The sequence below is a fragment of the Pseudomonas sp. zjy_15 genome (assembly GCF_043101865.1).
Taxonomy (GTDB): Bacteria; Pseudomonadota; Gammaproteobacteria; order Pseudomonadales; family Pseudomonadaceae; genus Aquipseudomonas; species Aquipseudomonas putida_Y.
Window position 1 is genome coordinate 1 of sequence record NZ_JBICII010000050.1, and the last position, 56,724, is coordinate 56,724.

At 60.3% G+C, this 56,724-nt stretch carries 54 protein-coding genes (1 of these 54 only partly in view); 36 read left to right on the forward strand and 18 right to left on the reverse strand.

Features of this window, described 5'->3' with window-relative positions:
• Window positions 1-30: 30 nt before the first annotated feature.
• Complete coding sequence (locus tag ACF8EF_RS08955; RefSeq protein ID WP_392461445.1) at window positions 31-930, reverse strand: choline sulfate utilization transcriptional regulator; 900 nt, start codon at window positions 928-930, stop codon at window positions 31-33.
• A gap of 108 nt (window positions 931-1,038) precedes the next feature.
• On the opposite strand from ACF8EF_RS08955, the gene betC reads away from it, so the two are divergent.
• The 3 genes from betC (at window position 1,039) to ACF8EF_RS08970 (ending at window position 5,204) form a co-directional block, all read left to right on the forward strand.
• Complete coding sequence (gene betC, locus ACF8EF_RS08960) at window positions 1,039-2,556, forward strand: choline-sulfatase (RefSeq protein ID WP_176682982.1); 1,518 nt, start codon at window positions 1,039-1,041, stop codon at window positions 2,554-2,556.
• Window positions 2,557-2,570: 14 nt separating this feature from the next.
• Entirely contained in the window at window positions 2,571-3,494 is a 924-nt protein-coding gene (gene choX / locus ACF8EF_RS08965; protein WP_021784562.1) for a choline ABC transporter substrate-binding protein, read from the forward strand.
• A gap of 144 nt (window positions 3,495-3,638) precedes the next feature.
• Window positions 3,639-5,204 carry a SulP family inorganic anion transporter gene (locus ACF8EF_RS08970; RefSeq protein WP_176682980.1) on the forward strand — a complete coding sequence of 522 codons (1,566 nt, stop codon included), beginning with the start codon at window positions 3,639-3,641 and terminating at the stop codon, window positions 5,202-5,204.
• A 129-nt stretch (window positions 5,205-5,333) separates the two neighbouring features.
• Here ACF8EF_RS08970 and aroE read toward each other — a convergent pair whose 3' ends face one another.
• Together aroE and hemF are read right to left on the reverse strand one after the other, a co-directional pair.
• The gene (gene aroE, locus ACF8EF_RS08975; RefSeq protein WP_392461446.1) at window positions 5,334-6,158 is read right to left on the reverse strand and encodes a shikimate dehydrogenase; all 825 of its coding nucleotides are present in this window, start codon (window positions 6,156-6,158) and stop codon (window positions 5,334-5,336) included.
• 25 nt (window positions 6,159-6,183) lie between these two features.
• Window positions 6,184-7,095, reverse strand: coding sequence for an oxygen-dependent coproporphyrinogen oxidase (gene hemF / locus ACF8EF_RS08980; protein ID WP_104960527.1), 912 nt, complete (start codon window positions 7,093-7,095; stop codon window positions 6,184-6,186).
• A 134-nt stretch (window positions 7,096-7,229) separates the two neighbouring features.
• On the opposite strand from hemF, the gene ACF8EF_RS08985 reads away from it, so the two are divergent.
• Window positions 7,230-8,207: an NADPH:quinone reductase gene (locus ACF8EF_RS08985; protein WP_176682978.1), complete on the forward strand. Its 978-nt coding sequence runs from the start codon at window positions 7,230-7,232 to the stop codon at window positions 8,205-8,207.
• Between the two features lie 127 nt (window positions 8,208-8,334).
• Here the strand turns inward: ACF8EF_RS08985 and ACF8EF_RS08990 are convergent, their stop codons facing one another.
• The 4 genes from ACF8EF_RS08990 to dprA form a co-directional block, all read right to left on the reverse strand.
• Window positions 8,335-8,649, reverse strand: a complete 315-nt coding sequence (locus tag ACF8EF_RS08990) for a hypothetical protein (protein ID WP_181005132.1) — start codon at window positions 8,647-8,649, stop codon at window positions 8,335-8,337.
• A gap of 430 nt (window positions 8,650-9,079) precedes the next feature.
• Entirely contained in the window at window positions 9,080-9,574 is a 495-nt protein-coding gene (locus tag ACF8EF_RS08995; protein ID WP_392461448.1) for a hypothetical protein, read from the reverse strand.
• 334 nt (window positions 9,575-9,908) lie between these two features.
• On the reverse strand, window positions 9,909-10,466 hold the full coding sequence (locus tag ACF8EF_RS09000; RefSeq protein ID WP_014859478.1) for an L-threonylcarbamoyladenylate synthase: 558 nt from the start codon (window positions 10,464-10,466) through the stop codon (window positions 9,909-9,911).
• A 42-nt stretch (window positions 10,467-10,508) separates the two neighbouring features.
• Entirely contained in the window at window positions 10,509-11,606 is a 1,098-nt protein-coding gene (dprA, locus tag ACF8EF_RS09005; protein ID WP_019436826.1) for a DNA-processing protein DprA, read from the reverse strand.
• Between the two features lie 206 nt (window positions 11,607-11,812).
• Here dprA and def point away from each other — a divergent pair, with 206 nt between their 5' ends.
• The 5 genes from def to ACF8EF_RS09030 are packed head-to-tail and all read left to right on the forward strand — an operon-like array spanning window position 11,813 to window position 16,342.
• Window positions 11,813-12,319 (forward strand): peptide deformylase, encoded by a 507-nt coding sequence (gene def, locus ACF8EF_RS09010; RefSeq protein WP_392461449.1) that lies wholly within the window; start codon window positions 11,813-11,815, stop codon window positions 12,317-12,319.
• 60 nt (window positions 12,320-12,379) lie between these two features.
• A complete protein-coding gene (gene fmt / locus ACF8EF_RS09015) occupies window positions 12,380-13,312 on the forward strand; it encodes a methionyl-tRNA formyltransferase (protein WP_176682977.1) in 933 nt (310 codons plus the stop codon).
• Complete coding sequence (gene rsmB / locus ACF8EF_RS09020; RefSeq protein ID WP_176682976.1) at window positions 13,309-14,619, forward strand: 16S rRNA (cytosine(967)-C(5))-methyltransferase RsmB; 1,311 nt, start codon at window positions 13,309-13,311, stop codon at window positions 14,617-14,619. Before fmt ends, rsmB begins: the two co-directional genes overlap by 4 nt.
• A gap of 23 nt (window positions 14,620-14,642) precedes the next feature.
• A complete protein-coding gene (trkA, locus tag ACF8EF_RS09025) occupies window positions 14,643-16,016 on the forward strand; it encodes a Trk system potassium transporter TrkA (RefSeq protein ID WP_010951472.1) in 1,374 nt (457 codons plus the stop codon).
• An 11-nt stretch (window positions 16,017-16,027) separates the two neighbouring features.
• Window positions 16,028-16,342 carry a tetratricopeptide repeat protein gene (locus tag ACF8EF_RS09030; RefSeq protein ID WP_003253119.1) on the forward strand — a complete coding sequence of 105 codons (315 nt, stop codon included), beginning with the start codon at window positions 16,028-16,030 and terminating at the stop codon, window positions 16,340-16,342.
• Between the two features lie 98 nt (window positions 16,343-16,440).
• Here the strand turns inward: ACF8EF_RS09030 and ACF8EF_RS09035 are convergent, their stop codons facing one another.
• Window positions 16,441-17,328, reverse strand: coding sequence for a lysophospholipid acyltransferase (locus ACF8EF_RS09035; protein WP_003253121.1), 888 nt, complete (start codon window positions 17,326-17,328; stop codon window positions 16,441-16,443).
• A gap of 41 nt (window positions 17,329-17,369) precedes the next feature.
• Window positions 17,370-17,921, reverse strand: a complete 552-nt coding sequence (locus ACF8EF_RS09040; RefSeq protein WP_209969012.1) for a DNA-3-methyladenine glycosylase I — start codon at window positions 17,919-17,921, stop codon at window positions 17,370-17,372.
• 83 nt (window positions 17,922-18,004) lie between these two features.
• Here ACF8EF_RS09040 and glyQ point away from each other — a divergent pair, with 83 nt between their 5' ends.
• Genes glyQ through ACF8EF_RS09060 form a run of 4 tightly spaced genes read left to right on the forward strand, consistent with a single transcriptional unit; the run spans window position 18,005 to window position 22,366 of the window.
• Complete coding sequence (glyQ, locus tag ACF8EF_RS09045) at window positions 18,005-18,952, forward strand: glycine--tRNA ligase subunit alpha (RefSeq protein ID WP_003253126.1); 948 nt, start codon at window positions 18,005-18,007, stop codon at window positions 18,950-18,952.
• Entirely contained in the window at window positions 18,949-21,003 is a 2,055-nt protein-coding gene (gene glyS / locus ACF8EF_RS09050; protein ID WP_392461451.1) for a glycine--tRNA ligase subunit beta, read from the forward strand. The genes glyQ and glyS overlap by 4 nt, the downstream gene beginning before the upstream one ends.
• Window positions 21,004-21,006: 3 nt before the next feature.
• The gene (gene gmhB, locus ACF8EF_RS09055) at window positions 21,007-21,534 is read left to right on the forward strand and encodes a D-glycero-beta-D-manno-heptose 1,7-bisphosphate 7-phosphatase (protein ID WP_176682973.1); all 528 of its coding nucleotides are present in this window, start codon (window positions 21,007-21,009) and stop codon (window positions 21,532-21,534) included.
• A 46-nt stretch (window positions 21,535-21,580) separates the two neighbouring features.
• Window positions 21,581-22,366, forward strand: coding sequence for a 1-acyl-sn-glycerol-3-phosphate acyltransferase (locus ACF8EF_RS09060; protein ID WP_176682972.1), 786 nt, complete (start codon window positions 21,581-21,583; stop codon window positions 22,364-22,366).
• Between the two features lie 177 nt (window positions 22,367-22,543).
• Here the strand turns inward: ACF8EF_RS09060 and ACF8EF_RS09065 are convergent, their stop codons facing one another.
• Window positions 22,544-24,163: an MFS transporter gene (locus ACF8EF_RS09065; protein WP_392461453.1), complete on the reverse strand. Its 1,620-nt coding sequence runs from the start codon at window positions 24,161-24,163 to the stop codon at window positions 22,544-22,546.
• 97 nt (window positions 24,164-24,260) lie between these two features.
• On the reverse strand, window positions 24,261-25,907 hold the full coding sequence (locus tag ACF8EF_RS09070) for a GMC family oxidoreductase (RefSeq protein WP_392529079.1): 1,647 nt from the start codon (window positions 25,905-25,907) through the stop codon (window positions 24,261-24,263).
• A gap of 231 nt (window positions 25,908-26,138) precedes the next feature.
• Here ACF8EF_RS09070 and ACF8EF_RS09075 point away from each other — a divergent pair, with 231 nt between their 5' ends.
• Window positions 26,139-27,026, forward strand: coding sequence for a LysR family transcriptional regulator (locus tag ACF8EF_RS09075; RefSeq protein ID WP_021784548.1), 888 nt, complete (start codon window positions 26,139-26,141; stop codon window positions 27,024-27,026).
• On the opposite strand, the gene ACF8EF_RS09080 is transcribed toward ACF8EF_RS09075, so the two are convergent.
• The 3 genes from ACF8EF_RS09080 to ACF8EF_RS09090 are packed head-to-tail and all read right to left on the reverse strand — an operon-like array spanning window position 27,015 to window position 30,023.
• Window positions 27,015-27,833: a sulfite exporter TauE/SafE family protein gene (locus tag ACF8EF_RS09080; RefSeq protein WP_392461457.1), complete on the reverse strand. Its 819-nt coding sequence runs from the start codon at window positions 27,831-27,833 to the stop codon at window positions 27,015-27,017. The genes ACF8EF_RS09075 and ACF8EF_RS09080 overlap by 12 nt on opposite strands.
• Window positions 27,830-29,098, reverse strand: a complete 1,269-nt coding sequence (locus ACF8EF_RS09085) for an FAD/NAD(P)-binding oxidoreductase (protein WP_176682968.1) — start codon at window positions 29,096-29,098, stop codon at window positions 27,830-27,832. Before ACF8EF_RS09085 ends, ACF8EF_RS09080 begins: the two co-directional genes overlap by 4 nt.
• A gap of 40 nt (window positions 29,099-29,138) precedes the next feature.
• Window positions 29,139-30,023, reverse strand: a complete 885-nt coding sequence (locus ACF8EF_RS09090; protein WP_176682967.1) for an MBL fold metallo-hydrolase — start codon at window positions 30,021-30,023, stop codon at window positions 29,139-29,141.
• Window positions 30,024-30,245: 222 nt separating this feature from the next.
• Here ACF8EF_RS09090 and ACF8EF_RS09095 point away from each other — a divergent pair, with 222 nt between their 5' ends.
• Window positions 30,246-31,538: a sigma-54 interaction domain-containing protein gene (locus ACF8EF_RS09095; RefSeq protein WP_392461459.1), complete on the forward strand. Its 1,293-nt coding sequence runs from the start codon at window positions 30,246-30,248 to the stop codon at window positions 31,536-31,538.
• Window positions 31,539-31,667: 129 nt separating this feature from the next.
• Entirely contained in the window at window positions 31,668-32,075 is a 408-nt protein-coding gene (locus ACF8EF_RS09100) for an RcnB family protein (protein ID WP_392461461.1), read from the forward strand.
• 64 nt (window positions 32,076-32,139) lie between these two features.
• Here ACF8EF_RS09100 and gyrB read toward each other — a convergent pair whose 3' ends face one another.
• From gyrB to dnaA, 4 genes are read right to left on the reverse strand one after another with little or no spacing between them, the layout of a single operon-like run.
• On the reverse strand, window positions 32,140-34,560 hold the full coding sequence (gyrB, locus tag ACF8EF_RS09105; RefSeq protein ID WP_103469538.1) for a DNA topoisomerase (ATP-hydrolyzing) subunit B: 2,421 nt from the start codon (window positions 34,558-34,560) through the stop codon (window positions 32,140-32,142).
• Between the two features lie 4 nt (window positions 34,561-34,564).
• The gene (recF, locus tag ACF8EF_RS09110; protein WP_176682964.1) at window positions 34,565-35,668 is read right to left on the reverse strand and encodes a DNA replication/repair protein RecF; all 1,104 of its coding nucleotides are present in this window, start codon (window positions 35,666-35,668) and stop codon (window positions 34,565-34,567) included.
• A gap of 15 nt (window positions 35,669-35,683) precedes the next feature.
• A complete protein-coding gene (dnaN, locus tag ACF8EF_RS09115; protein ID WP_021785316.1) occupies window positions 35,684-36,787 on the reverse strand; it encodes a DNA polymerase III subunit beta in 1,104 nt (367 codons plus the stop codon).
• Window positions 36,788-36,827: 40 nt separating this feature from the next.
• Window positions 36,828-38,345 carry a chromosomal replication initiator protein DnaA gene (gene dnaA / locus ACF8EF_RS09120; protein ID WP_392461463.1) on the reverse strand — a complete coding sequence of 506 codons (1,518 nt, stop codon included), beginning with the start codon at window positions 38,343-38,345 and terminating at the stop codon, window positions 36,828-36,830.
• 593 nt (window positions 38,346-38,938) lie between these two features.
• Here dnaA and rpmH point away from each other — a divergent pair.
• The 20 genes from rpmH to ACF8EF_RS09220 form a co-directional block, all read left to right on the forward strand.
• Window positions 38,939-39,073, forward strand: a complete 135-nt coding sequence (gene rpmH, locus ACF8EF_RS09125) for a 50S ribosomal protein L34 (protein WP_003253163.1) — start codon at window positions 38,939-38,941, stop codon at window positions 39,071-39,073.
• Window positions 39,074-39,086: 13 nt separating this feature from the next.
• Window positions 39,087-39,491 carry a ribonuclease P protein component gene (gene rnpA, locus ACF8EF_RS09130; protein ID WP_003253166.1) on the forward strand — a complete coding sequence of 135 codons (405 nt, stop codon included), beginning with the start codon at window positions 39,087-39,089 and terminating at the stop codon, window positions 39,489-39,491.
• Window positions 39,484-39,729, forward strand: coding sequence for a membrane protein insertion efficiency factor YidD (gene yidD, locus ACF8EF_RS09135; RefSeq protein WP_003253169.1), 246 nt, complete (start codon window positions 39,484-39,486; stop codon window positions 39,727-39,729). The genes rnpA and yidD overlap by 8 nt, the downstream gene beginning before the upstream one ends.
• A 2-nt stretch (window positions 39,730-39,731) precedes the next feature.
• Window positions 39,732-41,414 carry a membrane protein insertase YidC gene (gene yidC / locus ACF8EF_RS09140; RefSeq protein WP_176682962.1) on the forward strand — a complete coding sequence of 561 codons (1,683 nt, stop codon included), beginning with the start codon at window positions 39,732-39,734 and terminating at the stop codon, window positions 41,412-41,414.
• A gap of 87 nt (window positions 41,415-41,501) precedes the next feature.
• A complete protein-coding gene (mnmE, locus tag ACF8EF_RS09145; RefSeq protein WP_176682961.1) occupies window positions 41,502-42,872 on the forward strand; it encodes a tRNA uridine-5-carboxymethylaminomethyl(34) synthesis GTPase MnmE in 1,371 nt (456 codons plus the stop codon).
• A 633-nt stretch (window positions 42,873-43,505) separates the two neighbouring features.
• A complete protein-coding gene (mnmG, locus tag ACF8EF_RS09150) occupies window positions 43,506-45,398 on the forward strand; it encodes a tRNA uridine-5-carboxymethylaminomethyl(34) synthesis enzyme MnmG (protein WP_176682959.1) in 1,893 nt (630 codons plus the stop codon).
• Complete coding sequence (gene rsmG / locus ACF8EF_RS09155) at window positions 45,395-46,045, forward strand: 16S rRNA (guanine(527)-N(7))-methyltransferase RsmG (RefSeq protein ID WP_176682958.1); 651 nt, start codon at window positions 45,395-45,397, stop codon at window positions 46,043-46,045. The genes mnmG and rsmG overlap by 4 nt, the downstream gene beginning before the upstream one ends.
• An 18-nt stretch (window positions 46,046-46,063) precedes the next feature.
• The gene (locus ACF8EF_RS09160) at window positions 46,064-46,855 is read left to right on the forward strand and encodes a ParA family protein (protein WP_003253182.1); all 792 of its coding nucleotides are present in this window, start codon (window positions 46,064-46,066) and stop codon (window positions 46,853-46,855) included.
• Between the two features lie 9 nt (window positions 46,856-46,864).
• On the forward strand, window positions 46,865-47,737 hold the full coding sequence (locus ACF8EF_RS09165; protein WP_003253185.1) for a ParB/RepB/Spo0J family partition protein: 873 nt from the start codon (window positions 46,865-46,867) through the stop codon (window positions 47,735-47,737).
• Between the two features lie 149 nt (window positions 47,738-47,886).
• Window positions 47,887-48,294: a F0F1 ATP synthase subunit I gene (locus ACF8EF_RS09170; protein WP_010955890.1), complete on the forward strand. Its 408-nt coding sequence runs from the start codon at window positions 47,887-47,889 to the stop codon at window positions 48,292-48,294.
• Window positions 48,295-48,310: 16 nt separating this feature from the next.
• On the forward strand, window positions 48,311-49,180 hold the full coding sequence (atpB, locus tag ACF8EF_RS09175) for a F0F1 ATP synthase subunit A (protein WP_010955889.1): 870 nt from the start codon (window positions 48,311-48,313) through the stop codon (window positions 49,178-49,180).
• A gap of 144 nt (window positions 49,181-49,324) precedes the next feature.
• The gene (gene atpE, locus ACF8EF_RS09180) at window positions 49,325-49,582 is read left to right on the forward strand and encodes a F0F1 ATP synthase subunit C (protein WP_003097235.1); all 258 of its coding nucleotides are present in this window, start codon (window positions 49,325-49,327) and stop codon (window positions 49,580-49,582) included.
• A gap of 56 nt (window positions 49,583-49,638) precedes the next feature.
• Window positions 49,639-50,109 carry a F0F1 ATP synthase subunit B gene (locus tag ACF8EF_RS09185; protein ID WP_010955888.1) on the forward strand — a complete coding sequence of 157 codons (471 nt, stop codon included), beginning with the start codon at window positions 49,639-49,641 and terminating at the stop codon, window positions 50,107-50,109.
• Window positions 50,110-50,121: 12 nt separating this feature from the next.
• Entirely contained in the window at window positions 50,122-50,658 is a 537-nt protein-coding gene (locus ACF8EF_RS09190) for a F0F1 ATP synthase subunit delta (RefSeq protein WP_003253191.1), read from the forward strand.
• 21 nt (window positions 50,659-50,679) lie between these two features.
• On the forward strand, window positions 50,680-52,224 hold the full coding sequence (atpA, locus tag ACF8EF_RS09195; protein WP_176682956.1) for a F0F1 ATP synthase subunit alpha: 1,545 nt from the start codon (window positions 50,680-50,682) through the stop codon (window positions 52,222-52,224).
• Between the two features lie 48 nt (window positions 52,225-52,272).
• The gene (gene atpG, locus ACF8EF_RS09200) at window positions 52,273-53,133 is read left to right on the forward strand and encodes a F0F1 ATP synthase subunit gamma (RefSeq protein WP_003253195.1); all 861 of its coding nucleotides are present in this window, start codon (window positions 52,273-52,275) and stop codon (window positions 53,131-53,133) included.
• A 27-nt stretch (window positions 53,134-53,160) separates the two neighbouring features.
• Window positions 53,161-54,537, forward strand: a complete 1,377-nt coding sequence (gene atpD, locus ACF8EF_RS09205; protein WP_003253197.1) for a F0F1 ATP synthase subunit beta — start codon at window positions 53,161-53,163, stop codon at window positions 54,535-54,537.
• A 43-nt stretch (window positions 54,538-54,580) separates the two neighbouring features.
• Entirely contained in the window at window positions 54,581-55,000 is a 420-nt protein-coding gene (locus ACF8EF_RS09210) for a F0F1 ATP synthase subunit epsilon (protein ID WP_003260039.1), read from the forward strand.
• A 121-nt stretch (window positions 55,001-55,121) separates the two neighbouring features.
• Window positions 55,122-56,489, forward strand: coding sequence for a bifunctional UDP-N-acetylglucosamine diphosphorylase/glucosamine-1-phosphate N-acetyltransferase GlmU (gene glmU / locus ACF8EF_RS09215; RefSeq protein WP_392461465.1), 1,368 nt, complete (start codon window positions 55,122-55,124; stop codon window positions 56,487-56,489).
• A 190-nt stretch (window positions 56,490-56,679) separates the two neighbouring features.
• Window positions 56,680-56,724, forward strand: partial view of a DeoR/GlpR family DNA-binding transcription regulator gene (locus ACF8EF_RS09220; RefSeq protein ID WP_003253204.1) — the start only. 732 nt of this gene lie beyond the right edge of the window; only the first 45 of its 777 coding nucleotides appear in the window; it begins with the start codon at window positions 56,680-56,682; its stop codon lies beyond the right edge, outside the window.

The following is a 56,724-nucleotide window of genomic DNA, read 5'->3' on the forward strand; positions in this document are numbered from 1 at the left end:
CGCGATGGGCCGCAAAGCGGCCCCAAAATCTCAAAGGCTGCGCTCCTGCTCCAACCAATCCACGAACCGCTCGATCAACGCCCCACGCCGCTTGCGCGGCGGTAAGACTACGTAATAGCCGCGTTCCGAGCGCAAACTCCCCTCCAGCGGCCGGCACAGCAACCCTTGCTCCACCAACCTGTCCACCAGGTGCGCCCAGCCAATCGCCACCCCTTGCCCGGCAATCGCTGCCTGAATCAGCAAGGTATAGTTATCAAACCGCAGCTGCCCCGCCGGCGGTGAGCTTTCCACACCAAACCCACGAAATACCCCCGCCCAGTCAAACCAGCGGCTGGCCTGCTCGCCCTTCAAATGCAGCAGCGGCAATCGTTGCAAAGCCACAGCTGACAAGGCTTTGCCATGAATCAGATGGGGGCTGCACACCGGGAACACTTCCTCATCGAATAGCCAGCGGCTTTCTCCTTGGTGAAAGCGTCCATCGCCAAACAGCACCGCCACATCAATGTCCGGGCGCAACATGCCCTGGCTGCGTTCACCCGTCACCAGGCTCACATCCACCTGTGGATAAGCCTCATGAAAGCGTTGCAGCCTTGGCATCAACCAGAACGCCGCAAAGGCAAAGTCGGTGGCCACCTGCAGCACTTCATGCTGGCCACGCCCGCTGGCCTGGGCGATACCGTCATCCATGGCCTGCAGCCCCTGTTGCACCTGTTCGAACAGCACCTGGCCAGCCTCGGTCAGCTCGATGCCCCGGTAAATGCGGTCAAACAGGCGCGTACCCAACTGTGCCTCCAGGCGCTTCACCTGCTGGCTCACTGCCGGCTGCGTGGTACCCAACTCCAGCGCCGCAGCGGTAAAGCCACGCAGGCGCGCAGCAGCCTCGAATACACGCAAGGTATCCAGCGACAACCCGGCAAGGTGGTCAAACATAAGCGTAGCTAATCCCAGTCATTGCCCGCCATGGGCTTTACCCATGTTATCCACAGTCGCATCTTGGTAGGCAAGCGGTTCGCATAACCCTCAACGATGGAAGCCCCCATGACGCGTCCGAATATCCTGTTCATCATGGCCGACCAGATGGCCGCGCCCTTGCTGCCGATCTACGGCCCTTCGCCCATCCAGATGCCGCACCTCGGCCGCCTGGCCGAGCACGCCGTGGTGTTCGACTCGGCCTACTGCAACAGCCCACTGTGCGCGCCATCACGCTTCACCCTGGTCAGCGGTCAGTTGCCCAGCCGTATTGGCGCCTACGATAACGCGGCCGACTTCCCTGCCGATGTGCCGACCTACGCCCATTACCTGCGTCGCCTGGGCTACCGCACCGCGCTGTCAGGCAAGATGCACTTCTGCGGCCCCGACCAGTTGCACGGCTATGAAGAACGCCTGACCAGCGACATCTACCCGGCCGACTACGGTTGGGCGGTGAACTGGGACGAACCCGATGTGCGTCCAAGCTGGTACCACAACATGTCCTCGGTGCTGCAGGCGGGTCCGTGCGTGCGCACCAATCAGCTGGATTTCGACGAGGAGGTGGTGTTCAAGGCGCGCCAGTACCTGTACGACCATGTGCGCGAAAACGATGGCCGGCCATTTTGCCTGACCGTTTCGATGACGCACCCGCACGACCCCTACACCATTCCCAAACGCTACTGGGACCGCTACGAAGGTGTGGATATCCCCATGCCCCGTGCCGAGTTCAGCCAGGCAGCACTCGACCCGCATTCGCAGCGCTTGCTGAAGGTCTACGACCTGTGGGACAAGCCATTGCCTGTGGACAAGGTCCGCGACGCCCGCCGCGCCTACTTCGGCGCGTGCAGCTATATCGATGACAACATTGGCCAACTGCTGCAGACCCTGGAGGAATGCAACCTGGCCGATGACACACTGATCGTGTTTTCCGGCGACCACGGCGACATGCTTGGCGAACGTGGCCTCTGGTACAAAATGCACTGGTTCGAAATGTCGGCGCGGGTGCCGCTGCTGATCCATGCGCCGAAGCACTTCGCAGCGGGCCGGGTCACTGCCTCGGTGTCGACCTGCGACCTGTTGCCAACCTTGGTCGAACTGGCTGGCGGCGCTGTGAGTAAAGACCTGCATCTGGATGGCCGCTCACTGTTGGGCCACCTGCAAGGGCAGGGCGGTCACGACGAGGTGATCGGCGAGTACATGGCCGAAGGCACCGTCGGCCCGCTGATGATGATCCGCCGCGGGCACTACAAGTTCGTGTACAGCGAAGACGACCCATGTCTACTCTATGACCTGAGCCGCGACCCGCACGAGCGTGAGAACCTCACCGGCAGCCCGGACCACCAGACGCTGCTACAGGCATTTGTCGATGAAGCGCAACGGCGCTGGGACATCCCCAGCCTGCGCCAGCAGGTACTGGCCAGCCAGCGCCGCCGCCGGCTGGTGGCTGAAGCGCTGGCCATCGGCAAGCTGAAAAGCTGGGACCACCAACCACTGGTGGACGCCAGCCAGCAGTACATGCGCAACCACATCGATCTCGATGACCTCGAACGCAAGGCACGTTATCCACAGCCCGCCCCCCTGGATTGAGAAGAGAGGCCGCCATGCACAAGTTCTCCGCCGCCGTGTTCGCCCTGGCCCTGAGCGCCACCACGGCCCACGCCGCAGACAGCGATGCGCAATGCAGTACCGTGAAAATGGCCGACCCCGGCTGGAGTGATATTGCCTCAACCAATGCCGTGGCACGCCTGTTACTGGAAAGCCTGGGTTACCAGGTGAAGATCGACAGCCTGGCCGTACCGATCATCTACGGCGGCCTCAAGGACGGCCAGGTCGACGCCTTCCTCGGCAACTGGATGCCCGCACATCAAGGTTTCCATGACAAGTTCATCGCCAACGGCGATGTGCAGCAGCTGTCGCGCAACCTGGAGGGAACCGAGTTCACCCTCGCAGTGCCCGACTATGTGTGGAATGCCGGGGTGAAGGACTTCGCTGACCTGCAAAAACACGCCGGGCAGTTCGACAAAAAGCTGTACGGAATCGGCTCCGGCGCCCCGGCCAACCTGTCGCTCAAGAAAATCATCGACAAGAATGAATTCAACCTCGGCCAGTGGAAGCTGGTGGAGTCCAGCGAGCAGGCGATGCTGGCCCAGGTCGACCGGGCGGTGAAGAAGCAGCAATTCATCACCTTCCTTGGCTGGACCCCGCACCCGATGAACGTGAAGCTGAAAATGCACTACCTGACCGGTGGTGAAAAGTGGTTCGGCAGCAAGGGCGAGGTATACACGCTGACCCGCAAGGGTTATCCACAAGCCTGCCCCAATGCGGCGAAGCTACTAGGTAACCTCAAGTTCACACTGGACATGGAAAACAGCATCATGGCCGAGGTGGTGGACAAGAAGATCAGTTTCGATGAAGCGGCCAAGGCCTGGGTGAAAGCGCATCCTGAACGATTGGATGGGTGGTTGGCCGGGGTTACCACCAAGGCCGATGGGGATGCCCTGGAGGCCGTCAAAGCCAAACTGTAATCTCACAAAGCAACACACCAACCCTGTGGGAGCGGGCGCGCCCGCGAACACCGGCAAAGCCGGTGCCAAGCAACGCGTTGGCTTTTTCGCGGGCATGCCCGCTCCCACAGGGCTTGGCGACCCCTTAAGGATTGTGGATAACCCATGCATCGCCTCTCTTTACTGCTGCCCTTCCTCAGCTGGCTTCCCCGCCAATCGGGCCGCAACCTGCGCCAGGACCTGCTGGTAGGCCTGAGCGGCGCCATCCTCGCCCTGCCGCAATCCATCGCCTACGCCCTGATCGCCGGCCTGCCCGCCGAATACGGGCTCTATGCTGCCGTTGTGCCGGTACTGATTGCCTGCCTGTGGGGCTCTTCCTGGTACCTGATCTGCGGCCCGACCGCGGCCATTTCCATCGTGCTCTACGCCAGCATCAGCCCGCTGGCCGTGGCCGGTAGCGCTGACTACATCACGCTGGTGTTGCTGCTGACCTTCCTCGGCGGCATTTTCCAGCTGCTGCTCGGGCTGTTGCGCTTCGGCGCGCTGGTCAACTTCGTCTCCCATTCCGTGGTGCTCGGTTTCACGCTGGGTGCCGCCATCGTCATTGCCTTGGGCCAGCTACCCAACCTGCTGGGCATGGCCCTGCCCAGCCAGGCCACCGCGCTGATGACCGTACAGGACCTGGCCAGCCACGCAGGCGAGGTCGACCTGCCTTCCTTGCTGCTGGGCCTGGCCACCGTCGTGATCGGTGTGGCCTTCAAACTCTGGCGCCCACGCTGGCCGAGCCTGTTGATAAGCCTGATCCTGGTCAGCTTGCTGGCCTGGCTGATGCCGGGCTTCTTTGGCCATGTGCCGCGGGTGGCAGCGTTCACCGGGCAACTCCCGCCTTTCAGCCCGCTGCCTTTGCTGGACGTGGAGCTCATGTTGCGTCTGCTGCCCAGCGCCGTGGCGGTAGGCATGCTGGGGTTGGTCACCAGTCTGTCGATTGCCCGTTCGTTGTCGGCACGTTCAGAACAACTGATCGACCCGGACCAGGAAATACGCGCACAGGGCCTGTCGAACATTGCCGGTGCATTTTTCTCTGGTTACCTGTCTGCCGGTTCCTTCACCCGCTCGGGCCTGAGCTATGAGGCGGGCGCCCGCTCGCCCATGGCCGGGGTGTTTTCGGCGCTGTGGGTGGCGTTGTTCGCGGTGACCGGCGCCGGCCTGATCGCGCACCTGCCGATACCGGCCATGGCCGGCAGCATTCTGCTGATCTGCTGGGGGTTGGTGGACCACCGAGGGATCCGTGCATTGTTCCGGGTCAGCCGCTCTGAGTTTCTGGTGATGGCGCTGACGGCTGCAGCGACATTGCTGCTGGAACTGCAGACGGCCATCTATGCCGGCGTGCTGGCTTCGCTGTTCTTCTATTTGAAGCGCACCTCACGACCACGGATCCAACAAAGCCGTGAAGGGGACGCGGATGTATTGCGGGTAGGTGGGTCGATTTTCTTTGGTGCGGCGCATTACCTGCAGGTGCGCTTGCAGCGCTGCCAGGGGCCGCATGTAGTGATCGATGCCCGGCAGGTGAATTTCATCGATTACTCGGGTGTGGATATGTTGCACCGCGAGGCGCGGCGGTTGCGGCGATTGGGGGGGAGTTTGACCTTGCACCGGGCCAGGCCGCAGGTGATCGAGGAGTTGCAGAAGCTGGAAGGGGTGGAGTTATGCCCGATCCGGTTTGAGGAATGAGGTTGGGATGCTGGGGCTGCTTTGCAGCCCATCGCGACACAAGGCCGCTCCCACAGAGGATCGGGGTACGACGTACTTTGTGGGAACGGCCTTGCGTCGCGATAGGGCCGCAAAGCGGGCCCGGCCATCTCAGCCCCGAGCGAGTTGCCGGCGCAGTTCAGCCAACACCGGCGCCGTATCCGGCCTCACGCCACGCCAGATAAAGAAGGCTTCAGCCGCCTGCTCGGCCAGCATCCCCAACCCATCCAGCACCTTGGCAGCCCCCAGCTTGGTCGCCCACTGGCAAAACGGCGTCGGCTCCTTGCCATACATCATGTCGTAGCAAACCGTACGACCCGCCTCGACCAGGCTGTCGGCAATCGGTGGTAATTCCCCGGCCAGGCTCGCCGAGGTGGCGTTGATGATCACATCCACAGGTTCCTGCAACCAGGCAAACCCGCTGGCCACCACCGGCCCCAGTTCATCGAACTCGCGCGCCAGCTGCTCGGCCTTTTCCACGGTACGGTTGGCAATCACCAGCGACTGCGGCTTGTGCGCCAGAATAGGCTCCAGCACGCCGCGCACGGCGCCACCGGCACCGAGGATGAGAATGCGCTTGCCCGCCAGCTCGACCCCGGCATTCACCGTCAGGTCACGCACCAGGCCAGCGCCGTCGGTGTTGTCGCCCTGCAGGGTGCCATCAGCCAGCTTGCTCAGCGTGTTCACTGCGCCTGCGCGCCGGGCACGCGGGGTCAGGCTGTCGCACAGGCGGTAAGCCTCTTCCTTGAACGGCACGGTGACGTTGCCGCCACTGCCTTGCTTGAAGAAGCCGCGCGCGCAGTCGCTGAACTCGTCCAGCGGCGCCAGCAGAGTGGCATATTCCAGGTCCTGACCGGTCTGCTCGGCGAACAGGCGGTGGATCAGCGGCGACTTGCTGTGGCCGATGGGGTTACCAAAAACGACGTACTGTTCCATGACGGCTCCTTGTTTATCCACAGGCTTACTGGCCGAGCCAGTCACGGTCTTGCAGGAAGTACTCTGTCAGGCGCGCTTCTTCACTGCCGGGCGCGGCCTTCCAGTCATAACCCCAACGCACCTGCGGTGGCAGCGACATGAGGATGGATTCGGTGCGGCCACCGGACTGCAGGCCGAACAGGGTGCCGCGGTCATAGACCAGGTTGAACTCCACGTACCGGCCACGGCGGTATTCCTGGAACTCGCGCTGCTGCGGGGTGTAGGGCGTGTTCTTGCGGCGCTGGACGATTGGCAGGTAGGCGTCGACGAAGGCATCGCCAATGGCGCGGATGAAGGCGAAGCAAGTGTCGAAGTCCCACTCGTTCAGGTCATCGAAGAACAAGCCGCCGATACCGCGTGGCTCGCCACGGTGCTTGAGGTGGAAGTAGCGATCGCACCAGGCTTTGTAGCGCGGGTACACGTCGGCGCCAAACGGCGCGCAAGCCTGCTCGGCCACTCGGTGCCAGTGAATGCAGTCTTCTTCGTTGCCATAGTATGGCGTCAGGTCAAAGCCGCCGCCAAACCACCATACGGCCTCTTCACCTTCCTTTTCGGCGATGAAGAAGCGAACGTTGGCGTGGGAAGTGGGCACATGCGGGTTGTGCGGGTGTATCACCAGCGACACACCCAAGGCTTCGAAGCCACGGCCTGCCAGTTCGGGACGGTGGGCACTGGCCGACGGCGGCAGGCCGCTACCAAACACATGGGAGAAGTTGACCCCACCTTTTTCGATCACTTTGCCCTCACCGATAACCCGCGTGCGGCCCCCGCCACCGGCTTCGCGCACCCAGGCGTCCTCGACGAAGCGGGCACCGCCGTCTTCTGTTTCGAGGGCAGAGCAGATGCGGTCTTGCAGGTCGAGCAGGTAGGCTTTCACGGCCTCGGTGCGGCTAGTCATCGGGTCACCAGGAACGGGCAGGGAAGAATTCGCCGCGTAGCATACCACCGCCAGCGCGCGCGCCGCAGTTGACGACGACCAAGCAAAGGCGTCCGATAGAAGGCCTTTCCCGATCCCGACTACAGGAGTGCGAGATGGCCAAGCGTATCCAGTTCAGCCAGCATGGCGGCCCGGAAGTGCTGCAGTTTGTGGAATTCGAACCCACCCCGCCCGGGCCACAACAGGTGCGTGTGCGTAACCATGCGATCGGCCTGAACTTCATCGACACCTACTTCCGAAGCGGGCTGTATGCGCCGCCGTCCCTGCCTTCTGGCCTGGGTACAGAAGCGGCAGGTGTGGTAGAGGCTGTGGGCGAAGGCGTGTCCCGGCTGAAGGTAGGAGACCGTGTGGCACATGCCGGCGGCCCGCTGGGCGCCTACAGCGAGGTGCATACGCTACCGGAAGCCAACCTGGTCAAGCTGCCGGACACCATCAGCTTCGAGCAGGCGGCGGCGGTGATGCTCAAGGGTTTGACCGTACAGTACCTGCTGAAGCAGACCTATGAGGTGAAGGCGGGTGATGTGATCCTGTTCCATGCCGCAGCCGGTGGTGTAGGGTCGCTGGCCTGCCAGTGGGCCAAGGCCCTGGGCGCCAAGCTGATCGGCACCGTGAGCTCTGCCGAGAAGGCAGAGCGGGCCAAGGCGCTGGGGGCTTGGGCGACCATCGACTACAGCCGTGAAGATGTGGCCAAGCGCGTACTGGAGCTGACCGACGGCAAAAAATGCCCGGTGGTGTATGACGGCGTGGGTGCCGACACCTGGCTGACCTCGCTGGACTGCCTGCGCCCGCGTGGGTTGATGGTGAGCTTTGGCAACGCTTCCGGTGCGGTGAGCGGGGTGAACCTGGGGATCCTGGCGCAGAAGGGCTCGCTGTATGTCACCCGGCCGACCTTGGCCACCTATGCCAACAATGCCGAGAACACCCAGGCCATGGCCGATGACCTGTTTGCGATGATTGCGAGCGGGAAGCTGGTTGTGGATATCCAGCAGCGGTATCCACTGAGCGAGGCGGCCCAGGCGCAGGCAGAGCTGTCGGCGCGGCGGACTGTAGGATCGACTGTACTAATCCCCTAAGCCACACACATTCCCTGTAGGAGCGGGTTTACCCGCGAAGAAGCCACCGCGATGGATGGCACCGGCTTTGCCGGTGTTCGCGGGCAAGCCCGCTCCCACAGGTACTGCGTCGGCTTCGATAGCTTCGCTATGCCTGTGAGGGTCGGTTTGTCGGCGGTGGAGTCGACTCGATGCCATCGAGTATCGCCTCGATCACACCCTCTGCCATCTCAATCGCATGCAGGTTCGACCAGAACATGCCACGGCCTTCTTCACGCATGTAGTCCAAAGCTTTGTAGCCGGTTTCGTAAGCGCTGCGCAGGTACAGGGCTACGTGGACCAGAGCGTCCTCGGCAGAAATGTTTGGGTTGACGGTGAAGAGTGGATCGTGGCCGGCATCGCAGCGGCCGAAGGGGCGGGTGGAGGTGCAGGGTAGGGGTGGATCAGGAACAATCTTCTTCATCACTAGATCTCGCTTCATGGCCCCACCCAGTCGTTACCACACGAATGGGTGGCAGCTGTACGCAGGGTGGTAAACCGGGTGGGAGATCTAAAACCCAGCAGGCACGAAGCCTCCTGCGAACAGCCGCCATGGACTGCCAAGATCACCCAGAACCCGGGTTACCACACCCGATCGCCAAGTTGTTCGGCGACGGTTTGAGCCTAGGGGCAGAGGTTCCCACTGAGAAGGTGATGGCAGAGGACGCGGGTCGTAGGATATTTCCGAAGTGGCTAGCTGGACAGCCATTTTGGCAATAATCAGAAAACACTGATCACGTAGAAAGCCACAGAAGGCCCATGTGTAGCACGCGAGAAAAAGATCCCGGCTTGACCGTACAGATTCGGAAGCGTAGCCTTTCTGCTTGAGGATGTGCTGGTGCGCCGGTTGAGTTTCAAGTTATCCGGGCGAGTGCATCCCCGCCATTTAGGCCGCTTAAGCGGCCTTTATTTTTTGGCTTGTTTCTATCCCCTTTCGGGATGATGGAATAGAGCTCTGCCTTGGGCTTGCGGGCCGTCAGTTCAAAAATCGCCTCATCGAAGACCTCGTTACCATAGCCATCATCGCGACCAAACGTGCTGCGAAGGGCAGTCATGTGCGTGGCACTTCTCCAGATCGACGTCGCAGCCAGTGCTGCCTTGATCTGCAGAATCATGTCATCGATGGTGTAACCATCTCGTACTACCCGGCTTCTGTAGGCATGGCTACCGATGAAAACGATGCCTGGGTCCTCAAGCTGTGGCAAATCCTGCCCGTCCTTCTGCCTATTGATCGCGTCAAACTGATCAGCGGTGAACCTACCAATTTCCACCGCCCTGACCCGGTGGTTGGACGCAAGCTGCTCAAGATTCGCCCTTATCAGGTACTCGGCATTTTCGAATAGCGGCATGTTCCCCAGTACTCCCGCCGATTGGCGACGGTTCTTGCTAGCGTCAAAGATCGAGCGCCGCACGTGCGACGCATGGCTAGCAAGCTAGGGGCTGGGGTTTATACAGGGAAGGTGAAGACTGTGGACGCAGGGAGTAAGAAATTTCCCAAACTCAGTACCGGACAGCCATTCGAGACATAATCAGAAAAATCTGCGGTGAATTGGCCCTAACCTCGTGGGAGCGGGCATGCCCGCGAACACGGGCGAAGCCCGTGCCAGGCACCGAGTTGTATTCTTCGCGGGCGCGCCCGCTCCCACAGGGGCCCGAGTCCCGAGCCAGGCCTGTGGATTGTTATCAACCCGGGCGAACGACTTCGCCGGTTGCCAGGTTGCGAATCACACTCGGGTTCTTCCGCCCGCCCAGCGCACCACCCAGCACCAGGTCCAACTGGCCATGGAAGTACTGCTCAACCCGCAAGCGGGTCTTCGCCGCCGGGCGCCCGCCAGGGTTGCACGAGGTGGAAATCAACGGCCCCACCAGCGCGCACAGCTCACGCACCACCGGGTGATCACTGACCCGCAGCGCCACCGTGTCATGCTGCCCGGTCACCCATTCGGGCAACAGGTCCTGGTGCGGCACCAGCCAGGTGTTCGGCCCCGGCCAGGTGCTGCTCATGCGGTCGATCCAGTCTTCGGGGAAGTCCTCGAACAGGAAGTCGAACTGACGGATGTTGTCAGCGATCAGAATCAGCCCTTTATCCACAGGACGCGACTTCAGCGCCAACAGGCGATACACCGCGTCCTCGTTCCATGGGTCGCAGCCCAGGCCCCAGACCGCTTCCGTCGGGTAGGCGATCACCGCGCCCGCCCGGATCTCACGTGCGGCTTGTTGCACACGAAAACTGCTCACCATTGCTGTTTCTCCGCCTATATACCTTGCATGTGAGCAGTGTACTTAGCCCGCGCGGGCAAACCAACGCCCGGCTTCATTGCTGACCCGGCCTTCCAGCTCCAGCTCGGTCAACTGCGCCAGCACGTCGGCCAGCGGCTGCTCGCTACAGTGGGCCAGGCTTTCACTGGTCTGGGGGGCGGCATGCAGCAGGGCAAGCAGGGGATGGTCGAACCTGTCCACAACCGCAGGCGGCAGGTTCTGCCAACCCTGCAAGCTTTCCAGAATCTGCTCCACAGTTTCCACCAGCAGCGCCCCATCACGAATCAGCTGGTGACAGCCCTTGGCCCCCGGGTGATGAATGGAGCCCGGAATGGCGTACACCTCGCGGCCTTGTTCCGCCGCCAGGCGCGCCGTGATCAGCGAGCCGCTGGCGAGGCTCGCCTCGACCACCAGCACACCGAGCGACAGCCCACTGATGATGCGGTTGCGCCGGGGGAAGTTGCCGGGCAGCGGCCCGGCATCCAGGGGATACTCGGAAACCAGCGCACTGCCGTTGTCGATCATCGCCTGCGCAAGGTCCCGATGCCGCTGTGGATAAAGTTTTTGCAAGCCCGTACCGAGCACGGCAATCGTGCCGCCGCCAGCCTGCAACGCGGCCCGATGAGCGGCACCGTCGACCCCCACCGCCAGCCCGCTGGTAATGGTGAAGCCGGCCTGCGCGAGGTAGCGGGAAAATGCCCGAGCGGTGTCGAGCGCCGGGGGTGTGGCACGTCTGCTGCCCACGATGGCCAGCTGAGGGCGATCGAGCAAGGCAGGTTCGCCAGCGACAAAAAGCAGCGGCGGGGCATCGTCGATTTCTGCCAGCAAGGCTGGGTAGTCTGGGCCGTCCCACATCAGCAAATGCTGGCCAGGGCGCTCCAGCCAAGCCATCGCAGCCAGTGCGCCATCGCGTACCTCGGCACTGCGCCGGGCATCGATGGTGGCTTGGGGAATGCCCAACGCTCGCCAGGCCGAAGCGGGAGCACTGAGCGCGGAGGAGGCACTGCCGAAGGCTTCGAGCAACGTTCGAAAGCGCCGCAGTCCAGCCTCGGGGAGGCGATGCAGGCGTAAGCGTGCCTCCAGTTCGGCAGGCGGGCAGGGCGACGAATGGTGACTGGGCATTGAGATCATCCTTGATCGAAACAGGGCCATTTACGTGGTACAAGCTGTGGATAACTCTGTGAGTAACACTTTGAAAAGCTGTCCATTGATTGGGGGCTATCAAGCCCATAGTCACCCTAGACGAGCTTGCCAGGTGCCGAAATCCCCGTTTCCCTTTATTATGTGTGCTCAGTTTTCAACCGAACGCACAGTGACTGCCTGACCTTATGGCCATCTTGAACATTCTCGAATTCCCGGACCCGCGCCTGCGCACCCTCGCCAAACCGGTGACGGAGTTCGACGACGCCCTGCGTCAGCTGATCGACGACATGTTTGAAACCATGTACGAAGCCCCTGGCATCGGCCTGGCCGCTACCCAGGTGAACGTGCACAAGCAGGTTGTGGTCATGGACCTCAGCGAAGACCGCAGCGAACCGCGCGTCTTCATCAACCCGTCGGTCGAAGAGCTCACCCATGACATGGGCCAGTACCAGGAGGGCTGCCTGTCGGTACCGGGCTTCTACGAGAACGTCGACCGCCCGCTGCGTGTCCGGGTCAAGGCCCAGGACCGCGACGGCAGGCCGTTCGAACTGGAATGCGAAGGCCTGCTGGCAGTGTGCGTACAGCACGAATTCGACCACCTCAACGGCAAGCTGTTCGTCGACTACCTGTCGCAGCTCAAGCGCGACCGGATCAAGAAGAAGCTGGAAAAGCAGCACCGCCAGCAAGCCTGATCCCCACCTTCCTGAAGGCTTGCTCCGGCAAGCCTTTTTCTTTTTTGAAGCGAGAACTCCATGCGCATCGTCTTTGCAGGCACTCCAGAGTTTGCCGCCGAACACCTCAAGGCCCTGCTCGACAGCCCCTACGAGATCGTGGCCGTCTACACCCAGCCCGACCGCCCGGCCGGCCGTGGCCAGAAGCTGATGCCAAGTGCGGTCAAGGCACTGGCCGTGGCCCATGACATCCCGGTGTTCCAGCCGCAGACCCTGCGCAACGCCGATGCGCAGGCCGAACTGGCCGCACTGAAACCAGACCTGATGGTAGTGGTCGCCTACGGCCTGATCCTGCCGCAGGTGGTGCTGGATATCCCGCGTCTGGGTTGCATCAACAGCCACGCTTCCCTGCTGCCACGCTGGCGCGGTGCCGCGCCGATCCAGCGTGCCGTGGAAGCTGGCGACGCCGAAAGCGGCGTGACCGTGATGCGCATGGAGGCCGGCCTGGACACCGGCCCGATGCTGCTCAAGGTAGTCACCCCGATCAGCGCCGACGACACCGGCGGCACCTTGCACGATCGCCTGGCCGAAATGGGCCCGCCCGCAGTGGTTCAGGCCATCGCCGGCCTGGCTGACGGTTCGCTGCAAGGTGAAGTACAGGACGATGCCCTGGCCACCTACGCGCACAAACTGAACAAGGACGAAGCGCGTATCGACTGGACCCGCCCGGCTGTCGAGCTGGAACGCCTGATCCGCGCCTTCAACCCATGGCCGGTGTGTCACAGCACTCTGGATGGTGAAAGCGTCAAGGTGCTGGCCGCCAACCTGTCCACAGGCCAAGGCGCCCCAGGCGAGATACTTTCCGCCAGCAAGGACGGCCTCGTAGTTGCGTGCGGTGACCAAGCCCTGAGCCTGACCCGCCTGCAACTGCCTGGCGGCAAGGCATTGAGCTTCAGTGATCTGTTCAACAGCCGCCGCGAGAAGTTCGCCGCTGGCAAGGTGCTGGGCCAATGAACCCACGCCTCGCCGCCGCCCGTGCGCTGGCCGCTGTGCTCAGCGGCAAGGCTTCGCTGAACAGCTCGCTGCCGGCGCAACTGGACAAGGTAGATGAACGCGACCGCGGCCTGACCCAGGACCTGGCGTTCGGCACCGCACGCTGGCAGCCACGCCTCGACCTGCTGGCCGCACAGCTGCTGCAAAAGCCCTTCAAGGCAGCCGATGCCGATGTTCAGGCGCTACTGCTGGTCGGCCTGTACCAGCTGTTCTACACCCGCATTCCGGCCCATGCCGCCATCGGCGAGACCGTGGGCTGTGCCGACAAGCTGAAGAAGCCGTGGGCCAAGGGCCTGCTCAATGCCGTGCTGCGCCGAGCCCAGCGCGAAGGCGAGGAACTGCTCGCCGGCATGGAGCGCGACCCGGTGGTGCGTACCGCCCACCCGCGCTGGTTGCAGAAGGCGCTGAAAGCCTTCTGGCCGGAGCAGTGGGAAGCCATCTGCACCGCCAACAATGCCCACCCGCCGATGATTCTGCGGGTCAACCGCCGTCACCATAGCCGCGATGCCTACCTGGCACTGCTGGCCGAAGCCGGCATTGGCGCCAGCGCATGCCAGTACAGCCGGGATGGCATCGTGCTGGCCGAAGCCTGCGACGTGCGCGGCCTGCCAGGCTTCGCCGAAGGCTGGGTGAGCGTGCAGGACGAAGCTGCGCAGCTAGCTGCCGACCTGCTGGAACTGGCCCCCGGCCAACGCGTGCTCGATGCTTGCTGCGCACCGGGCGGCAAAACCTGCCACCTGCTGGAGGCCGAGGCCGGCCTGGCGCACGTCGTGGCCATCGATCTCGAAGCCAAGCGGCTGACCCGCGTGCGAGAAAACCTCGACCGCCTGCAACTGGATGCCGAGCTGATCGCCTGCGATGCCCGCGACACTGCCAGCTGGTGGGACGGCAAGCCATTCCAGCGCATTCTGCTCGACGCGCCGTGCTCGGCCACCGGCGTGATTCGCCGCCACCCGGACATCAAACTGGCCCGCCAAGCCGACGACATCCCGGCTTTGGCCACGCTGCAAGGCGAACTGCTCGATGCCCTGTGGCCGACCTTGGAAGTGGGCGGCATGCTGCTATACGCCACCTGCTCCACCTTGCCGACCGAGAACACTGAAGTGATCAAAGCCTTCCTCGCGCGCACCCCGGGCGCCCGTGAGCTGGACCTGGCGACCGAAGCCGGCCTGCGCCAGCCCCACGGCCGTCAACTGCTGGCCCAGGAAGGCGGCCACGACGGTTTCTACTATGCCAAGCTGATCAAGATCGCCGCCTCGCGCGGATAAGAACAAAGGATAGGGAGTAGCGCATGAAGATCATCATCCTCGGCGCAGGGCAGGTAGGCGGTACGCTGGCTGAACACCTGGCCAGCGAAGCCAACGACATTACCGTGGTCGACACCGACGGCGACCGCCTGCGCGACCTCGGCGACCGCCTGGACATCCGCACTGTCCAGGGCCGCGGTTCGCTGCCGACGGTGCTGCGTCAGGCCGGTGCCGACGACGCCGACATGCTGGTGGCGGTAACCAACAGTGACGAGACCAACATGGTTGCCTGCCAGGTGGCCTATTCGCTGTTCCATACACCGACCAAGATTGCACGGGTGCGCGAATCGTCCTACCTGACCCGCGAAGAGCTGTTCGACAACGACCATATCCCGGTCGACGTTCTGATCAGCCCCGAGCAGGTGGTGACCAATTACATCAAGCGCCTGATCGAACACCCAGGCTCGCTGCAGGTGATCGACTTCGCCGAAGGCAAGGCCCAACTCGTGGCAGTGAAGGCCTACTATGGCGGCCCGCTGGTCGGCCAGCAGTTGCGCCAGATCCGAGCGCACATGCCCAACGTCGACACCCGCGTGGCGGCCATCTTCCGCCGCGACCGGCCGATCACCCCGCGTGGCGATACGGTGATCGAAGCCGACGACGAGGTGTTCTTCATTGCCGCGAAGAAGGATATCCGCGCGGTGATGGGCGAACTGCGCCGCATCGACGAGACTAATAAACGCATTGTCATCGCCGGCGGCGGGCAGATTGGCGAGCGCCTGGCGGAAGCCATCGAAAGCCGATATCAGGTGAAGATCATCGAGATGAGCCCGGCGCGTTGTCGGCACCTCTCCGATACCCTCGAAAGCACTGTAGTGCTGCAGGGCAGCGCCTCGGACAAAGACCTGATGCTCGAAGAGAACATCGCCGACGCCGATATTTTCCTGGCCCTGACCAACGATGACGAAGCCAACATCATGTCGTCCTTGCTGGCCAAGCGCCTGGGCGCAGGCAAGGTGATGACCATCATCAACAACCCGGCTTATGTCGACCTGGTGCAGGGCGGCGATATCGACATTGCCATCAGCCCGCAGCTCGCCACCATCGGCACCCTGCTGGCGCACGTCCGTCGCGGCGACATCGTCAGTGTGCACTCGCTGCGCCGTGGTGCAGCCGAGGCTATCGAGGCGGTGGCACACGGGGACTCGAAGTCGAGCAAGGTGGTCGGCAAGGCAATCGAGGACATCACGCTGCCACCGGGCACCACGATTGGTGCGATCATCCGTGATGAAGAGGTGATGATTGCCCATGACGACACCATGATCGAATCAGGGGACCATGTGATCCTCTTCGTCGTGGATAAAAAGCATATTCGCGATGTGGAGAAGCTGTTCCACGTCGGCTTGAGTTTCTTCTAGGAGAAGAGGGCATGCGCGAATCGCTGGAGAAGATGCTGGCCAAAGGTGTGGATAACCCGCTGCTGAGGTTTGGCCTGGGCAAGGCCTGGCTGGATGAAGGCAACGGCGCTGAAGCAGCGGTGCACCTGGCGCGCTGTGTAGAGCAGGACCCGAAATACTCGGCAGCATGGAAGCTGCTGGGCAAGGCCTATCAGTTGCAGGGCGACCTGGCGGCGGCGCGCAAGGCGTGGGAAGACGGGATCGTGGCGGCGCAGGCCCATGGTGACAAGCAGGCCGAAAAAGAGATGACCGTATTCCTGAAGAAGCTCAACAGAGCAGCGGGTTGACGCGGCCCCTGTAGGAGCGGGTTTACCCGCGAATGCGTCGGTGAATCCAACATCGCATTCGCGGGTAAACCCGCTCCTGCCAGAGGGCGGTGAATGGCTTAATACCAGCGCGGTTCGCCGGCCGGGCGCTTCTTGAAGCGCTTCATGCTCCACATGTACTGGCTCGGGTACTCGCGCACATAACGCTCGACCACCTTGCTCATCGCCGCCGCCGACACATTCACGTCGGTGCTGTACATCTCCTCTGGCGCCGCCTCCAGGAACACCTTGAAGCCCGAGCCATCCGGCAACCGCAGCGCATGCAGGAACACGCCTACCGCCTTGCCACCGGCCAGCATGTTCGGCACGAACTTGCTGGTCAGCGCCTGGGTGCCGAGGAACGGCACGAACACGCCCGCCGATTCCGCCGGCTCCGGGTCGGCAGGAATACCCACCTGGCCACCACGGCGCACTTCCTTGATCACGCTGAGGATGCCTTCCTTGGTCGACGGCGCCACGCGATTGCCCATCTGCACGCGCTGCTCGCGCAGCAGATCATCCACCGCCTTCAGCTTCGGCGGGCGGTAGAAGATGATCGGTTTGCACTGGTTGCAGTAGAAGTGGTTCAGCACTTCCCAGTTGCCCAGGTGGCTGGTGATGCCGACCACGCCTTTACCCGAGGCCAAAGCCTGCTCCAGCACTTCCAGGCCATGCACTTCCTTGACCAGCTCCAGCGAGCGCTGCGGCGGCCAGATCCAGGCACAGGCACTTTCGACAAAGGATTTACCGATATCCCGCAACGCCTGGCCAACCAGTTGCTCACGGGCAACCGGGTCCATCTCCGGGAAACATTTGGCCAGGTTGATCCGTACCACGTTGCGCGAACTGTTGGGGATTTTCCACATCAGCCAGCCAATACCGGCGCCGACACGCTGCACAGCGCCCCAGGGCAGCTTGGCAAACAGGCGCAGCACCCCGACCATCAGGGCGCCCTTGAACTTTTCCACAGGCGAATTCCTTATTTCAGCAAGGCGCGCATTGTAACCCCTCAGCGCAACAAGGCGGCGTAGCGATCGCAGTCGGTGGTGTGGTCCATGACCATGCCCGTGGCCTGCATGAAGGCGTAGCAGATGGTCGGACCGACGAACGTGAAGCCAGCTTTCTGCAGGGCCTTGCTCATTGCCTTGGCTTCATCGGTAACCGCCGGCACCTCGCCGCGCGCCTTGAAGTGGTTGATCTTCGGCGAGCCGCCGACGAACGACCACAGCCATTCGGCAGGGTTATCCACAGCAAGCCAGGCCTGGGCGTTGCGCCTTGCGGCCTTGAGCTTGAGGCGATTGCGGATGATGCCTGCATCCTGCATCAATTCTTCGATACGTTCGTCGCTCATGGCCGCCAGCTTTACCGGGTCGAAGCCGTACATCACCTGGCGATAACGCTCGCGTTTGCGCAAAACGGTAATCCACGAAAGCCCCGCCTGGAACCCTTCGAGCAAAAGCATCTCGAAGAGCAACGCCGGGTCGCGCTGTGGCATTCCCCATTCCTGGTCGTGGTAGGCCTGGTACAACGGATCGTCGGTACACCAAAAGCAGCGTGGCATAAGGCTCCAATGAGTAGAGGGCGAGGCGAATCAGGTTATACTCCCGCTCTTTACATCCGCATCCCCAGATACAGGTGAATTTCGTGAGCCAGCCTACGCCAGCCGTGCGTACCTTCCAAGACCTGATCCTCGCCCTGCAGAACTACTGGGCGGCTCAAGGTTGTGTGGTACTTCAGCCCTACGATATGGAAGTAGGCGCCGGCACTTTCCACACCGCTACATTCCTGCGCGCCGTGGGTCCAGAAACCTGGAACGCCGCCTATGTGCAGCCTAGCCGTCGTCCTGCCGACGGGCGGTATGGCGAAAACCCCAACCGCTTGCAGCACTACTACCAGTTCCAGGTGGTGCTCAAACCGAACCCGGCCAACTTCCAGGAGCTGTACCTCGGCTCGCTGAAAGCCATCGGCCTGGATCCGCTGGTGCACGACATTCGTTTCGTCGAAGACAACTGGGAATCGCCGACCCTCGGCGCCTGGGGTCTGGGCTGGGAAATCTGGCTCAACGGCATGGAAGTCACTCAGTTCACCTACTTCCAGCAGGTAGGCGGCATCGAGTGCTACCCGGTCACCGGTGAAATCACCTACGGCCTGGAGCGCCTGGCCATGTACATCCAGGGCGTCGATTCGGTGTACGACCTGGTGTGGGCCGACGGCCCGTTCGGCAAGGTCACCTACGGCGACGTGTTCCACCAGAACGAGGTGGAGCAGTCGACCTACAACTTTGAACATGCCAACGTCGACAAGCTGTTCGAACTGTTCGATTTCTACGAAAGCGAAGCCAACCGCCTGATCAAGCTGGAGCTGCCGCTGCCGACCTATGAAATGGTCCTGAAGGCCTCGCACACCTTCAACCTGCTGGACGCCCGCCGCGCCATCTCGGTAACCGAGCGCCAGCGTTACATCCTGCGTGTACGTACCCTGGCCCGGGACGTGGCGCAAAGCTATCTGCAAGCCCGCGCACGCCTGGGCTTCCCGATGGCCACCCCTGAACTGCGTGACGAAGTGTTGGCTAAGCTGGAGGCTGCACAATGAGTGCTCAAGATTTTCTGGTAGAACTGGGCACCGAAGAGCTGCCACCCAAGGCCCTCGCCAACCTCGGCGACGCCTTCCTGGCCGGTATCGAAAAAGGCCTGCAGGCTGCTGGCCTGAACTACACCGCCAAGCAGGTGTACGCCGCGCCGCGTCGTCTGGCCGTACTGATTCGCCAGCTGGACGTGCAGCAGCCTGACCGCAGCATCAACATCGACGGCCCACCCCTGCAGGCAGCCTTCAACGCCGAAGGCGAGCCGACCCAGGCTGCGCTGGGCTTCGCCAAGAAATGCGGTGTTGAACTGGCCGAAATCGACCAGAGCGGCCCCAAGCTGCGCTTCTCCCAGCACATCCCGGGCAAGGCCACCACAGACCTGCTGCCGACCATCGTCGAAGATTCGCTGAACGACCTGCCGATCCCCAAGCGCATGCGTTGGGCGACCAGCCGTGAAGAGTTCGTACGCCCGACCCAATGGCTGGTAATGCTGCTGGGCGACCAAGTGGTCGACTGCACCATTCTGTCGCAGAAGGCAGGCCGTGAATCCCGTGGCCACCGCTTCCACCATCCGGAATCCGTGGTCATCACCACCCCGGCCAACTATGTCGAGGACCTGCGTAAAGCTTACGTGCTGGCCGACTTCGCCGAGCGCCGCGAGCTGATCAGCAAGCGTACCGCCGAGCTGGCCATGCAGCAGGAAGGCACGGCCATCGTGCCGCCGGCGCTGCTGGACGAAGTGACTGCTCTGGTCGAATGGCCAGTGCCGCTGGTGTGCTCGTTTGAAGAGCGTTTCCTTGAGGTGCCGCAGGAAGCCCTGATTACCACCATGCAGGACAACCAGAAGTACTTCTGCCTGCTGGACAGCGAAGGCAAGCTGCTGCCGCGCTTCATCACCGTGGCCAACATCGAAAGCCGCGATCCGAAGCAGATCGTGCAAGGCAACGAAAAGGTCGTGCGCCCACGCCTGACCGACGCCGAGTTCTTCTTCAAGCAGGACAAGAAGCAGCCACTGGAAACCTTCAACGAGCGCCTCAAGAACGTGGTGTTCCAGGCTCAGCTCGGCACCGTGTACGACAAGGCCGAACGTGTTTCCATGCTGGCCGCCTTCGTCGCCCCGCTGATCGGCGGCGACGCCCAGCGCGCTGGCCGTGCCGGCCTGCTGTCGAAGTGCGACCTGGCCACCGAGATGGTCGGCGAATTCCCTGAAATGCAGGGTGTTGCCGGTTACTACTACGCGCTCAACGACGGTGAGCCGGAAGATGTAGCCCTGGCCCTGAACGAGCAGTACATGCCGCGCGGTGCAGGCGCCGAGCTGCCGCAGACCCTGACCGGTGCTGCCGTGGCCATCGCCGACAAGCTCGACACCCTGGTGGGCATCTTCGGCATCGGCATGCTGCCTACCGGCAGCAAGGACCCGTACGCCCTGCGCCGTGCTGCTCTGGGCGTGCTGCGTATCCTGATCGAGAAGCAACTGGACCTGGACCTGACCGGTGCGGTCGAGTTCGCGGTCAAGCAGTTCGGCGCCAAGGTCAAGGCCGCCGGCCTGGCCGAGCAAGTACTGGAGTTCATTTTCGACCGTCTGCGCGCGCGTTACGAAGACGAAGGCATCGATGTGGCCACGTACCTGTCGGTACGTGCACTGCAGCCAGGCTCCGCGCTGGACTTCGACCAGCGCGTACAAGCCGTGCAGGCGTTCCGCAAACTGCCGGAAGCCGAGGCCCTGGCTGCGGTGAACAAGCGCGTGTCGAACCTGCTGAGCAAGGCCGAAGGTGCCATCGCCGAGCAGGTCGAACCGAAGTACTTCGACAATGCCAACGAGTTTTCCCTGTACTCGGCCATCCAGCAGGCCGACCAGGCCGTGCAACCGATGGCTGCGGCACGTCAGTACAGCGAATCGCTGGCCCGCCTGGCGGCCCTGCGTGACCCGGTCGATGCCTTCTTCGAGGCGGTCATGGTCAACGCCGAAGACGCCAAGGTACGTGCCAACCGTTATGCCCTGCTCAGCCGTCTGCGCGGCCTGTTCCTGGGCGTGGCTGACATTTCGCTGCTGGGGTAAGCCTTGAAACTGCTGATTCTCGACCGTGACGGGGTGATCAACTACGACTCCGATGCGTACATCAAGACGCTGGAAGAATGGGTGCCGATCCCCGGTTCGGTCGATGCGATCGCGCAGTTGAGCAAGGCGGGCTGGACGGTGGCCGTGGCCACCAACCAGTCCGGCATTGCCCGTGGCTACTACCCGCTGGCAACCCTCGAAGCCATGCACGCGCGCCTGCGCGCGCTGGTGGCCGAGCAGGGCGGCGAGGTGGGCCATATCGTGTATTGCCCGCATGGGCCGGACGAAGGGTGCGATTGCCGCAAGCCCAAGCCCGGCATGCTGCGGGCGATCGCCGAGCATTACCAGATCGGCCTGAAAGGCGTCTGGTTCGTCGGCGACAGCAAAGGTGACCTGGAGGCCGCCCTGGCCGTCGGTGCACAACCCGTGCTGGTGAAGACCGGCAAGGGCGAGCGGACCCTGGAAAAAGGTGTCCCGGAAACTACACTGATTTTCGACGATCTGGCAGCTATCGCCAGAGAACTAATTTAAACAGTGCGCCTTTTGGCGCATTTTTCACAGGCGGGCATGCCCCGCAATGGTACAAGCCACTATGTCGATCCTGCAGGCGATCAGAATCTTTCTTTTTTACCTGCTGCTGGGCACCAGTTCGCTGCTGTGGTGCTCGCTGAGCTTCTTCGTCGCGCCGTTCCTGTCGTTCCCCAAGCGCTACAAGTTCATCAACGTGTACTGGTGCCGCTGCGCGCTGTTTCTGGTGCGCACCATCCTGGGCATCGACTACAAGATCACTGGCGCCGAGAACGTGCCAGCTGAGCCTTGCGTGATTCTGTCCAATCACCAGAGCACCTGGGAAACCTTCTTCCTGTCGCAGTACTTCTCGCCGCTAAGCCAAGTGCTCAAGCGCGAACTGCTGTATGTACCGTTCTTCGGCTGGGCCATGGCCATGCTGCGGCCCATCGCGATCAACCGCGACAACCCCAAGGAAGCGCTGCGCCAGGTGGCGAGCAAGGGTGACGAACTGCTCAAGCAGAAGACGTGGGTGCTGATTTTCCCAGAAGGCACCCGTGTGCCGTTCGGCACCATCGGCAAGTTCTCCCGCGGCGGTACCGCACTTGCCGTGAATGCCGGGCTGCCGGTGCTGCCGATTGCCCACAACGCCGGCAAGTTCTGGCCCAAGGCCGGTTGGGGCAAGCGTGCCGGTACAATCGAAGTGGTCATTGGCGAACCGATGTACGCCAACGGCACTGGGCCACGGGCCATCGCCGAACTCAACGACCGCGCTGCAGCCTGGAACGAAGCGACCCAGCGGGCCATGGGATCGCTGCCGCCAGCAGAGGAAAAACCTCAGGAGCAGATGGCATGATCTTCTGTGGATAACTTGTGTGCAGTTTTTGGATTAAATGCTTGAATTGATAGCTAAGCCTTTGAATTTGCTATTTATTTTTATGTATGAAATTTTTCTGAAAACCGTGCATAAGTTTTTTTGAGGCATAAGAAAACCGGCTTTTACAGCCGGTTTTTTTATGGCATGTGGACAGCATCAGACTTTGTCGATATCGACATCCTTGGTTTCTTTCAGACAGAAGATCCCTACTACCAGGCTGATCCCGGTCACCAGCACCGGGTACCACAGCCCGTAGAAGATATCCCCGGTGTAGACCACCAGCGCGAACGATACGGTAGGCAGGAAACCACCGAACCAGCCGTTACCAATGTGGTAGGGCAGTGACATCGAGGTGTAGCGGATGCGGGTCGGGAAGAGCTCGACCATCACCGCCGCCAACGGACCATAGGTCATGGTCGCGATCAGGATCATCGCCACGATCAGGACCACCACCATTACCTGGTTGACCTGCGCAGGGTCGGCTTTGGCCGGGTAACCAGCCTGCTCGATTGCAGCACGCATGGCAGCTTCGTCAAAACCGTTGATGGTCTTGTCACCGATGTTCACCACCACATCACTGCCGGCCACGCTTACCGAACTGTACGGTAGACCCTGCTTGACCAGGAAGGTCTTGACCTTGTCGCACGGGCTGTCGAAACGAGCCTTGCCCACTGGGTCGAACTGGAATGTGCAGCCTTGCGGGTCGGCGGTGACCACGATCGGCGCCTGACGGCTGGCGGCGTCGATCTGTGGGTTGGCGTAGTGGCTTAGCGCCTTGAACAGTGGGAAGTACAGTACCGTGGCGAGCAACAGGCCAAGCATCAGGATCGGCTTGCGGCCGATACGGTCGGACAACCAGCCGAAGAACACGAAGAACGGCGCGCCAATCACAACGCTGATGATGAGCAGGGTGTTGGCCTGAGCCGAGTCCATTTTCAGCATCTGGGTCATGAAGAACAGAACGTAGAATTGCGCCGTGTAGAAGGTCACGGCCTGCCCCGCGTTGATGCTGAACAGGGCGGTAAGCACCACTTTCAGGTTTGGCCAGGAGGTGAACGACTCACGGATGGGCGACTTGCTGACCTTGCCCTGAGCCTTCATTTTCACAAAGGCCGGCGACTCGTGCATGCTCATGCGAATCCAGGTAGAGATCGCCAGCAGCACGATCGACAGCAGGAACGGCAAGCGCCAGCCCCAGGTTTCGAACTGGTCGCCACTGATATACCGGCTACCCAGCACCACCAAGAGCGACAACAACAGGCCCAGCGTTGCGGTGGACTGGATGAAACCGGTGTGTAAACCACGCTTGCCGGGCGGCGCATGCTCTGCCACGTAAGTGGCTGCACCGCCATACTCGCCGCCCAGCGCCAGCCCCTGAAGCATGCGCAGGATCACCAGGATGATCGGTGCGGCGATGCCGATGCTGGCGTAGGTGGGCAACAACCCCACAGCGAAAGTGGACAGGCCCATCAGCACGATGGTGACCAGGAAAGTGTACTTGCGCCCGATCATGTCACCCAGGCGGCCGAACACCAGCGCGCCAAACGGCCGCACCAGAAAGCCCGCAGCGAAGGCCATCAGGGCGAAGATGAAAGCGGTGGTATCGTTCACGCCAGCGAAGAACTGTTTGCTGATGACCGCTGCCAACGCACCATAGAGAAAAAAGTCATACCACTCGAAAACCGTCCCGAGGGATGACGCGAAAATGATCTTGCGTTCTTCACGGCGGCTGGGGCTGCTGGCCACCGCATCCTGCTCTTGGATGTAATCCGACATCGTTGCTGTCCTCGGCCGTTAGGCCACAGTGATTATTCTTGTTGTTCCACTGTCGGCGACTTCTGACCGCAAGCCGCCGGTACTGCACGCACCCGGGTCAGGGCGTCGGTAACGCGTCTTGGTTCAGGTAGGTCTGGGTAGCAGCTCCTTTGAGGATCAGTTGCGCCGCCTTTTCGGCGATCATCAGGGTGGGGGAACACGTATTGCCGGAAGTTATCTGCGGCATGATCGAAGCATCGGCTACACGTAGACCGGGGATGCCATGCACGCGCAGCTGGTTATCCACAACGTCCATGGCACCGTTGCCCATGCGACAGGTACCGACCGGGTGGAAGATGGTGGTGCCGATCTTGCCAGCGGCCTCGAACAGTTCTTCCTCGCTTTGCAGCGCCGGGCCCGGCAAATATTCCTTGGGCTCGAAAGCGGCGAGGGCAGGGGCCTGGACGATGCGCCGGGTCAGGCGAATGGCATCGGCAGCAACCCGCAAGTCCTGGGGAGCACTGAGGTAATTGGGATCGATCAGCGGCGTGCTGTTCATGTCGGTGCTGCAGATGTCGATGCGCCCACGGCTGGCCGGGCGCAGGTTGCACACCGAGGCAGTAAAGGCCGGGAACTGATGCAACGGCTCACCGAAGCGTTCCAGTGACAGCGGCTGTACGTGATACTGAAGGTTGGCGGTGGCCTGTTCGGGGCTTGAACGCACGAACGCGCCTAACTGGCTCGGCGCCATGGCCAGGGGCCCGCTACGGTCGTAGAGATAACGCAGGCCCATGCCCATCTTGCCCCATAGGCTGTTGGCCATCTGGTTCAAGGTGCGGGTGTTGCGGATCTGGTAGATCAGGCGCAGTTGCAGGTGGTCCTGCAAGTTGCCACCAACGCCGGGCATATCGTGGCGAACACCAATGCCCAAGCTTTCCAGCAACTGACGCGGACCGATGCCGGAGCGCTGGAGGATGCCCGGTGAACCAACCGCCCCAGCACAGAGGATGATCTCGCGACGCGCCGCAAACTCATGCCAGGACCCTTGCCAGAGCGCCTTCACCGCCCTTGCGCGGGTGTTGTCGAGCAGTACCTGGTCAACCTGCACGCCAGTCAGCACGGTGAGGTTGGCGCGATCCTTGATCGGCCGCAGGAAGGCTTTGGAAGCGTTCCAACGTACACCACTGCGCTGGTTGACCTGAAAATATCCACAACCCTGGTTGTCGCCGGTGTTGAAATCCTCGACCTTGCCAATACCGCTCTGCTCGGCGGCATCACGGAAAGCATCAAGGATCGGCCAGCTGTAGCGTTGGCGCTCGACCCGCCATTCGCCCTCCGCGCCATGGTGCTCGCTGGCGCCGGCAAAGTGGTTTTCGCTGGCCTTGAACAGCGGCAACACATCTTTCCACGCCCAGCCGTCGTTGCCTTGCGCGGCCCAATGGTCATAGTCGGCGGCTTGGCCCCGCATGTAGATCATGCCGTTGATCGAAGAACAGCCACCTAGCACCTTGCCCCTTGGATAACCCAAAGCGCGACCACCGAGGCCAGGCTGTGCCTCGGTCTTGAAGCACCAGTCGGTGCGCGGGTTGCCGATGCAGTAGAGGTAACCGACGGGGATGTGGATCCAGGGATAATTGTCACGGCCACCCGCCTCCAGCAGCAGCACGCGGCAGGAAGGGTCGGCGGACAAACGATTGGCCAGCAGGCATCCGGCGGGACCGGCCCCTACCACCACGTAGTCGAAGACAGAATCGGCTGACGGCATGTGCAACCTCGCGCCTGTTTTTTATTCTTGTCCCGGTCCATCTTAGTGAGTAATTTCGTGGTGGAAACACGAGATTTCGCGCAGCCGCTGTGCGTTTTAGCACAGTGGCAAGCCTGTACCGACCTCTTCGCGGGCGCTCCCGCTCCCAACGGGACCACGTTGCCTTCAGGATGTTCAGCGCACCTGGACTGCCCGCGAAGAGGCCGGAACGAACTGCCAAAAAGGACAAGCATGTTCGACTGGAACGATCTGCGGTTTTTCCTCGAGTTGCAGCGCAGCGGCCGCCTGCTGACTGCCGCCAAGCGCCTGAACACGACCCACAGCACCGTGGCCCGGCATATCGAGAGCATCGAGCAGAGCCTGGGAACCGCGCTGTTCGTGCAGCATGCCCAGGGTTACGAGCTGACCCCCTCGGGCCAAGCCCTGCTCAAGCATGCCGAAGCCATGGAAAACGTCGCCCTGCTGGCGCAGGAAGAAATCACCCAGGCCATCACCCCGCTGGGCAAGATTCGCCTGGGGGTGACCGAAGGCATCGGCATCATGTTCTTCACCCCGCGCATGAACGCGTTGTTCGAGCGCTACCCCGGCCTGGAAGTGGAGTTGGTGGCGGTGCCGCGTTTCGTCAGCATCCTCAACCGCGAGGCAGAAATCAGCATCCATCTGGAGCGGCCCAACGCCGATCTGCTGATCACCCGCAAACTCACCGACTACCGCTTGGCGCTATACGCCAGCCAGGACTACCTGGACCGCGCGCCGCCATTGCGCCACCGCGAAGACCTGGCCCGGCACAGCTGGATCGGCTACGTCGACGATTTGCTGTTCAGCCAGGAACTGCTGTTTCTCAACAGTTTCTGCCGAGCACCCAACGTGGTGTTTCGCAGCACCAGCGTGATCGCCCAGCAAGCCGCTGCCCGCGCAGGGCTGGGCATCGCCGTGCTGCCCAATTACATGGCGCGCCACGACCCGACACTGGTGCGCGTGCTGCCGGGTGAGACCATCCAGCGCAGCTACTGGATCTGCACCCGCCGCGAGCTGCACAAGTCTGTGCGCCTGCGGGTGGTGTGGGACTACCTGCTGGCGTTGTGCGCGGCCGAACAGAGTGAGCTGCTAGCCCAGTAGCGCCTTGCCCGCCAACAACAGGGCAGCGACCCAACCTGCCACGGCAAACATCTGCTGCAGGCGCGGCCCGGCCAACCTGGCTGCCAAGGGTCGCGCCAGCAGCAGGCCGAGCACCGCGCCGACGGCAAACGGGGCGCCAACCTGCCAGTGCATGACGCCTGCAAGGCTGGCGCTGACCACACTGCCGGTAGAGACCAAGGCAATCACCGCCAGCGAGGTGGAGACGATGCTTGCCATGCGCAGGTTGGTGTAGCGGTTCAGGGCCGGGATAATGACGAACCCCCCACCCACGCCGAGCAGGCCGGACAACAACCCGGACAGGGCCCCCGTGAATGCCAGTGCGCGCGCGCAGGGCAGGGTCCAACGCAAACGCCCCTGCAGAGGGTTCAGCACACACGGCTCGATAAAGCGATGGGCGTCATTGGCTTCGCCACGCAGTTCTTTGGCCGCCTTGCGCCAGATGCGCAGGCAGGCATAAACCAGCACCCCGGCGAACGCCAACTGCAACGGTGTATTCGGCAGGCGGTGCGCCAGCATCAGCCCGAACGGCGCTGCTGCCACACCAACCAACGCAATGAACAGCGCGGCCCGATAACGCACCAGCCCTTGTCGCAAGCCCAGCACTGCGCCAACCGCCGCAGCCAAACCAACAGCCAACAGGCCGACCGGTGCCGCCTCGACCATCGATAGCCCCAGGCCGAACACCAGCAAAGGTACAGCGAGAATGCCACCGCCTGCGCCGGTCAGTGCCAGCACCGCGCCGATGATTGCGCCCAGGCCCGCTCCTAACAGTTGATGCTCGATCACTGCCCACCCTCGGCTACCAGTTGCGGGCGTGCCAACCACTCGCGCCCCTTGAGCATGCCTTGCCAGTACAACGGTGGTAGCGCCTGTGCTTTGAGCAGCCAGGCCAAGCGTGTTGGCTTGCGGCCATCCAGCAACCAATTGGGGAAGCTCGGTGCCAGCTTGCCGCCATAGGTGAACTCGGCCAAGACGATCTTGCCGCGCTCAACGGTAAGCGGGCACGAGCCATAGCCGTCGTACTGGGCCAGGGTTGCCAGCCTGCCCAGTGCCACCAGCACATTGTTGGCGACCACCGGTGCCTGCTTGCGGGCCGCCGCGGCGGTCTTGGCGTTGCTGGTGTTAGCCACGTCACCCAGGGCATGAACGTTGGTGTATTTGCGATGGCGCAGGGTATGCGGATCGACGTCGACCCAGCCGGAGCTATCGGCCAACGGGCTTTCGCGAATGAAGTCTGGCGCCACCTGTGGTGGTACCACGTGCAGCATGTCGAAGGCCTCGATCCGCGTTTCGCTGCTGCCATCGGGCAAGGTACGCAAGAATGTAGCGCGCTTGCCCGGGCCGTCTACGGCAACTAGCCGGTGGGAGAAGTTGAGGTCGACGGCGTATTTTTCGATGTACTTCATCAGCGCGGGCACGTAGTCGGCGACACCGAACAGTACGGCACCCGCATTGTAGAAGCTGGCTTTCACCGCCCCCAAATGACCATGGCGCAGCCAGTGGTCGCAAGACAGATACAGCGCCTTCTGTGGTGCACCGGCGCACTTGATCGGCATGGGCGGCTGGCTGAACACCGCCCGTCCTTGCTTGAGCTTCTGCACCAGTTCCCAGGTATAGGGCGCCAGGTCGTAGCGATAGTTGGAGGTGACACCGTTGCGGCCCAGGGTCTCGCTAAGCCCATCGATGGCTGCCCAGTCCAGCTTGAGGCCGGGGCAGACGATCAGCTGTTCATAGCTGATGGTACGACCATCATCGAGGATGACCAGCTGACCCAACGGGTCGAATCCCTGTACCCGCGCCTTGATCCAGCGAACACCGCGAGGAATGGTCGACGCCATGGTGCGGGCAGTGCTTGGGGCCTTGAACACACCGGCGCCGACCATGGTCCAGCCGGGTTGGTAGTAGTGCACTTCGGCAGGGTCGATCAAGGCGACGTCCAACGATGGGTCGCGGCTGATCAGACTGGAAGCAGTGGCGATACCGGCGGCACCGGCACCGACGATGACCACCTTGTGGTGGTCGGTATTGGCAGGGGACAACAAGGCAGGCATGGCGGCAAATCCTGGAAATCTGATTATGAGGGCAGGGCGGTTACAGCTTGTTCAGCGGGATCTTCAGATAGCTCACACCGTTCTCCTCCGGTGGGGGCAGTTGGCCGCTACGCATGTTCACCTGCACCGAAGGCAGGATGAGCACGGGCATTTCGAGCGTCTTGTCGCGGGCCTCGCGCATGGCTACGAAGCTGTCCTCATCGATACCCTGATGGATGTGAATGTTGTGGGCACGTTGCTCGGCGACAGTAGTGACGTACTGCATGTCGCGGCCACCCGGCAGGTAGTCGTGGCACATGAACAACCGAGTCTGGTCGGGGAAGGCCAGCAGGCGACGGATTGAGCGGTACAAGGTGCGGGCATCGGCCCCGGGAAAGTCGCAGCGGGCGGTGCCATAGTCGGGCATGAACAAGGTGTCTCCAACGAAGACCGCGATCTCGCCGGCATCCTCGATCATGAAACTCATGCACGCGGGTGTGTGCCCAGGTGTGTGCAGCGCCCGAGCCTGCAGGTTGCCAATCCGGAAGCCTTCCTCGTCTTCGAGCAGCACATCGAACTGGCTGCCATCTCGGGCGAAGCCGGGCTCTGCGTTGAACAAGGCGCCAAACACTTTCTGCACCTGGGTAATGTGCGCGCCGATAGCGGTATGGCCGCCCAGCTTTTCCTTCAGATAGGCAGCGGCTGAAAGATGGTCGGCGTGTACATGGGTTTCCAGCACCCACCGCACACTGGCATTCAGCTCGTTCACGCGCTCGATCAGGCGATCAGCCGAAGCACTGCAGGTACGCCCGGACTTGGGGTCGTAATCCAGCACGCTGTCGATCAATGCGCATTGTCGGGTTTCACGGTCCATGACCAGGTAGCTGATGGTCGAGGTCGCCTCGTCGTAAAAGGCGTCCACGTGAAGGTTGTTGCCGATGATCATCACGTTCTCCAATTTATCCGCCCCGCCTTGTACAGGCGTAGGCAGTGACAGGAGCTTTATCAAGATGCATGCCAGGCTTTTTGCCACTCACTGGCCAACAAAACCGGCCAGTTGCAGACAGTTGCCGATAAAACTGACAGCCCAGATGGCAGTCGACTGACAGCTAATGGCAGTGTTTGGCAGTCCTTGTTACCCTGCATCGGTCATCCATACGGTGCCGTCATGCCTGAAGCCCATCCTCTCATCCTAGCTCTGGTTTCCTACCTTGAGCACGATGCCCTCCCGACCATCGTGTTGGACACCGACTACAACATCCTCGCCGCCAATGCGGCCTATCGCCGTCAGTTTGGCCGGCATGATCAGGCCCCACTGGGCGAGAAGTGCCACAGGGTTTCGCATCACTACGCTGTGCCGTGCGACCAGGCTGGCGAACATTGCCCGATGCGCAAAGCGTGGGACAGCAAGGTACCGGAGCGGGTATTGCACATTCATCACACACCACGCGGCCCGGAGCATGTGGATGTCGAGTTGCGGCCGATCCTGGATGAACAGGGCAAGGTAGTGGCCTTTGTCGAACGCCTCACCACCATCACCCTCGCCTCGGCGCAGCCTCAGGAGCAAGGGTTGGTCGGCCGCGCGCCAACCTTCAAGGCCGCGCTGGCCAGCCTGCAGCGTGCGGCACCGGCGCAGATCCCGGTGTTGTTGCAGGGGGAGTCGGGGACCGGTAAGGAGCTGTTCGCCCGTGCAGTGCACATGGGCAGCCCCAGGGCCAACGGCCCGCTGGTAGTGGTCGACTGCACCGGCCTGACCGAGTCATTGTTCGAGAGTGAATTGTTCGGCTATGAGAAGGGCGCGTTCACCGGAGCGAATCAGCGCAAGATAGGCTTGGCCGAGGCGGCCCATGGCGGCACCCTGTTCCTCGACGAAATCGGTGAAGTGCCGCTGGCGATGCAGGTGAAGCTGCTGCGCCTGATCGAGTCCGGCAGTTTCCGTCCCGTGGGCAGCCTGCGCACTGTGCATTCGGATTTCCGCCTGATATCGGCCACCCACAAACCGCTCAAGAAAATGGTCGCGGATGGCTCTTTCCGTGAAGACCTTTACTACCGCATCAGCGGCTTCCCGATTCGTCTGCCTGCGTTACGCGAACGGGTGGAAGATCTACCGCTACTCGCCCAGAGCCTGCTGCAGCGCATGGCCGGCCAGCCGACGCCCAGGCTGAGTGAAGACGCCTTGCAGCAACTTGCGTTGCATCCGTTTCCGGGCAATATTCGCGAGCTGCGCAACATTCTGGAACGCGCGCGTTTGTTTGCCGATGACGGTGTGATCAGACCGGAGCATTTGCCGGAAGACACCGGACTGGCTGGCGCAGCTAAAGGAAGCGGCCGTCGCATTGACCTGGGTGAATTGGCGCAGGCGCTGGAGCAGTTCAAGGGGTCGCGTAGCGAACTGGCCAGCCACCTAGGCATGAGTGAACGCACGCTGTATCGCCGCTTGAAAGCGCTCGGGCTGCACTGAAAGAACGGCAGACTTTACCGGACCTTTACCTGCGTCCTGACATTACAAGGGAAAAATCGTGGTCTGATCAGTTAACCGAATCTGGCAATCAATACGTGCCAGGCGATAACACGCAGAGGACCGCATCAAATGAAGAAAACCCTAACCGTGATCTGCGCCGCGCTCATACTCAGCGTACCGCTGGCCAGCTTCGCGCAGCCTGGCCCACCTGATCGACATGATGGCAGCCGATCGCACCAAGGCAACCCGCCACATGCTCATCCGCACCAGCAGGGCCGCCATGACAACGGCCGCGGTCCTGCTTACCGAGATCCAAACTTCCGTCCACAGCACGGCATGCCGATACCTCATAAGCAGTGGCACCGTGGTCATGCCGTTGATCCACATTACCGTGGTGACCGTTACTGGGTAACCGACTGGAAAGCGCGCCACCTGTATGCGCCACCTCGTGATCATCGCTGGCTGTATGTGAATGGCGACTATGTGCTGGTGGCTATTGCCAGCGGTGTGATCGTGAACATTCTCACCGGCTACTGATTTTTTGCAGACACTAAAAAGCCCGCATCAGCGGGCTTCTTAGTGTCTGGCGACTTACACCTGATCAGAAGTCCAGGTTCGAGACCGACAGCGCGTTACTTTCGATGAAGTCACGACGCGGCTCGACCGCATCACCCATCAGGGTGTTGAAGATCTGGTCAGCAGCAATGGCATCTTCGATCGTGACCTTGAGCATGCGGCGAACGGTCGGGTCCATGGTGGTTTCCCACAGCTGGTCCGGGTTCATCTCACCCAGCCCTTTGTATCGCTGAATCGTATGGCGCTTGGTGGTCTCGTTCATCAGCCAATCCAGGCCCTCTTTGAACTCGACGATTGCCTTGCGACGTTCACCGCGCTGTACGTACGCACCTTCACCCAACAGGCTCGACAGCTTGGCACCAATGTTGACTACGGTACGGTAGTCATTGCTGCCGAAGAAGTCGCGGTTGAACGTGATGTAGCTGGCTAAGCCATGGGAGGTGATCTCTACTTCAGGCAGCCATACGTTGCGCTCTTTGTCTTCACGCAGGCTGGCGTTGTAAGCCAAGCCAGACTTCTGATTGGAGTTCAGACGCGCCTGGAACTGGGCCAGCCAGGCCTGCATCACAGCGTGGTCGCCCAACTGCTCCAGAGTCACCTCCGGCAGGTAGACGAAGTGCTCAGTCAGCTCTTCCGGGTACAAGCGCGACAGGCGCTTGAGGGTCTTCATGACACTACGGAACTCATTCACCAGCGCTTCCAGCTGCACACCAGAAACTGCTGGCGCGGATTCGTCCAGGTGCAGGCTGGCATCTTCCAGAGCCGACTGGGTCATGTACTCTTCCATGGCCTCATCGTCCTTGATGTACTGCTCCTGCTTGCCTCTCTTCACCTTGTACAGCGGTGGCTGGGCAATATAGATGTAGCCACGCTCGACCAGCTCCGGCAGCTGACGGAAGAAGAAGGTCAGCAGCAGCGTACGGATGTGCGAACCGTCAACGTCAGCATCGGTCATGATGATGATGTTGTGATAACGCAGTTTATCGATGTTGTACTCTTCGCGGCCGATACCACAGCCCAGCGCGGTGATCAGCGTGCCCACTTCCTGGGAAGAAATCATCTTGTCGAAGCGCGCTTTCTCGACGTTGAGGATTTTACCCTTCAGCGGCAAGATCGCCTGGGTACGACGGTTGCGGCCTTGCTTGGCCGAGCCACCCGCAGAGTCACCCTCCACCAGGTACAGTTCGGAGAGGGCAGGATCCTTCTCTTGGCAGTCCGCCAGTTTGCCCGGCAGGCCAGCGATATCCAGCGCACCTTTACGACGGGTCATCTCACGAGCTTTACGTGCAGCTTCACGGGCGCGAGCAGCGTCGATCATCTTGCCAACGACGGCCTTGGCCTCGTTCGGGTTTTCCAACAGGAAATCGGCGAAGAACTTGTTCATCTCCTGTTCCACGGCGGTTTTCACCTCCGAGGAGACCAGCTTGTCTTTGGTCTGCGAGCTGAACTTCGGATCCGGTACCTTTACCGAGATGATCGCGGTCAGGCCTTCACGGGCGTCGTCGCCAGTGGTTGCCACCTTGTTCTTCTTGGCCAGGCCTTCCTGCTCGATGTAGTTGTTAAGGCTACGGGTCAGCGAGGAACGGAAGCCCACCAGGTGGGTACCGCCATCACGTTGCGGAATGTTGTTGGTGAAGCACAGCAGGTTTTCGTTGAAGCTGTCGTTCCATTGCAGGGCGACTTCAACACCCACGCCATCGTCACGCTGAACGTTGAAGTGGAAAACCTGAGAGTTGACCGGCGTCTTGTTGGTGTTCAAGTACTCGACGAACGCACGCAGGCCGCCTTCGTACTTGAAGAACTCTTCCTTACCGCTGCGCTCATCCTTCAGCAGAATGCCGACGCCCGAGTTGAGGAACGACAGTTCGCGGATACGCTTGGCCAGGATGTCCCAGCTGAAGTGAATGTTCTTGAAGGTTTCAGCCGATGGCTTGAAGTGGATGTGGGTACCCGTGGTTTCACTGTCACCAACAACCGCCATAGGTGCTTGTGGAACACCGTGAACGTAAGTCTGTTCCCAGATCTTGCCGCTACGGCGAACGGTCAGAACCAGCTTTTCGGACAGGGCGTTCACAACCGACACACCTACACCGTGCAGACCGCCGGATACTTTGTAGGAGTTGTCGTCGAACTTACCGCCGGCGTGCAGCACAGTCATGATGACCTCGGCTGCGGAAACGCCTTCTTCCTTATGCACATCGACCGGAATGCCGCGCCCGTTGTCGCGCACACTGATAGATTCGTCCGGGTGGATGATGACAGTGATGTCATCGCAGTGACCGGCGAGGGCTTCGTCGATCGAGTTGTCGACCACCTCGAAGACCATGTGGTGCAGGCCACTACCATCATCGGTGTCGCCAATGTACATGCCGGGACGCTTGCGTACGGCATCCAAACCTTTCAGCACCTTGATGCTGGAGGAGTCGTACGTTTGATTTTCGCTCATGCCTTCACTCCCGATGGTCGTGGGTCTGGGTGATACGGCCTTGTTCCACGTGGAACAAAGCAACTGGCGTTTCCGTCTGCCAGCCTTCCCTCAGTAATTCGTGATCTACACAGGTGATGAACACCTGGCAGCGTAATTCTTCAAGCAAGCGGCACAGTGCGCGGCGATGCTGGTCATCCAGTTCGGACGGCAAGTCATCCACGAGATAAATACAGTGACCGCGGCGAGCCTGACTAACGAGATGGCCTTGGGCAATGCGCAATGCGCATACCACCAACTTTTGCTGACCACGCGAAAGGATGTCGGCTGCATTGTTGCCAGCCAACCGCAAACGCAGATCAGCACGCTGCGGACCGGCTTGGGTATGGCCCATCTGCTGATCGCGAAGGAGAGAGGAGGCGAGTACTTCTTGCAGTTCGCGGTCCTTGTCCCAGCCTCGGTAGTAGCTTAGGGTCAACCCGTCCAGCTCGACCAGTTCGCTCAGGGTTCGCTCGAAGACGGGCTTCAAGGCCTTGATGTAGTTGCGACGGTATTCATCTATTTCCGCGCTAGCCAGGCACAATTCCCGGTCCCAGGCGGCTTGCGAAGCTGGGTCAAGTGTACCATGACGCAACCATGAGTTCCGCTGCCGCAGCGCCTTCTGAAGGCGTTGCCAGGCTGGCAGAAAACGAGGTTCCACGTGGAACACCCCCCAATCCAGAAACTGGCGGCGTATTTTGGGGGCACCTTCAAGCAGCCGGAAGCTGTCTGGGTTGATGAGCTGCAGCGGCAGTAACTCAGCCAATTGCGCGGCGCTGCGCGCATTCTGCCCATCGATGCGGATAGTGAACTCCCCTTGTCGCTCACGGGACACACCCAGGTTGCTCGTGCCCCCCTCCGTCAGCTGCACCTCGCCGAACACCGTACAGGCAGATTGTTCGTACTGAATAACCGGATTCAGGCGGGTGCTGCGAAATGAACGGGCCAGGCCGAGCAAATGCACGGCTTCGAGCACGCTGGTCTTGCCGCTGCCGTTGGAGCCGTAAAGGATGTTGATGCGGGGGGAGGGTAAGAGTGTCACCGGGTGCAAGTTGCGCACCGCGGTGACCATGATACGTCGAAGGGACATTTCGCCTGCTACAGGTTACAGGCGCATCGGCATGACAACGTAGGAAGAATCGTCATTGCCAGCTTCCTGCAGCAGCGCACTGCTGTTTGAGTCGGACAGGATCAGACGAACTTGCTCAGTAGTCATCACGCCCAGCACGTCCAGCAAGTAGCTGACGTTGAAACCAATTTCCAGCGAGCTACCTTCGTAGTCCACGCTGATTTCTTCTTCAGCTTCTTCCTGCTCGGGGTTATTAGCCTGGATCTTCAGTTGTCCGGCAGCCAGTTGCAGGCGAATACCACGGTACTTCTCGTTGGAGAGAATCGCAGTACGGCTGAAGGCTTCACGCAGCGCCTGGCGGTCTCCGACAACCAGCTTGTCACCGCCTTTGGGCAGTACGCGCTCGTAGTCCGGGAATTTGCCGTCCACCAGCTTGGAGGTAAAGGTGAACTCGCCAGTAGTGGCGCGAATGTGATGCTGACCCAGCACGATGCTGACCATGCCTTCTGGGTCTGTCAGCAGGCGCGCCAACTCCAGGATACCTTTACGCGGCACGATGACCTGGTGTCGATCCTCCTGCTCGATCGGCGCGCTCATCGAGCAAAGCGCCAAGCGGTGACCGTCAGTGGATACGGCGCGCAACGTGTTGCGGGAAACCTCAAGCAGCATGCCGTTAAGGTAGTAGCGCACATCCTGCTGGGCCATGGCGAAGCTGGTTCGCTCGATCAGGCGACGCAGCTTGCTCTGCTCCAGGTTGCAGGTCAGCGAACCCGGGCCTTCTTCCACAGTCGGGAAGTCGTTGGCAGGCAGGGTCGACAGGGTGAAGCGGCTGCGGCCGGCCTTTACCAACAATTTCTGCTCATCGACCTTGATATCGATCAGGGCGTCGTTAGGCAGGCTTTTGCAGATGTCCATCAGCTTGCGCGCCGGAACAGTGATTTCGCCAGGCTCGGCCGGCTCATCCAGTTGCACGCGGCCTACGAGTTCGACTTCCAGGTCGGTACCGGTCAACGACAGTTGCTGGCCTTGTACGACCAGCAATACGTTGGACAGGACCGGCAAGGTCTGACGGCGCTCGACGACACCGGCGACCAGTTGCAGGGGTTTCAACAGGGCTTCGCGTTGAATGGTGAAATGCATGGTCTAGTCCCTTGCCTTCAATTAGCTGCGCAGACGGCCATCAGGTCGTCAGCGTCCGCAGCAGGTTCTTGTAGTCCTCGCGGATGTCCGCGTCGGATTCCTTCAGTTCATTGATTTTGCGGCAGGCGTGCAGCACGGTCGTATGGTCGCGACCACCGAACATGTCGCCGATTTCCGGCAGACTGTGGTTGGTCAACTCCTTGGACAGGGCCATGGCTACCTGACGCGGGCGCGCGACAGAACGCGAACGACGCTTGGACAACAGATCGGAGATCTTGATCTTGTAGTACTCAGCGACGGTACGCTGAATGTTATCCACACTGACCAGTTTGTCTTGCAGCGCCAACAGATCCTTGAGCGATTCACGAATCAGCTCGATGGTGATGTCACGCCCCATGAAGTGCGAGTGAGCGATAACCCGCTTCAGTGCACCTTCCAGCTCACGGACGTTGGATCGGATGCGCTGAGCGATGAAAAAGGCTGCGTCATGCGGGAGCTCGACTTTGGCCTGGTCGGCCTTCTTCATCAGGATTGCTACGCGGGTCTCCAGCTCTGGCGGCTCGACAGCCACCGTCAGCCCCCAACCAAAGCGCGACTTCAGACGCTCTTCCAGGCCTTCGATTTCCTTGGGATAGCGGTCAGAGGTAAGAATTACCTGCTGGCCACCCTCAAGCAAGGCGTTGAAGGTGTGGAAAAACTCTTCCTGCGAGCGCTCTTTGCGAGCGAAAAACTGGATATCGTCGATCAACAACGCGTCCACCGAGCGGTAGAAGCGCTTGAATTCGTTGATGGCATTGAGCTGCAACGCTTTGACCATGTCCGCGACGAAACGCTCCGAATGCAGGTACACCACCTTGGCGTTCGGGTTCTTCTTCAGCAGATGGTTACCCACAGCATGCATAAGGTGGGTTTTACCCAAACCCACGCCGCCGTAAAGGAACAGTGGGTTGTAGCCATGCTTGGGATTGTCCGCAACCTGCCAGGCAGCCGCGCGGGCGAGCTGGTTCGACTTGCCTTCGACGAAAGTGTCAAAGGTAAAGGTCCGGTTCAGGTAACTGGTGTGCTTGAGCGCACCTTCAACCTGCACGGTGCGCTGTTCAGCCCGACCACCACTGGGCGGCGGCGCAGCGGGCTCTGCCATGGCATCAAAGCTGTCACGCGAAGACGTCTCGACCAGTACAGGCTCGGCCGCGGCCACGGCAACGGGTTCAACCGCTGCTGCCGGGGCCGCCTTGTGTGCCTGGGTCTGCGCCAGCGAAGCGGCAACGGCAGCGCTGACCGGAGCGTTGGGCGCAGCCCTTGGGGCCGAGCTGCGGCGGCTACCTATTAATAAGGAAAGGGCAGGTGCAATGCCGCTACCGTTCTCCCCCAACAGCTCGAGCAAGCGACCCAGGTACTTTTCATTGACCCAATCGAGAACGAAACGGTTAGGCGCATAGACGCGCAACTCGTCGCCTTCGGCTTCGACCTGTAGCGGACGGATCCAGGTGTTGAATTGCTGGGCAGGCAGTTCATCGCGCAGAAGCTCCACGCACTGCTGCCAAAGTTCCACTGACACGGATATCCCCTGAGTTTGAAAGCCGGATGAGGCAAAAACAAACCGCCATTGTACCGGTCGAGCGTTCAGTTATCCACATGTGGACACGTTAGGAACCATGACAAAACAGCCATTTATCGACCAAAACGGCTTTCTGCCTCTGTGAATAAGACCTGTGGATAACGGGCCATGAGGTCTATGCACAACCCTGGGCACCAGCCTGTTGATAACCTTGCTGTGGATAAACTGCATTTTCATCCACAGCTTTCGCCCACGATGGGAACAGTCGCAGCACCGGTTCAGAACAAAGTTGTAAAACTCTGTACATCACGTAAATCATGGCCTAGCGATGGTTATCCACAGAAGGTTATCCACCTAAGATTTATAAGTTCTTCAGAAAAGCTTTTTATATGTCTCTTCTTTTTTTTCATGTTGTCCCCGATTCGTGTGTCCGATCAAGCACCCTTTGGCACGAACCAGGAGGCACCGTCCATCACAGCTCTATATGGAATGACTGGTTGGAAATTGACCTATGGGCTTGCTTTCTCTAGAATCGCCGGTCTCTTAAAAAGGGGGCCATCCCGGCCCGTCGTCGACAAACCAGGTAACACGCCATGAAACGTACTTTCCAACCAAGCACCATCAAGCGCGCCCGCACCCACGGTTTCCGTGCCCGTATGGCTACCAAGAACGGCCGTGCTGTTCTGTCGCGTCGTCGTGCCAAAGGCCGTAAGCGTCTGGCCATTTGATTTTTCGGCACAGGTGGTGAGTCAGGACTTCAGTCGGGAAAAGCGACTGCTTACACCCCGACACTTCAAAGCGGTCTTCGACTCCCCAACCGGCAAGGTTCCAGGGAAAAACCTGCTGATCCTTGCTCGCGAGAACGGCCTCGATCACCCACGCCTTGGCTTGGTAATCGGCAAGAAGAGTGTCAAGCTCGCCGTTCAACGCAACCGCCTCAAGCGCTTGATGCGCGATTCCTTTCGTCTGAACCAGCAATTGCTTGCTGGCCTGGACATCGTGATCGTCGCGCGCAAGGGATTGGGTGAGATAGAAAACCCGGAATTGCACCAACACTTTGGCAAGCTCTGGAAACGCCTGGCACGCAGCCGGCCGACACCAGCAGTCACCGCCAATTCCGCAGGGGTAGACAGCCAAGATGCGTAAACTGGCACTCGTTCCGATCCAGTTTTACCGTTACGCCATTAGTCCTCTGATGGCCAATCACTGTCGGTTTTTCCCCAGTTGCTCCTGTTACGCGTATGAAGCCATCGAAAACCATGGCATCTGGCGTGGTGGGTGGCTGGCCGTTCGTCGCCTGGGGCGTTGTCATCCGTGGAATGACGGCGGTTTCGACCCCGTTCCACCCGCTCCTTCCTCCCGAACTTCTTCGATAGCCGAGTAATCATGGATATTAAACGCACGATCCTGATCGCCGCGCTGGCAGTCGTGTCCTACGTCATGGTCCTGAAGTGGAACGATGACTACGGCCAGGCTGCCCTGCCGACTCAGAATACTGCTGCCAGCACTGTTGCTCCGGGCTTGCCCGATGGCGTGCCGGCCGGTAACAACGGTGCCAGCGCCGATGTACCGAGCGCCAACGCCGAATCGAGCCCTGCCGAACTGGCACCGGTCGCACTCAGCAAGGACCTGATCCGAGTCAAGACCGACGTTCTGGAACTGGCTATCGATCCGGTCGGTGGTGACATCGTCCAGCTGAACCTGCCGAAGTACCCACGCCGTCAAGACCACCCGAACATTCCATTCCAGTTGTTCGACAACGGTGGTGAGCGTGTTTACCTGGCACAAAGCGGTCTGACCGGCACCGACGGTCCGGATGCCCGCGCCAGCGGCCGTCCCCTGTATGCTGCCGAACAGAAGAGCTACCAGCTGGCCGACGGCCAGGAACAACTGGTGGTAGATCTGAAGTTCAGTGACAACGGCGTCAACTACATCAAGCGTTTCAGCTTCAAGCGCGGTGAGTACGACCTGAATGTCAGCTATCTGATCGACAACCAGAGCAGCCAGGCGTGGAGCGGCAACATGTTTGCCCAGCTCAAGCGTGATGCCAGCGGCGATCCGTCCTCCAGTACTGCCACCGGTACCGCTACCTACCTGGGTGCCGCCCTGTGGACAGCTTCCGAGCCTTACAAAAAGGTCTCGATGAAGGACATCGACAAAGGTAGTTTGAAAGAAAATGTGTCCGGCGGCTGGGTTGCCTGGCTGCAGCACTACTTCGTGACCGCCTGGATTCCAGCCAAGTCGGACAACAACGTTGTCCAGACCCGCAAGGATAGCCAAGGCAACTACATCATCGGCTACACCGGCCCAGTTATCAGCGTACCGGCTGGCGGCAAGGTCGAAACCAGCGCCATGCTGTACGCTGGCCCGAAGATCCAGTCCAAGCTGAAAGAGTTGTCCCCAGGCCTGGAATTGACCGTCGACTACGGCTTCCTGTGGTTTATCGCCCAGCCGATCTTCTGGCTGCTGCAACATATCCACAGCCTGCTGGGTAACTGGGGCTGGTCGATCATCGTGCTGACCATGTTGATCAAAGGCCTGTTCTTCCCGCTGTCGGCTGCCAGCTACCGCTCGATGGCCCGTATGCGTGCCGTTGCACCTAAGCTCGCCGCACTCAAGGAACGCTTCGGTGACGATCGCCAGAAGATGTCCCAGGCGATGATGGAGCTTTACAAGAAAGAGAAGATCAACCCGCTGGGCGGCTGCCTGCCGATCCTGGTGCAAATGCCGGTATTCCTGGCCCTGTACTGGGTATTGCTGGAAAGCGTGGAAATGCGCCAGGCCCCATGGATACTGTGGATTACCGACCTGTCGATCAAGGATCCGTTCTTCATCCTGCCGATCATCATGGGCGCCACCATGTTCATCCAGCAGCGCCTGAACCCGACACCGCCGGATCCGATGCAGGCCAAGGTGATGAAAATGATGCCAATCATCTTCACCTTCTTCTTCCTGTGGTTCCCTGCCGGTCTGGTGCTGTACTGGGTTGTGAACAACTGCCTGTCGATTTCGCAGCAGTGGTACATCACTCGCCGTATCGAAGCAGCTACCAAAAAAGCTGCTGCTTGACGGGCTAATACGCTAGCCTGTGAATAAAAAACGCCCCCTAGTGGGGCGTTTTTGCTATCTGTCGTTTTGTCGTAGAGGCTTTCGAGCATGAACACTGTGCGTGAAACCATCGCCGCCATCGCCACGGCCCAGGGCCGTGGTGGTGTGGGTATTGTCAGGTTGTCCGGCCCTCTGGCTGCCAAGGCCGGCCTGTTGATCACCGGCCGCACCCTGACCCCGCGGCATGCCCATTACGGCCCATTCCGCGACGATGACGGGCTGGTGCTGGACGAAGGGATTGCGTTGTTCTTTCCTGGGCCTAATTCGTTCACTGGCGAGGACGTGCTTGAACTGCAGGGTCACGGCGGTCCTGTGGTGCTGGACATGCTGCTGCAGCGCTGTGTACAAGTCGGCTGTCGTCTGGCCCGCCCGGGCGAATTCAGCGAGCGCGCTTTCCTCAACGACAAGCTCGACCTGGCTCAGGCCGAAGCCATCGCCGACCTGATCGAGGCGAGTTCCAGCCAGGCAGCGCGCAACGCCCTGCGCTCGCTGCAAGGGGAATTCTCCAGGCGTGTGCACAGCCTCACCGAGGCGTTGATTGCCCTGCGTATTTACGTCGAGGCGGCGATCGACTTTCCTGAGGAAGAGATCGACTTCCTTGCCGATGGCCACGTGCTGTCGATGCTTGATGCCGTGCGCAGCGAGTTATCCACTGTGCAGCGCGAGGCCGGGCAAGGCGCCTTGCTGCGCGACGGCATGACGGTAGTCATTGCCGGCCGGCCGAATGCCGGTAAATCAAGCTTGCTGAACCAGCTGGCCGGACGGGAAGCAGCCATTGTCACGGACATCGCCGGTACCACGCGGGATATCCTGCGCGAACATATCCACATCGACGGCATGCCGCTGCACGTTGTCGATACTGCCGGCTTGCGCGATACCGATGACCATGTGGAAAAGATCGGTGTGGAACGTGCCCTGAAGGCAATTGGCGAGGCAGACCGCGTTCTGCTCGTGGTCGACTCCACTGCGCCCGAGGCCAGCGATCCGTTCGCTCTCTGGCCTGAGTTTCTCGCTCAGCGGCCGGATCCGGCCAAAGTCACGCTGATTCGCAACAAGGCCGACCTGAGTGGTGAGCGGGTAGCGCTGGAACAGTGCGATGACGGCCACGTGACCATTACCCTCAGCGCCAAGGGCGACGACACAGGGCTGCAACTGCTCCGTGAGCATCTGAAGGGCTGTATGGGTTACGAACAGACTGCAGAGAGTGGATTCAGCGCCCGCCGGCGCCATCTGGATGCCTTGCGCCAGGCCAGCGAGCACCTGGAGCACGGCCGTGCACAATTGACCTTGGCGGGCGCAGGAGAGCTTCTGGCTGAGGACTTACGCCAGGCACAGCATGCGCTGGGGGAAATCACAGGAGCATTCAGCTCGGATGACCTGCTTGGGCGGATTTTCTCCAGCTTCTGCATCGGCAAGTAATCCACAGCCTGGCAAGGTCAAGCGCCGCTCCTTAGGGAGCGGCTTTTTTTTGCCTGAAATTCGTTGCAGAAGCTGAATGCAGGCCGATGACCCAAGCACCCATGTGAGCGGGCGGGCCCGCGAAGAAGCCCTTACAAGCACCAGATCTCTGCGGATGTACCCATCCTTTCGCGGGCTCGACCGCTTCAACCTGATCATGTCTGCCCGCCAGCGCGATGAATTTTTCATGCCCGGCTTGAAAACTGTGCTCAGGAGCCCTGTGGAAAAGTCGCCTTCAGCTCAGTTGATAAGCGGGCTTTTTTTCTGAGGAAAAAACCGCCTGTGGGTAAATAGCCATTTAATCCACAGGCTAAATGGCGTTATCCATAGCCCTCATGCCACTCCAGACACAGGGTTTAATTTCTCTCTACATAGCGTCATTCGTGGGATAGGAGACTTTATCCACAGATATCGTTGTGCATAAGAATAAACATAAAAACAAAGCTTTTTAAATTTCTTCTCTCTGATTTCTGTTGTTTGCCACTCATCCACAGACTGGTCAAAATTTGCTCAGACGGTTTCTTTACTGGGGGTGAAGTCCCTATACTTGTCCGCTTACCTTCTCTATTCGCAAAAACAGGCACGAGGTGCGTGGTGGATTTCCCTTCCCGTTTTGACGTGATCGTCATCGGCGGCGGCCATGCCGGTACCGAGGCTGCGCTTGCGTCTGCACGCATGGGTGTGAAAACCCTGCTGCTGACCCATAACGTGGAAACCCTCGGTCACATGAGCTGCAACCCCGCCATCGGCGGTATTGGCAAAAGCCATCTGGTCAAAGAGATCGATGCGCTCGGCGGCGCCATGGCGCTGGCCACCGACAAGAGCGGCATCCAGTTCCGCGTTCTGAACAACCGCAAGGGCCCGGCCGTACGTGCCACCCGTGCACAAGCCGACCGCGCCATCTACAAGGCAGTGGTGCGTGAAATCCTGGAAAACCAGCCAAACCTGTGGATATTCCAGCAGTCCTGCGACGACCTGATCGTCGAGCAGGACCAGGTCAAAGGCGTGGTGACCCAGATGGGCCTGCGTTTCTTTGCCGAATCGGTGGTACTGACTACCGGTACCTTCCTCGGCGGCCTTATCCACATTGGTCTGCAAAACCATTCCGGTGGTCGCGCCGGTGATCCACCTTCGATTGCCCTGGCCCACCGCATGCGTGAACTGCCGCTGCGCGTCGGCCGTCTGAAAACCGGTACCCCGCCACGCATTGACGGCCGCTCTGTGGATTTCTCGGTAATGACCGAACAGCCGGGCGATACGCCGATCCCGGTGATGTCGTTCATGGGCAATGCTGAAATGCACCCGCGTCAGGTGAGCTGCTGGATTACCCACACCAATGCGCGCACCCACGAGATCATTGCCTCGAACCTCGACCGTTCACCGATGTACTCGGGCGTGATCGAAGGTGTCGGCCCGCGTTACTGTCCGTCGATCGAAGACAAGATCCACCGCTTCGCCGACAAGGAAAGCCACCAGGTGTTCATTGAGCCGGAAGGCTTGAACACCCATGAGCTGTATCCCAACGGTATTTCCACTTCGCTGCCGTTCGACGTGCAACTGGAGCTGGTCCGTTCGATCCGCGGCATGGAAAACGCCCACATCGTGCGCCCCGGGTATGCCATCGAGTACGACTACTTCGATCCCCGTGACCTCAAGTACAGCCTCGAGACCAAAGTCATCGGCGGTCTGTTCTTCGCCGGGCAGATCAACGGCACCACCGGATACGAAGAAGCCGGTGCCCAAGGCCTGCTGGCCGGGACCAATGCTGCACTGCGTGCGCAAGGTCGCGACAGCTGGTGCCCGCGCCGCGATGAAGCCTACATCGGTGTGCTGGTCGACGACTTGATTACCCTGGGTACTCAGGAGCCGTACCGCATGTTCACTTCGCGCGCCGAGTACCGCCTGATCCTGCGCGAAGACAACGCCGACCTGCGCCTGACCGAAAAGGGCCGTGAACTGGGCCTGATCGATGACCAGCGCTGGGCCGCGTTCTGTGCCAAGCGCGACGGTATCGAGCGTGAGGAACAGCGCCTGAAATCGACCTGGGTGCGCCCGAACACTGAGCAAGGCCAAGCGATTGTGGATAAGTTTGGTACACCGCTTAGCCACGAATACAGCCTGCTCAACCTGCTGGCGCGGCCGGAAATCGATTACGCCGGCCTGATTGAGGCGACCGGTGGTGAAGCGATCGACCAGCAGGTCGCCGAGCAGGTCGAGATCCGCACCAAATACGCGGGTTACATCGACCGCCAGCAGGATGAAATCGCCCGACTGCGTGCCAGCGAAGACACCCGCCTGCCTGTGGATATCGACTACTCGACGATCTCCGGCCTGTCCAAGGAGATCCAGGGCAAGCTGGGCCAGACCCGTCCGGAAACCTTGGGGCAGGCTTCGCGCATCCCTGGCGTGACCCCGGCGGCGATTTCCCTGTTGTTGATACACTTGAAAAAACGCGGCGCTGGCCGCGAATTGGAGCAAAGCGCTTGAGTTCCCTGGTCACCCCGCAACACGCTGAAGAGTTGTCCACAGGTGCGCGCAAACTCGGAGTCGAGCTGAGCGCCGAGCATCACGAAAAGCTGCTCGGCTACCTGGCCCTGCTGATCAAATGGAACAAAGCGTACAACCTGACTGCCGTGCGCGACCCGGACGAGATGGTTTCACGCCATCTCCTGGATAGCCTCAGTGTCATGTCGTTTATCCACAGCGAACGTGACAGTTGGCTGGACGTCGGCAGCGGTGGAGGCATGCCGGGGATCCCGTTGGCAATTTTGCATCCGCACAAGCGGGTGACCGTGCTGGACGCCAATGGCAAGAAGACCCGTTTCCTGACACAGGTGAAAATGGAACTCAAGCTGGACAACCTCACGGTTATCCACAGCCGGGTCGAGGCCTTCCAGCCGCCACAACCGTTCGACGGAATCATCTCCCGCGCCTTCAGCAGCATGGAGAACTTCACCAATTGGACCCGCCACTTGGGCGACACCGGGACGCAATGGCTTGCAATGAAGGGGCTGCATCCTGCCGATGAACTGGTAGCATTGCCCGCAGACTTCACAGTGGAAAGCGAACAGGCCCTGACCGTTCCGGGTTGCCAGGGCCAGCGCCATCTGCTGATACTGCGCCGCAAGGCATGACTGGGAACACTCGCAACAATGGCTAAGGTATTCGCAATCGCGAACCAGAAAGGTGGTGTGGGCAAGACAACCACCTGTATCAATCTCGCCGCCTCGCTGGCTGCGACCAAGCGTCGTGTCCTGCTGATCGACCTCGATCCGCAGGGCAACGCCACCATGGGCAGCGGTGTGGACAAGCACGAGCTCGAGCACTCGGTCTACGACCTGCTGATCGGGGAGTGCGACTTGGCCCAGGCTATGCACTACTCCGAGCACGGAGGCTTCCAGTTGCTGCCGGCCAACCGTGACCTGACCGCCGCTGAGGTGGTGCTGCTGGAAATGCAGGTCAAGGAGAGCCGTCTGCGCAACGCGCTGGCGCCCATCCGCGATAACTACGACTACATCCTCATCGACTGCCCACCGTCGCTGTCGATGCTCACGCTCAATGCGCTGGTCGCTTCCGATGGCGTAATTATCCCCATGCAGTGTGAGTACTACGCGCTGGAAGGTCTCAGCGACCTTGTGGATAACATCAAGCGCATCGCCGCCCGGTTGAACCCGGAGTTGAAGATCGAGGGCCTGCTGCGGACCATGTACGATCCGCGTCTGAGCCTGAACAACGATGTTTCGGCGCAGTTGAAGGAGCACTTTGGCCCTCAGCTGTACGACACGGTCATTCCGCGCAACATTCGCTTGGCCGAGGCCCCCAGCTTCGGCATGCCAGCCCTTGCTTACGACAAGCAATCGCGGGGCGCGCTGGCTTACCTGGCCCTGGCAGGGGAACTGGTACGCCGTCAACGCCGTCCATCACGCACTGCACAAACAACTTAAGGAATCCGTATGGCCGTCAAGAAACGGGGTCTCGGACGTGGGTTGGATGCACTGCTCAGTGGTCCTTCCGTCAGCGCGCTCGAAGAGCAGGCTGTGAAGATCGACCAGAAAGAACTGCAACACCTGCCGGTCGAGCTGGTCCAGCGTGGCAAGTATCAGCCTCGCCGGGACATGGACCCGGAGGCGCTGGAAGAGCTTGCGCACTCGATTCGCAACCATGGTGTGATGCAACCGATCGTGGTGCGCCCGATTGGCGACAACCGATACGAGATCATCGCCGGTGAGCGCCGTTGGCGCGCTACCCAGCAGGCCGGCCTGGACACGATCCCGGCCATGGTCCGCGAAGTGCCCGACGAAGCCGCCATCGCCATGGCATTGATCGAGAACATCCAGCGCGAAGACCTCAACCCACTGGAAGAGGCCATGGCCCTGCAGCGCCTGCAACAGGAATTCGAGCTTACCCAGCAGCAGGTGGCTGACGCTGTGGGCAAGTCGCGGGTGACCGTGGCCAACCTGCTGCGCCTCATTACCTTGCCCGATGCGATCAAGACCATGCTCGCCCACGGTGACCTGGAGATGGGGCATGCCCGTGCATTGCTCGGCCTGGATGAAAATCGTCAGGAGGAGGGGGCGCGTCATGTTGTCGCACGTGGCCTCACCGTGCGCCAAACCGAAGCACTGGTCCGTCAGTGGCTCAGCGACAAGCCTGATCCGGTCGAACCGAGCAAACCTGATCCGGATATCGCTCGCCTTGAACAGCGGCTCGCAGAGCGCCTGGGCTCGGCCGTGCAGATCCGTCATGGCAACAAGGGCAAAGGCCAGTTGGTTATTCGCTACAACTCGCTTGACGAGTTGCAAGGCGTGCTCGCTCACATCCGCTGAAACAATTCCTGTTGTAGCGTGAAGTCGGAAATCACTACCGAAGAGTTGAATAGGGGTTAATCCACCCCTATACTCTGCGCGCATTTTGTCGGCACAAATTATGCCAAGTCATAGCTGACTTGTTGGTCGACTTCCGAGGAGCAGTTGTGATGGAAATACGCACGCCAAACCGCCTGCCTTTCCATCGCTGGGCGGTTTTTCCGGTACTGCTGGCTCAATTTGTCGTACTGCTGCTGGCAACCTTGGTGTTGTGGCAGTGGAAAGGGTCGGTCAGTGGATATTCAGGCCTTTGCGGAGGTTTGATTGCCTGGCTGCCCAATGTGTATTTCGCCTGGAAGGCTTTTCGCTTCAGCGGGGCTCGGGCGGCACAAGCTATCGTCAAGTCGTTTTACGCTGGCGAGGCAGGCAAGATGATTTTGACGGCAGTGCTTTTTGCACTGACCTTTGCAGGAGTGAAGCCACTGGCGCCGCTAGCAGTATTCGGCGTCTTCGTGTTGACCCTTTTGGTCAGCTGGTTCGCGCCCCTGCTGATGAATAAAAGACTTTCGAGACCTTAGGGCGTTTGAGGCAACCATGGCAGCAGAAACCGCTTCGGGCTATATCCAGCACCACTTGCAGAACCTGACCTACGGTCAACTACCAGACGGCAGCTGGGGCTTCGCCCATTCGGCTGCAGAAGCCAAGGCAATGGGCTTCTGGGCGTTCCACCTGGACACCCTGGGTTGGTCCGTCGCGCTGGGTCTGATCTTCCTGTTGATCTTCCGCATGGCGGCCAAGAAGGCGACTTCCGGCCAACCTGGCGGTCTGCAGAACTTCGTTGAAGTGATGGTCGACTTCGTCAACGGCAGCGTGAAGGACTCCTTCCACGGCCGTAGCCCGGTAATCGCGCCGCTGGCGCTGACCATTTTCGTCTGGGTATTCCTGATGAACGCCGTCGACCTGATACCGGTCGACTGGATTCCTCAGCTGGCCATCCTGATTTCCGGTGACCCGCACATTCCGTTCCGCGCCGTGTCGACCACCGACCCGAACGCGACCCTGGCCATGGCCTTCTGCGTCTTCGCCCTGATCATCTTCTACAGCATCAAGGTCAAGGGCCTGGGCGGCTTCATCGGTGAGCTGACCCTGCACCCGTTTGGCAGCAAGAATATCTTCGTGCAGATCCTGCTGATTCCGGTCAACTTCCTGCTGGAATTCGTCACCCTGATCGCCAAGCCGATCTCGCTGGCACTGCGTCTGTTCGGCAACATGTATGCTGGCGAGCTGGTGTTCATCCTGATCGCTGTAATGTTCGGCTCGGGCCTGCTGTGGCTCAGCGGCCTGGGTGTGGTGCTGCAATGGGCGTGGGCTGTGTTCCACATCCTGATCATCACCCTGCAAGCTTTCATCTTCATGATGCTGACCATCGTCTACCTGTCGATGGCTCACGAAGATAACCATTAAGACCGCCTGGCGTGTCTGATAGCCTTCCCTGCCTGTACGGGGGGAGGGCTTAAAAAGTCCGCAAGGGCATGCTGTACCAAACGATTTGTTTTACCGCTTCAAACTAAAAACCTAACCAATACGACGTAAAAGTCGGGAGGAAAGATGGAAACTGTAGTTGGTCTGACCGCTATCGCTGTTGCTCTGCTGATCGGCCTGGGTGCTCTGGGTACCGCCATTGGTTTCGGCCTGCTGGGTGGCAAATTCCTGGAAGGCGCTGCTCGTCAACCAGAAATGGTTCCAATGCTGCAGGTCAAAATGTTCATCGTTGCCGGTCTGCTCGACGCCGTAACCATGATCGGTGTTGGTATCGCTCTGTTCTTCACCTTCGCGAATCCGTTCGTTGGTCAGATCGCCGGCTAATCACTCGTCACCACGAGTTGATGGCTGTATGAATTAAGACCGAGCGAGGTGTTGGCGTGAACATTAATGCAACCCTGATTGGCCAATCCGTTGCTTTCCTGATTTTTGTACTCTTCTGCATGAAGTATGTATGGCCTCCGGTCATCACTGCCCTGCAAGAGCGCCAAAAGAAGATTGCCGACGGCTTGGACGCTGCCAACCGCGCAGCTCGCGACCTGGAGCTGGCCCAAGAGAAAGCGGGTCAGCAACTGCGTGAAGCTAAAGCACAGGCAGCCGAAATCATCGAGCAAAGCAAGAAACGCGCTGCTCAGCTTGTCGACGAAGCCCGTGAACAGGCTCGCGTCGAAGCTGACCGTGTGAAGGCTCAGGCTCTGGCCGAGATCGAACAGGAACTGAACAGCGCTAAAGACGCCCTGCGTGCCCAAGTGGGTGCTCTGGCCGTTGGTGGTGCTGAAAAGATCCTTGGCGCCACAATCGATCAAAACGCGCATGCGGAGCTGGTTAACAAACTGGCCGCTGAAATTTAAGCGAGGGCGATCATGGCAGAACTGACCACGTTGGCCCGACCTTACGCTAAGGCTGCCTTTGAGCATGCCCAGGCCCATCAGCAACTGGCCAATTGGTCAGCCATGCTCGGCCTGGCTGCTGCGGTGTCGCAAGACGACACCATGCAGCGCCTGCTCAAGGCCCCGCGACTGACGAGCGCAGAAAAGGCCGCCACGTTCATTGACGTGTGCGGTGACAAGTTCAATGCACAGGCACAGAATTTCATTCATGTTGCCGCGGAAAACGACCGTCTCCTGCTTCTGCCGGAGATTGCCGCTCTGTTCGACCTGTACAAGGCCGAGCAAGAGAAATCCGTGGACGTGGAAGTCACCAGTGCCTTCGCGTTGAACCAAGAACAGCAAGACAAACTCGCCAAGGTTCTCAGTGCACGGTTAGGCCAGGAAGTGCGCCTGCACGCGTCGGAGGATGCCAGCCTGATTGGCGGCGTCGTCATCCGCGCCGGTGACCTGGTAATCGATGGCTCTGTTCGCGGCAAAATCGCGAAACTGGCCGAAGCATTGAAATCTTGAGTTTGAAGGGGCAGCAGAGCAATGCAGCAACTCAATCCTTCCGAAATTAGTGAAATCATCAAGGGCCGCATCGATAACCTCGATGTGAGCTCCCAAGCCCGTAACGAAGGTACCGTCGTTTCGGTATCCGACGGTATCGTGCGGATCCACGGTCTGGCCGACGTCATGTACGGCGAAATGATCGAGTTCCCTGGCAGCGTCTACGGCATGGCCCTGAACCTGGAGCAAGACTCCGTAGGTGCAGTGATCCTGGGTGGCTATGACACCCTCGCCGAAGGCATGAGCGCCAAGTGCACCGGCCGCATCCTGGAAGTTCCGGTTGGTAAGGAACTGCTGGGCCGCGTCGTTGACGCACTGGGTAACCCGATCGACGGCAAAGGTCCTCTGGGCAACACCGAGACCGACGCAGTCGAGAAAGTGGCTCCAGGCGTGATCTGGCGTAAGTCGGTAGACCAGCCTGTACAGACTGGCTACAAGTCCGTCGACGCCATGATCCCTGTCGGCCGTGGCCAGCGCGAGCTGATCATTGGCGACCGTCAGATCGGCAAGACCGCCATGGCCATCGACGCCATCATCAACCAGAAAGACTCCGGTATTTTCTGTGTTTATGTTGCAGTCGGCCAGAAGCGTTCCACCGTTGCCAACATCGTTCGCAAGCTGGAAGAAACCGGCGCCCTGGCCAACACCATCGTGGTTGTTGCCAGTGCTTCGGAATCCGCCGCACTGCAATTCCTGGCGCCATACGCCGGTTGCACCATGGGCGAGTTCTTCCGCGACCGCGGTGAAGACGCACTGATCGTTTACGATGACCTGTCCAAGCAGGCTGTTGCCTACCGTCAGATCTCCCTGCTGCTGCGCCGTCCACCAGGACGCGAAGCATACCCAGGCGACGTGTTCTATCTCCACTCCCGTCTGCTGGAGCGTGCATCGCGCGTTTCGGAAGAGTACGTCGAGAAGTTCACCAACGGTGCTGTCACTGGCAAAACTGGTTCCCTGACCGCTCTGCCGATCATCGAAACCCAGGCTGGCGACGTTTCTGCGTTCGTTCCGACCAACGTGATTTCCATCACCGACGGTCAGATCTTCCTGGAATCGGCCATGTTCAACTCGGGCATCCGCCCTGCAGTGAACGCCGGTGTTTCGGTATCCCGCGTAGGTGGTGCCGCTCAGACCAAGATCATCAAGAAGCTGTCCGGTGGTATTCGTACCGCTCTGGCTCAGTACCGTGAACTGGCTGCATTCGCCCAGTTCGCGTCCGATCTGGACGAAGCGACCCGCAAGCAGCTGGAGCATGGTCAGCGCGTTACCGAGCTGATGAAGCAGAAGCAGTACGCGCCGATGTCCATCGCGGACATGGCTCTGTCGCTGTACGCCGCTGAGCGTGGCTTCCTGACCGACGTAGAGGTCTCCAAGATCGGCAGCTTCGAGCAAGCACTGATCGCCTTCTTCAACCGTGATCACGCTGAACTGATGGCGAAGATCAACGTGAAGGGTGACTTCAACGACGAAATCGACGCAGGCCTGAAAGCCGGTATCGAGAAGTTCAAGGCCACCCAGACCTGGTAAGCCGCAGCGGGGGCTCAGGCCCCCGCTTGCTAACCTGATAGGTGATACATGGCAGGCGCAAAAGAGATTCGCAGTAAGATTGCGAGCATCAAAAGCACGCAAAAAATTACCAGCGCCATGGAGAAAGTGGCGGTCAGCAAGATGCGCAAGGCACAAATGCGCATGGCTGCTAGCCGTCCTTACGCGGAACGTATCCGCCAGGTGATCGGTCATCTGGCCAACGCCAACCCGGAATACCGCCACCCGTTCATGATCGAGCGCCCTGTAAAGCGCGCCGGTTATATCGTGGTGAGCAGTGACCGTGGTCTGTGCGGTGGCTTGAACACCAACCTGTTCAAGGCCCTGGTCAAGGACATGAGCGCAAACCGCGAACAGGGCGTGGAAATCGACCTGTGCGTGATCGGCAGCAAGGGTGCGACTTTCTTCCGCATCTTTGGCGGCAACGTCGTAGCAGCGATCAGCCACTTGGGCGAAGAGCCATCGATCAATGATCTGATCGGCTCCGTCAAAGTGATGCTGGACGCCTACCTGGACGGCCGTATCGATCGCCTCTCGGTGGTTTCGAACAAGTTCATCAATACCATGACCCAGAAGCCGACGGTCGAGCAATTGGTACCGTTGGTGGCAACCCCGGATCAGGATCTCAAGCATCACTGGGACTACCTGTATGAACCCGACGCAAAAGAGCTGCTGGACGGCTTGATGGTGCGTTACGTGGAGTCGCAGGTATACCAGGCGGTGGTCGAGAACAACGCTGCTGAACAAGCGGCCCGGATGATCGCCATGAAGAACGCCACAGACAACGCCGGTGATTTGATCAAAGAGCTTCAGTTGATCTACAACAAGGCGCGTCAGGCTGCGATCACCCAGGAGATCTCGGAAATCGTCGGCGGCGCTGCCGCGGTTTAACGGTTCACATATTCAGAGGATCCAGCTATGAGTAGCGGACGTATCGTTCAAATCATCGGCGCCGTCATCGACGTGGAATTCCCACGTGACGTCGTGCCGAGTGTATACAACGCGCTTAAAGTACAAGGCGCGGAAACCACCCTGGAAGTTCAGCAGCAGCTGGGCGACGGCGTGGTTCGTACCATTGCGATGGGCTCGACCGAAGGCCTGAAGCGCGGTCTGGATGTCGTCGACACCGGCGCTGCCATTTCCGTTCCAGTTGGTAAGGCCACCCTGGGCCGTATCATGGACGTACTGGGCAACCCGATCGACGAAGCCGGCCCGATCGGCGAAGAAGAGCGTCGCGGTATCCACCAGCCAGCGCCTTCGTTCGCTGACCAGGCGGGCGGCAACGACCTGCTGGAAACCGGCATCAAGGTTATCGACCTGGTTTGCCCGTTCGCCAAGGGTGGTAAGGTTGGTCTGTTCGGTGGTGCCGGTGTCGGCAAGACCGTAAACATGATGGAACTGATCCGTAACATCGCCATGGAACACAGCGGTTACTCCGTGTTCGCTGGTGTGGGTGAGCGTACTCGTGAGGGTAACGACTTCTACCACGAGATGAAGGACTCCAACGTTCTCGACAAGGTAGCGCTGGTCTACGGTCAGATGAACGAGCCACCAGGAAACCGTCTGCGTGTAGCGCTGACCGGCCTGACCATGGCCGAGAAGTTCCGTGACGAAGGTAACGACGTTCTGCTGTTCGTCGACAACATCTATCGTTACACCCTGGCCGGTACCGAAGTATCCGCACTGCTGGGCCGTATGCCTTCGGCAGTAGGTTACCAGCCGACCCTGGCTGAAGAGATGGGCGTTCTGCAAGAGCGCATCACCTCCACCAAGGAAGGTTCGATCACCTCCGTACAGGCCGTATATGTACCTGCGGACGACTTGACCGACCCGTCGCCAGCGACCACCTTCGCCCACTTGGACGCCACCGTCGTTCTGTCCCGTGACATCGCCTCCCTGGGTATCTACCCAGCGGTCGACCCACTGGACTCGACTTCGCGCCAGCTGGACCCGAACGTGATCGGCAACGAGCACTACGAGACCGCTCGTGGCGTTCAGTATGTTCTGCAGCGCTACAAAGAGCTGAAGGACATCATTGCGATCCTGGGTATGGACGAACTGTCCGAAGCCGACAAGCAACTGGTAGCCCGCGCTCGTAAGATCCAGCGCTTCCTGTCGCAGCCGTTCTTCGTGGCAGAAGTCTTCACCGGTTCGCCAGGCAAGTACGTTTCCCTGAAAGACACCATCGCTGGCTTCAGCGGCATCCTCAAAGGTGACTACGACCACCTGCCAGAACAAGCGTTCTACATGGTCGGCAGCATCGACGAAGCGATCGAGAAAGCCAAGAAACTGTAATTCCTGCGCCCCGCAAGGGGCGCTATCAGGTTGAGGCAAGCAGATGGCTATGACAGTCCATTGCGATATCGTCAGCGCGGAAGGAGAGATCTTCTCCGGCCTGGTCGAGATGGTGGTTGCGCACGGTAACCTGGGTGATCTTGGTATCGCTCCAGGCCATGCGCCACTGATCACCAATCTCAAGCCTGGTCCGATCACGCTGACCAAGCAGGGTGGCGCACAAGAGGTGTTCTACATCTCTGGTGGTTTCCTCGAGGTTCAGCCGAACATGGTCAAGGTGCTTGCCGATACCGTGCAACGTGCTGCAGACCTGGATGAAGCTCAGGCTCAGGAGGCCCTCAAGGCTGCCGAGAACGCCCTGAATCTGAAAGGCGCGGACTTCGACTACGGCGCCGCCGCCGCACGTCTGGCCGAGGCCGCAGCTCAGCTGCGTACCGTCCAGCAAATGCGCAGAGGCAAGTAATCGGCTACGGCTGATAACTTCTGTTGCGATTGAGTAAAAGGGTAGCCTCGGCTACCCTTTTTCTTTTTCTGTTTTCTCCCCCCACGGTCTTTCACTGACCGCCCAGGATTGGTAGCCAGTAATGTCACTCGATATCGTTATTCTCGCCGCCGGCCAAGGCACCCGCATGCGCTCGGCGCTGCCCAAAGTGTTGCACCCGGTAGCTGGCAATTCCATGCTCGGCCATGTTATCCACAGCGCGCGCCAACTTCAGCCGCAAGGTATTCATGTGGTCATTGGCCATGGTGCCGAACTGGTTCGCGAGCGCCTGGCCGCTGACGACCTGAATTTCGTCATGCAGGATAAACAGCTGGGTACCGGTCACGCTGTTGCCCAGGCACTGCCGGCGCTGACCGCTGATACTGTGCTGGTGTTATACGGCGACGTGCCGTTGATCGAAGTGGAGACCCTGCAGCGTCTGTTGGCAAAGGCCAACGATCAGCAGCTGGGACTGCTTACAGTCACCCTCGACGATCCGACCGGCTATGGCCGAATCGTGCGTGACGAGCAGGGCAAGGTAACTGCCATCGTTGAGCACAAGGACGCCAACGACGCGCAAAAAGCGATCAAGGAAGGCAACACTGGAATTCTGGCCCTGCCAGCCGCGCGTCTTACCGACTGGATGGGCCGGCTGTCGAACAACAACGCCCAGGGCGAGTATTACCTGACTGACGTAATCGCCATGGCAGTGGCCGATGGCTTGGTGGTGGCAACTGAACAGCCACACGATGCTATGGAAGTGCAGGGCGCCAACGACCGCCGCCAGCTGTCCGAGCTTGAGCGTCACTACCAGTTGCGTGAAGGCCGCCGTCTGATGGCTCAGGGAGTTACCCTGCGCGACCCGGCACGCTTCGATGTTCGTGGTGAAGTGAGCGTAGGTCGTGACGTGCTGATCGACATCAACGTGATTCTCGAAGGCAAGGTGGTCATCGAAGACGATGTGCAGATCGGCCCTAACTGCGTGATCAAGAACACGACCCTGCGCAAAGGCGCGGTGGTCAAGGCCAACAGCCACCTTGAAGGCGCGGTGATGGGAGAAGGCAGCGATGCTGGCCCGTTCGCCCGCCTGCGCCCGGGCAGCGTACTGGACGCCAAGGCCCATGTGGGTAACTTCGTCGAACTGAAGAACGCCCACCTGGGTGAAGGGGCCAAGGCTGGACACCTGGCTTACCTGGGTGATGCCGAAATCGGTGCGCGGACCAATATCGGCGCCGGCACCATCACCTGCAACTACGATGGTGCCAACAAGTTCAAGACCGTGATGGGTGAAGATGTGTTCATCGGTTCGAACAACTCGCTGGTGGCGCCTGTGGAAATCAAGGCCGGCGCGACCACCGCAGCCGGTTCGACTATCACCCAGGCCGTAGAAGCGGGTGACCTGGCTGTAGCCCGTGCGCGCCAGCGCAACATATCGGGCTGGAAGCGCCCGGAGAAGATCAAGAAGAGCTGAGTTATTCACAGCCATTTCGATCGAAAGCCGACTTATGTGAATAAGTCGGCTTTTTTATTGGCCCTGTCCCGCGTCTACAGGACCGCGCCAAAGCAGAGGAAACAATCCACAGGTCAGCGACAGCTTGACGAATCGCTCGTCTTAGGTTTTGATTGCAACCACTAACTTTCGAATCGAAACTTAAACGCACATGTCGAAACGAAACACACCACAACGGCGACACAATATTCTGGCT

What these genes read in the sequence shown, in the direction of transcription:
- ACF8EF_RS08955 (WP_392461445.1), bottom strand. Translation starts at nt 930, where the DNA reads ATGTTTGACCACCTTGCCGGGTTGTCGCTGGATACCTTGCGTGTATTC.
- betC (WP_176682982.1), top strand. Translation starts at nt 1,039, where the DNA reads ATGACGCGTCCGAATATCCTGTTCATCATGGCCGACCAGATGGCCGCG.
- choX (WP_021784562.1), top strand. Translation starts at nt 2,571, where the DNA reads ATGCACAAGTTCTCCGCCGCCGTGTTCGCCCTGGCCCTGAGCGCCACC.
- ACF8EF_RS08970 (WP_176682980.1), top strand. Translation starts at nt 3,639, where the DNA reads ATGCATCGCCTCTCTTTACTGCTGCCCTTCCTCAGCTGGCTTCCCCGC.
- aroE (WP_392461446.1), bottom strand. Translation starts at nt 6,158, where the DNA reads ATGGAACAGTACGTCGTTTTTGGTAACCCCATCGGCCACAGCAAGTCG.
- hemF (WP_104960527.1), bottom strand. Translation starts at nt 7,095, where the DNA reads ATGACTAGCCGCACCGAGGCCGTGAAAGCCTACCTGCTCGACCTGCAA.
- ACF8EF_RS08985 (WP_176682978.1), top strand. Translation starts at nt 7,230, where the DNA reads ATGGCCAAGCGTATCCAGTTCAGCCAGCATGGCGGCCCGGAAGTGCTG.
- ACF8EF_RS08990 (WP_181005132.1), bottom strand. Translation starts at nt 8,649, where the DNA reads ATGAAGAAGATTGTTCCTGATCCACCCCTACCCTGCACCTCCACCCGC.
- ACF8EF_RS08995 (WP_392461448.1), bottom strand. Translation starts at nt 9,574, where the DNA reads ATGCCGCTATTCGAAAATGCCGAGTACCTGATAAGGGCGAATCTTGAG.
- ACF8EF_RS09000 (WP_014859478.1), bottom strand. Translation starts at nt 10,466, where the DNA reads ATGGTGAGCAGTTTTCGTGTGCAACAAGCCGCACGTGAGATCCGGGCG.
- dprA (WP_019436826.1), bottom strand. Translation starts at nt 11,606, where the DNA reads ATGCCCAGTCACCATTCGTCGCCCTGCCCGCCTGCCGAACTGGAGGCA.
- def (WP_392461449.1), top strand. Translation starts at nt 11,813, where the DNA reads ATGGCCATCTTGAACATTCTCGAATTCCCGGACCCGCGCCTGCGCACC.
- fmt (WP_176682977.1), top strand. Translation starts at nt 12,380, where the DNA reads ATGCGCATCGTCTTTGCAGGCACTCCAGAGTTTGCCGCCGAACACCTC.
- rsmB (WP_176682976.1), top strand. Translation starts at nt 13,309, where the DNA reads ATGAACCCACGCCTCGCCGCCGCCCGTGCGCTGGCCGCTGTGCTCAGC.
- trkA (WP_010951472.1), top strand. Translation starts at nt 14,643, where the DNA reads ATGAAGATCATCATCCTCGGCGCAGGGCAGGTAGGCGGTACGCTGGCT.
- ACF8EF_RS09030 (WP_003253119.1), top strand. Translation starts at nt 16,028, where the DNA reads ATGCGCGAATCGCTGGAGAAGATGCTGGCCAAAGGTGTGGATAACCCG.
- ACF8EF_RS09040 (WP_209969012.1), bottom strand. Translation starts at nt 17,921, where the DNA reads ATGCCACGCTGCTTTTGGTGTACCGACGATCCGTTGTACCAGGCCTAC.
- glyS (WP_392461451.1), top strand. Translation starts at nt 18,949, where the DNA reads ATGAGTGCTCAAGATTTTCTGGTAGAACTGGGCACCGAAGAGCTGCCA.
- ACF8EF_RS09060 (WP_176682972.1), top strand. Translation starts at nt 21,581, where the DNA reads ATGGTACAAGCCACTATGTCGATCCTGCAGGCGATCAGAATCTTTCTT.
- ACF8EF_RS09065 (WP_392461453.1), bottom strand. Translation starts at nt 24,163, where the DNA reads ATGTCGGATTACATCCAAGAGCAGGATGCGGTGGCCAGCAGCCCCAGC.
- ACF8EF_RS09070 (WP_392529079.1), bottom strand. Translation starts at nt 25,907, where the DNA reads ATGCCGTCAGCCGATTCTGTCTTCGACTACGTGGTGGTAGGGGCCGGT.
- ACF8EF_RS09075 (WP_021784548.1), top strand. Translation starts at nt 26,139, where the DNA reads ATGTTCGACTGGAACGATCTGCGGTTTTTCCTCGAGTTGCAGCGCAGC.
- ACF8EF_RS09085 (WP_176682968.1), bottom strand. Translation starts at nt 29,098, where the DNA reads ATGCCTGCCTTGTTGTCCCCTGCCAATACCGACCACCACAAGGTGGTC.
- ACF8EF_RS09090 (WP_176682967.1), bottom strand. Translation starts at nt 30,023, where the DNA reads ATGATCATCGGCAACAACCTTCACGTGGACGCCTTTTACGACGAGGCG.
- ACF8EF_RS09095 (WP_392461459.1), top strand. Translation starts at nt 30,246, where the DNA reads ATGCCTGAAGCCCATCCTCTCATCCTAGCTCTGGTTTCCTACCTTGAG.
- ACF8EF_RS09100 (WP_392461461.1), top strand. Translation starts at nt 31,668, where the DNA reads ATGAAGAAAACCCTAACCGTGATCTGCGCCGCGCTCATACTCAGCGTA.
- gyrB (WP_103469538.1), bottom strand. Translation starts at nt 34,560, where the DNA reads ATGAGCGAAAATCAAACGTACGACTCCTCCAGCATCAAGGTGCTGAAA.
- recF (WP_176682964.1), bottom strand. Translation starts at nt 35,668, where the DNA reads ATGTCCCTTCGACGTATCATGGTCACCGCGGTGCGCAACTTGCACCCG.
- dnaN (WP_021785316.1), bottom strand. Translation starts at nt 36,787, where the DNA reads ATGCATTTCACCATTCAACGCGAAGCCCTGTTGAAACCCCTGCAACTG.
- rpmH (WP_003253163.1), top strand. Translation starts at nt 38,939, where the DNA reads ATGAAACGTACTTTCCAACCAAGCACCATCAAGCGCGCCCGCACCCAC.
- yidD (WP_003253169.1), top strand. Translation starts at nt 39,484, where the DNA reads ATGCGTAAACTGGCACTCGTTCCGATCCAGTTTTACCGTTACGCCATT.
- yidC (WP_176682962.1), top strand. Translation starts at nt 39,732, where the DNA reads ATGGATATTAAACGCACGATCCTGATCGCCGCGCTGGCAGTCGTGTCC.
- mnmE (WP_176682961.1), top strand. Translation starts at nt 41,502, where the DNA reads ATGAACACTGTGCGTGAAACCATCGCCGCCATCGCCACGGCCCAGGGC.
- ACF8EF_RS09160 (WP_003253182.1), top strand. Translation starts at nt 46,064, where the DNA reads ATGGCTAAGGTATTCGCAATCGCGAACCAGAAAGGTGGTGTGGGCAAG.
- ACF8EF_RS09165 (WP_003253185.1), top strand. Translation starts at nt 46,865, where the DNA reads ATGGCCGTCAAGAAACGGGGTCTCGGACGTGGGTTGGATGCACTGCTC.
- ACF8EF_RS09170 (WP_010955890.1), top strand. Translation starts at nt 47,887, where the DNA reads ATGGAAATACGCACGCCAAACCGCCTGCCTTTCCATCGCTGGGCGGTT.
- atpB (WP_010955889.1), top strand. Translation starts at nt 48,311, where the DNA reads ATGGCAGCAGAAACCGCTTCGGGCTATATCCAGCACCACTTGCAGAAC.
- atpE (WP_003097235.1), top strand. Translation starts at nt 49,325, where the DNA reads ATGGAAACTGTAGTTGGTCTGACCGCTATCGCTGTTGCTCTGCTGATC.
- ACF8EF_RS09190 (WP_003253191.1), top strand. Translation starts at nt 50,122, where the DNA reads ATGGCAGAACTGACCACGTTGGCCCGACCTTACGCTAAGGCTGCCTTT.
- atpA (WP_176682956.1), top strand. Translation starts at nt 50,680, where the DNA reads ATGCAGCAACTCAATCCTTCCGAAATTAGTGAAATCATCAAGGGCCGC.
- atpG (WP_003253195.1), top strand. Translation starts at nt 52,273, where the DNA reads ATGGCAGGCGCAAAAGAGATTCGCAGTAAGATTGCGAGCATCAAAAGC.
- atpD (WP_003253197.1), top strand. Translation starts at nt 53,161, where the DNA reads ATGAGTAGCGGACGTATCGTTCAAATCATCGGCGCCGTCATCGACGTG.
- ACF8EF_RS09210 (WP_003260039.1), top strand. Translation starts at nt 54,581, where the DNA reads ATGGCTATGACAGTCCATTGCGATATCGTCAGCGCGGAAGGAGAGATC.
- glmU (WP_392461465.1), top strand. Translation starts at nt 55,122, where the DNA reads ATGTCACTCGATATCGTTATTCTCGCCGCCGGCCAAGGCACCCGCATG.